This is a genomic window from Empedobacter sp. GD03739, from assembly GCF_029843245.1.
In the GTDB taxonomy this organism is placed as follows: domain Bacteria; phylum Bacteroidota; class Bacteroidia; order Flavobacteriales; family Weeksellaceae; genus Empedobacter; species Empedobacter falsenii_B.
This window is the reverse complement of the sequence record NZ_JAOCHX010000018.1, coordinates 1-54,948: the sequence shown is the minus strand read 5'-3', so window position 1 is coordinate 54,948 and position 54,948 is coordinate 1. Positions and strand designations below refer to the sequence as shown.

The window sequence follows — 54,948 nt, the reverse complement described above, 5'->3', positions numbered from 1 at the left end:
CTTCACGATATTCGTCTAACAAAATGTGATAAGGCATGATGATATGCGCTCTTCTCGAGATAAAAACGTGATCTGTAGATAAACCTTTTGCTTCTAATTGTTCAGTTTCTGCAAAAAAAGCTTCAGGATTTACTACGACACCATTCGCAATAATACATTTTCCTTTGCATTGTAAAACTCCAGAAGGTAATAAGTGTAAGACAAATTTATCATCGCCTACATATACCGTATGACCAGCGTTGTTACCACCTTGGTAGCGTACAACATAATCCGATTTTTCGGCTAATACATCTGTAATTTTTCCTTTTCCCTCGTCACCCCATTGAAGACCGACTACTACGTGTGTTGACATATTGTTTGTTCGTTATTTGTTTTGGAATAAAAATGAAACTAATCATCTTTTCTTGGTTCACTGCAAAGGTAATTTAAACCTTGTCTTAAACAAATTTAAAACTCAATTTAGCACGATTATTTTTCAAGATTTTGTTAATAATTTTTCAAGATTAAATTAACCGAAAAATAACCGAATCCATTCAAATAAAAAGCGTATTTTTACAAACTTTTACACCAAAAATTTCCATATGAAAATTGAAATCTGGTCGGATGTAATGTGTCCGTTCTGTTACATCGGAAAAAAACATTTTGAACAAGCTCTAACGCAAATTCCTTATCAAGATAAAATACAGGTTGAATGGAAAAGTTTTCAGTTAAATCCTGATTTATCAAAAACTGAAATTACTTCTGTGAATGATTATTTGATCGAAGCAAAAGGAATTTCGGAAGAACAAGTTTCGGCAATGAATAATCAATTGGCTGAAATGGGAAAAGCTGTTGGAATTGATTTTCAACAACAAAATTCTAAAGTTGTCAATACAGGAGATGCTCATCGATTGATTCATTTTGCGCAAGCGAATGGAAAAGGTTCGGAAGCAGAAGAAAGACTTTTTAAAGCGTATTTTACTGAAGGTAAAAATGTAGCTGATTATGAAGTTTTGGCTGAATTGGGTGAAGAAATTGGTTTGAACAAAACCGAAGTTCTCGAAATGCTAAATTCTGATGCAAATGTTTTTGAAGTTGCTTCGGATATTTTAGATGCACGTAATATTGGTGTTTCTGGCGTTCCGTTTTTCGTAATTGACCGTAAATATGCACTTTCTGGTGCTCAACCAGTCGAGTATTTCGTTTCTGCTTTGACACAAGCTTACGAAAAAGATCATTTGGACCAACCACAAAATGGTGCTTCTTGTGATGTAGACGGAAATTGTGATTAATACAATTTGCAAATAAATATAGAAAAGGACTTCAATTGAAGTCCTTTTTTTCGTTTTATATTGATTGATAATTTTCTAAAAATTGTACAATTTTTTCTGCTAATTGATTTTTATGAAAAGCACTTTTCAAAGTTTTATATTCAATATCAGTCAACAGAAGATCATTCGTTCAATTTTAATTTTGGGCGAAGAATTCAACGACCAGCTTTTTGGGAATTAAATCCAAATAAATGGTATAGTAATCCTATTTCTTACACAGAAGGAAATCCTTTTATGCAACCAGCTTTTGTGTATAATTTCGAGTTAAGTTATGGATTCAAAGATTATTTACAAGCAAAAGTTTATTATCAAAATATACAAGATGATTTTGGTCAAATTGCCTTTCATCAAGAACAAGAATTGGATGGAAAATAGAGAAAAAACAAAAAATCTCAGAGCAAAATACTCTGAGATTTTTTTATGTCTAATTCTTCAATGCTTCAAAAATTTTATCTGCTATTTTAGGGTAATTACTTTCGTTTGTTAATATTTTTCGGTCATCGTCATTTGTCAAATAACCGATTTCAATCATAATAATTGGAACTTGTGAATCTCGTAATATTTTCGAATTTGTTTCAACAATTCCTAAGTTTTCAAAACCTAAAGAACTTATACTTGTTCCAATTTTTTCGCCAAGTATTTTACATTCTTCGAAAGTAGGATTCAATGGAGAAAGGTGAATTTCTGTTCCTTTTTTCGAATCTTTTACATTATAATTTGCGTGGATTGATAAAACCAAATCAGGTTTTATTTCATTAATCATTTTCGCACGACTTGTATTGATGATTTGTTCGTCACCTTTTCTCAATAATACAAAGTCAACATCTGTAAAAGGATTTTTTTGTTGAATAATTTCTGCAATTTTCAGCGCAATATCTTTTTCCTGAAATTCATCTTTTTTTACACCAGTATCTGTTCCTCCGTGTCCAGCGTCCAAAAGGATTACGCGCTTTGTAGAAGATGTTTTATTTTTGATAAAATTTGTTTGCGCAAAAAGACCTGTTGTTAATATTAAACAAAAGATCTGAAATAGTTTTTTCATGGGTTGTTCAGATTAAATTGACCAACTTTAAGCAATAATTGTGCTTTTTTTTCTAAATAATTGGTTAAATAAATCTTTTTTTAAAATAAACCTCGCGCTTTTATCTCTAAATATTTATTGATTAAGTTAATAGACAATTCTTGTGGTTCGCAATAAATGGTTAAAATCCCAAATTGATGCAAACGATTTATGATTAATTCTTTGTCGTAATTAAACTTTTCGGCAATTGTTTGATCGTAAATATCAGTAGTAGTCTTTGCTTTCTGATGATTAAGTTTTTTCAATTCCGAATTTTTAAATAGAATCAAAACGACAACATGCGATTTTTTAATCAATTTTAGATAAGGTAATTGACGTTCCAAACCATCAATTGTTTCAAAATTGGTATAAATAAATAAAAGCGATCGTTGCGTTAATTTTCGTTTGATATAGGCATACAATTGTCCAAAATCACTTTCCAAAAAATCAGTTTGTACATTGTATAATTTCTCCAAAATCAATTGCATTTGATGATTTTTTCTATCCGCAACAACGTGATCTTGAATTCTTTTATTAAATGTTATTAAACCTGCTTTTTCATTTTTTTGAAGTGAAATATTTGCGACAACTAAGCTAGAATTGATTGAATAATCCAACAATTTTAAACCATCAAAAGGCATTCGCATCGTTCTCCCTAAGTCAATTAACGAATAAACAGGCTGCGATTTTTCTTCCTGAAATTGATTGACCATCAGTCGATTTGCTTTTGCCGTTGCTTTCCAATTGATTAAACGATATTCGTCACCAATCGTATAATTTTTTATATTTTCAAATTCTGTATTTGTTCCAATTTTTCGAATCCTTTTCATTCCAAATTGATTCTGTAACTGAGCGGTAGAATATAATTGAAACTGTTTTAATTGCAAATAAGAAGGATAACAAGCAATCGAAATTGGTTCGTTTATTTTGATCTTTTTCTCAATCAATCCAAAAACAGAAATAAATACATTTGTTAATCCAAATTTATATGAACCTCGTTCTGTTGGTCGAATTTTGAAATCAAATTTAGTATTTTGACTACTTTTAAATCGTTTTCTAAACTGAAAATCTCTTAATTGTAATTGAACAGGAAACTCTTCTATAATCCTTACATTTAGAGGGAATTGATAATGATTTGTTACGAAAAGTTCCAATTCATTTTCATCACCATTTGAAAGTCGTTCTGGATAATTTCGAAGAACTTCAATGGAAGTTTTAGGAATATAAACCAAAAATATTTCGACAATAACACTGACGATAAAGACAAGTGTCAAAATCTTTGCAATAATGTAAATAGGAGATAGAAAAAATGCAATCACATAACAAAATGCAATGAATAATCCCGCATAAAAAAAGCGATTGGTAAGAAATAAGCTTCTGAAAAATTTCATTAACGAGGAATTTCTACGCGATCAATAATTTGCTGAATAATATGTTGTGTTGTAAAACCTTCCATCTCTTTTTCAGGAACCATCACAACGCGGTGTCCCAAAATTGTATGCGCAATTTGCTTGATATCTTCTGGAATCACAAAATCGCGTCCATTCACCGCTGCATTTGATTTTGCAGCATCTAAAATCGCGATAGAAGCACGTGGCGATGCACCCATATACAAGGTTTGATCGATTCTGGTTTGATGAACAATTGTCGCAATATACGTAATCAACGCTTCGTGTACGAAAACTGATTTTATGCGATCTTGGAACTCAATAATTTCATTTCCTGAAATTACTTTTTCTACCAACGTTTCTTTGTCAATATTCTTGCGTTCTTGTTGTTCTTTCAATAATTCAATTTCACTTTCTAACGAAGGATATTTGACATAAATCTTAAACATAAAACGATCCAATTGCGCTTCAGGTAAGCGATATGTTCCTTCTTGTTCAATTGGATTTTGAGTTGCAAAAACCAAAAAAGGAGCTTGCAAAGGATAAGTTGTTCCATCAACTGTTACTTGTCTTTCTGACATCGATTCGAATAAAGCCGCTTGAGTTTTTGCAGGCGAACGGTTAATCTCATCAATTAAAATAATATTCGAAAAAATTGGTCCTTTTTTGAACTCAAATTCATTGATTTTAGAATTTAAAATAGACGTTCCAATCACATCAGAAGGCATTAAATCTGGCGTAAACTGAATTCTACTAAAACCAGAATCTATCGTTTTTGCCAACAATTTTGCCATCATTGTTTTGGCAACTCCAGGCAAACCTTCTATCAGAGAATGTCCGTTAGAAAGCAAAGCCAAAATTAATTGATCGATAATATCATCTTGTCCGACAATTACCTTTTTCAATTCATTTTTTACAGTTTGCATTTTATGTTGTACATCCGAAAAATCGACTCTATTTTCGAATGGTTGATATGTATTTTCGCTCATTAGATATTTGCTTTTTGTTTATAGTTTTCGATGATTTGATACACAATTTTCAAATCGTGTTCATTTGGTTGATTTTTTTGATAAATATTTTTCAGAATCGTGAATTTTTCAAGACATTCTTCTTGGCTCAAATTTGCTTTTTGTGCAACAATTTCAATGAATTGTTTGTTTGTAATATCGTCTGTTTCGATTAAAAATGTTTTTCTCAATTTGTATAAAAAATAATCGATTTTCTTTGAAACAATGTCTTTTACTTCGCCATTTTCTTGGTATAAAGAGGAAATTGTCTTAGCAAATTCGACGGTATGATTTTCTTCTTTGGTATAAATTGGAATGATGCGTTGTTCGCGTTTGCTTCTAAAAATTAAAAAGAAGAAAAGTAAAACCAATAACGTAATCCAAGCAGCTTTTAGAGCTGGTTCGCTCATTATGAAACGCATCATTGATGAACTTCCTGCATAAGTTTTCGAGGTATTGTACCAAAAAATAGTTTTCCCTTTCAGTGGTTCTAAAACTGATTTAGCATAGAAATAACTGTCTTCATTTAACAAATAATAATTGGTAAAATAAATCGGTTCTGCGTGATATAAATAATAACCTTTATAATTTTTTGGTTTGATTTTTAAATAATTTGGGTAAGCCTTATCTTTATAAGTAATTGTTCCAAGAATTTCAGAATCACTTGTGATGTCGCTAAAATAATGATGTTCGATTTCTTTTTTCTTCTTTATTTTGAACAATTTATTTGTTCTAAGCTCAAAATGATCATTAATATTTATTGTCTGATTGTACAAGATATTCTCTTCAGATTCCGTAGAATCAGTTGTTGGCGTATCTGTAGAATACGTTTCTTCGTTAATATCTTCTTTTCCATTTGTGTCATCACCAAAATTGTCATAATAATCTGCAATCATCACAATTCCACCATTTTCGGCAATTTTGCTCAATAAATTTTTAGAAACTGTATCAAAATAAATTTCAGAACCGAGCACAACAACTGCATAATCTTTTGCTTTTTTAGGATCAATTTTTAATTCAGAAAGTTTTTCCAAATCTTTCATTTTCCCATTAGATAACTTCCCAAGTTCTTCGTGCATAATAAATAATCCGTACGGATCTTTACTATTTTGATAAAGGCTTACATTCCATGATTTAGGAAGCTTATAACGAAGTTTTGAGAAAGAAAATATAAAAATTCCGATCAATAAAATAGCGCCTAATAGAATACCTAATTTCTTTTTCATGAGGCTAAATATTGGTTAAACTGATTGAAATTTGTCTTGAATTCGTGGTATTTATTTTCATCAATTTTAAATTCTCCAAACCAAACTTGATTGAAAATTTTAGTATTTTGATTGAATAAAATCTTTGATTTTTCGTCTTTTATTTGATTGATAAATTGTTGATTTGTTTTCTTCGGATCCCATTCAATCCAACCTTTTTTATCTAAATTTTGTAGATTTTGATAATGCAAATAACGAATTGCTAAAGCAAAATTTTGTTCTGTTTCTGCTTTATTGATTAATGAATTCAAATTAACTTCGGCTAAATTTTCTTCGATAAAATCAAAATCAGATTCGTCATATAATTTTTTCGAATTTCGTTTAAGAATTCCACCATTTTTGTAAATACGTGTGGCAAGAAAAATTAAGAATAATCCAATTACAAAATAGAAAATGATTTCCCAAGGTAAATAAGAGAGAAATCTAAAAATACCTTCGATTATTTTTGAGAAAAAGCCAGGTTCGAATTCTTTTTTAGGTTTTGGAACATCATTATAATCAAATTCTTTTCCAGCATATTTTTCTTTGAATGCTTTAAATTCTGCTGTTTTTTCTTGTGCAAAAACAACGAATTGAATTAATAATAATGTAAATGTAAAAAATAGTCTAAATTGTTTCATTCGATTCTAAAGTTTGATTGAACGAAAAAGTTTTTTGTCTATTTTTTTGAATCGGATAAATGATGTAATACCAAATAATTAAGATTAATGAAAGGATTATTACCAATAAACTCAATACAATATTAACATCATATAAACGCGTAATAAAACCTTCGATAAATCCAGCTATAATAAACATTGGAACAGTGCTTAATAAAATCATTACCGCTTCTTTTGCTTTGATTGTGAGTGATTTTTTTCGCGATAAAGTTTTTGGAAACATAAAGCCATTTCCAAGCATTAATCCGCAAGCTCCAGCAATAATAATCACCGAAATTTCGATTGTTCCATGCATCCAAATTGCTGACATTGCCTTTCCCAAAAAGCCTTCTTTGAAAAACATATAATGAAATGCACCTAACATAATTCCGTTCGAAAATAGAATATATCCTGATCCAATACTGAAAAATAATCCTAATGTAAAAGCAAAAAAAGCAACACGAATATTGTTGATGGTTATAGCTAATGTAGAACCAGTCTGACTTCCTGATTTGTAAATTGCTGCAGGATCACCTTTTTTGATGTTCATTAACGTTTCGTCTACATATTGATTTCCTAAAATTAATCGTGTAAAATCTGGATCGAAATGCGATGATAAAACGCCAATTAAAACCGCTAAGGCAAAAATTAAGAATGAATACAACAACATTTTGTGATTTTTGTAGACTACATTTGGCACATCTTCTTTGAAAAATTGCACAAATTGATTCCCAGAAGTTCGTTGATCTTTGTAAATTGACTGATGCGCAAATAAAGCTAACTCGTTCAAATAATCTTTTGTCTTACTTTTTGGGTAATAAGTTTGAGCAAACGCTAAATCATTTGTAATTTCGATGTAGTTTTTTGCTAAAATATCTGGATGAACATCAATTTTATTTTTCAAATTATGTTCAATATCAGACCATTTCGCCTTATTTTTATCAATAAAATGCGCTTCTCTCATAGTAGAGTAGTTGTTAGTGAACCAAATATATGAATAAACTTTTAGTCAATACACCACAAAACGTGCAAATTGCTTATAATATTGCGCCACTCGGAAAACGTTTACTTGCTTATATTATTGATATGATTATCCGGATCGTATTAGTTTACGGCATGTCTTATTTTTCGGAGTTTATTCCGAATAGAGACGAATGGTTTCGAATGGGAATTTATAGTATAATAGGTTTTATATTTTTACTTTATCCATTGATTTTAGAGATTTTGATGAAAGGGCAAACTGTTGGAAAATGGATCATGAAGATTCGTGTAATAAGAATGGATGGAAACCGTGCCAATAATTTCGATTATTTCTTACGTTGGGTGATTGGAATTGTAGAATTATTTTTATTTACTGGACTTATCGCGTTGATTACAATGATTATTAATAAAAATGGTCAACGTTTAGGCGATATTGTGGCAAATACATGTTTGATTGATTTGAATCCGAAATTAGATTTATCACAAACCATTTTTGCTGAAGTTTCTGAAACTTATAAAATTCGTTTTCCTGAAGTTTATCGCTTGTCTGATCGTGATATTAATATTGTAAAAGAGAATTTTACGTCTGCATTGCACAATAATAATTATGATATTTTATTAAAATTAACGCGAAAACTAGAGGAAATAATGGAGGTGAAAAGTGATGGTTTAGGAAATATTGATTTTATTCAAGTGGTGATTCAAGATCATTATCATTACCACAAAGACAAGTAAATAGTATCTTTGCAAAAAATATGAATAAAATGAATTGTCCTTGTTGTTCTGGAAAAGAATATGCAACTTGTTGCGAACTTTTTCATTTGAATAAAGAATTGCCAAAAACTACCGAAGAGTTGATGCGTTCTCGTTATGCTGCTTTTGCAATGGTTTTGCCTGAATATTTAGTTGATACAACACATTCTTCTACACAAAAAGATAATGATTTTAGCGATATCGAAGATTGGGCAAAATCGAATAAATGGTTGAAGTTAGAAATTGTTTTTGCAAAAGCTAATAAAGTTCGATTTAGAGCTTATTACCAAGACAAACAAGGTGAGATCTACGAACATGACGAACTTTCTACATTTGTGCAAGAGAATGGCAAATGGTTTTATGTAGATGGAGAGTTTTATTGATTTTTTTTGAGTAATTACATTTACAATTCCTTCAATTTATCCTGAATTTCTGTATCATAAATTTCTAAAAATACTTCATCATAAGCATCTTGATTTTTATAATTATTTCTGATTAAATCTAAACTTTTATTGTAATTTACTTTAGCTGAATCTTTCCAACTTTATTTTTGAAAGAAAAGTAAAGTATTGAAGCGAGAATTATCACTACAAGAATAGTTAAATAGATAAAATAATTGATGTATTTCATTCGGTCTAAGATATATAAACTTTTTGCATAAAAAAACTCAATTCATCGAATTGAGTTTTTGATTTATTTAAAAAAGTTTTCAGCTTCTGTTACGCTTTCTGGTCGACCAACATCGATTAAAATTCCGCCAGAATGGTCAAAACCAAGAATTGATTCAGTTTGCATTAAATCCATATAGACTTTCATGATCGAAAACTTACCTTTCTCCGTAATTTTATCAAATAGAGCAGGAGAAATAACATGAATTCCGCTAAAAGCCAAATCTTTGCAATTGTCTAAGGAATCTACAGCTTTTATTTCTTCTTCAGTTTTCAGATTTCGCCAACCTTTTAATTCATTTTGTTCATTGAAAAATAGTTTACGAGATGAATTTCTATCCGAAACTGCCAACGTTACTAACGCTTTGTTTTCTTGATGTGCTTTGATAAATTTAGCAAGATTTAGATCTGTTAAAATGTCCACATTCATCACCAAAAAATCTTCCTCGAAATTAGCTTTTGCTTTAACCAAACCACCACCAGTTTCAAGAACTTGATCTGTTTCATCTGAAATAGTAATTTCAATTCCGAAATAATTATTATCTTCTAAAAACTCAATGATTTGATCTGCAAAATGATGCACGTTAATCACGATTTCATTAATTCCGAAAGATTTCAAATATTCTATATTTCGTTGCAAAAGAGGTTTTCCATTTACAACTGCTAAAGCTTTGGGATGGTTGTCAGTAAATGGTTTTAAACGAGTCCCAAGACCCGCTGCAAAAATCATTGCTTTCATATTAATACGCCTCGTTTATCCAATTTTTTTCTTCTTGCACAATATGATGTAACGTAACTTGCGCTTCTGGAAATTTCTCTTGAATATGTTTTGCAGTCGCATCAGCAGAATAAACTGATCGATGTTGTCCGCCTGTGCAACCAAAATTAATTTCTAAATTCTCGAAACCTCGTTGCAAATAATCTTCGATCGAAATGTCAATAATTTGAAAAACACCTTCTAAAAAAACTGCAATTTTAGTTTCTGTTTCCAAGTATTTTTTAACCTCTTCGTCGCGCCCTGTTTGTGTTTTATATGCCTGAATTCGACCTGGATTTAGAATTCCACGACAATCAAAAACGAAACCACCACCATTTCCAGTTGGATCGGTTGGAATTCCTTTTTTATACGAAAAACTACGAACGTTGATGTTTAATTTAGCCATTTATTTTATGATTTATGCGTTCTAACGTTTCTGGAAGAACAAGGATTTTTATAATATGTTTTAATTCTGGATAATTTTGTAATATAGGATAATCGATTATTGATTCTAAGTTTTTAAGCCCAAACGAAATACTTTCTAAAAAGTGTTTTTTACGTTCAATAATTCCTCTCAAACCATAGGTTCCTAAAACTTGTAAAAGTCGAGCAACTACACAATATTCGTACGATTGACGAAAATCTATTGGAACTAAAGTTGGAATTTGTTTGGTTAATTCTTGGTAATAAAATTCGTATAATTCTTTTTTAAATTCAAATGGTAAATTGGCTTTTGCTTGCCAAATTAACGAAACCAAATCATAGACAACAGGTCCATATAAACCGCCTTGATAATCGATAAAATAAGGTTCGTTTTGATGAATCATAATGTTGCGCGTTTGGAAATCTCTGAACACAAAACCTTGTGGCGAAAGTTTATCAAATTGAGACGCAAAACGATCAAAATCTTTGATTAATTTTCCTGCATTGTAATCAATTCCTAAGACATCTAAAAAGTAAAAATTAAACTGAAATAAATCTCTTAAAATTAATGTTTTATCTAATTTTGGATACGAAAAAGTATGATTAAAATCGATTTTAGTTGCACCTTGAATTTGAGCAATTGCTAATTTTTCTAATGTCTTAAAATAATAAGGTTTTGCTTTTTCGAAATCATTCAAGACAATATTCATCAGTGTTTCGTCTCCTAAATCTGTTTGAACATAGGTTGCAAAATCTTCTGAAACTGAAACAATTTCTGGAATATTATTGATGACTTTTTTTAAATCTAAAGAGAACTGAATAAATACTTTATTTTCTTCAATATTAGAGCTTTCAGCCAAAATATACGACTGATTTTGATCAAAAAATCTCGAATATACTCGAGCTGAACCTCCTCCTGAAAGTTGAGTTAAACTTTCAATTGCTTTTTGAGTAAAGTTTTCTTGCAAAAATTGAGCTGTAGTATCGTTCATCAGAATATTTTGCGAAAGTTACGCATATCAAAAATGATTTAAAAATATTTGTTTGCTGTAACTTTTTTCAAAATGCTGCATCTATTTAGTAAAAGAGAAACTAATATGAAAAAAATAGCACTTATTATCGCAATGATTTCGTTACAATCATGTATTACAGTAAAAGTTAATGCAGATGTTGATTCGAATAATTTTTATAGAAAAGTGGATAATCCAAATATCAAATCGCAAGGAACTTTTTTTGACAAAGGAGTGGGGGATTCGAAATGGTCGAATTCGAATGGTGATAATTGGACAAAAGCGAAGTTTGAAGATGCTTCTGGAACGAGTTATATCAAGCTAAATGTTTCGAAAAGTTTAACTGCTAATTTTCATTCGAATATTAAATTAGAAGGCGAAATGATTTTTGAAATTGTCGATCAAAATAATGAAGTTGTGTTTAATCGTCAACTTACAAATTCGAAAGAAGAAAATTTTACAGTTGATTTAGCAAAAGGTGATTATCAAGTTCGTTGGAATTCTACGAATGCAACAGGAAGTTATTTTTTGGAATGGAAACAAGATAAATAACATAAATTTTAGCATATTTTTTGGTCGATCGATTACTTTTTTGATGTATTTTTAGAAAGATTTTAAATAAGTAATTATGTCTTTAATAGATGATTTGAAATGGCGTTACGCTACAAAAAAATATGATCCGTCTTTAATTGTTGAAGAAGAAGACGTTAAAAAAATTGTTGAAGCAGCTCGTTTAGCACCAACTTCATCAGGTTTGCAACAGTTCAGAATTTTAGTTATTAAAAATAAAGAATTGCAACAAAAAATTGTTCCAATTGCCTATGATCAGCAAGCGATTGTAGATTGTTCGCATTTATTGGTTTTTGTAGCTTGGGATCGTTATACAGAAGATCGTATTGATGCAATTTACGATTATACAACGGATGAGAGAGATTTGCCAAGAGGTCGTTTTGGTTCGTATACAGATAAATTGAAAGGAATTTATTTGCCTCAAACTTCTGAAGAAAATTTTGCACATACAGCTCGTCAAGCATACATTGGATTAGGTTTTGCTCTTGCTCAAGCAGCAGAATTGAAAATTGATAGTACGCCAATGGAAGGTTTTGATAATGCTGAATTGGATGATTTGCTTGATTTGAAAGAAAAAGGAATGCGAAGCGTTTTAATGCTTCCTTTGGGATACAGAGACAGTGAAGATTGGCTAGCGCCAATGAAAAAAGTTAGAAATCCGATGAAGGATTTTGCTACGAAATTATATGAATAACAAAAAAGCTTTCTCAATTTTGAGAAAGCTTTTTTATTGAATCTATTTTTACAATCCCAACATTTTTGGACCTTGTTCAAAAACAACATCAACTGGAATGTTTTTTGTTTTCAAGACATCTAAATCTTTTTGTAAATCGTCGTGAATAATTCCTTTATCAGCATATAATTTTTTTACACCATCATAATCTCCATTTCCTTGAAGTGTCAAAATTAATTCTGATAAACCATTCATTGCTTTTTCCATTTTAGCTACATTTACTCTGTAACGTCCATTTGTAGTTTTTTCGAAAGCTCCATTTTCAGCAAAATAGTTAAACGCAATCATGTTTGCTTGTCCGTGTGCAGAACTTGCTCCAAAACGAACTGAACGTAAGATTCCAGCCAAGAAAGTCACAAAATAATCTTCTTGTGTTCCTGTCAATTCACCTTTTTTCAACAATTGATTCACCATATACAAACCAAGAATATCAGCTTTTCCTTCTTCTAAAGCTGAATTAGCTTCTTTTAAAGCATCGCGGACAGAACCTTTTTCATTTACTGTATTTTTGATTCCTAAACCATGCGCCACTTCGTGAAACATCACATTAGAAAAGAATGCATCAAATTTGATGTTTTTCTGTTGGCTTTCATCAATCAAAGCAGTTGCAATTGGGGCAAGAATTTTATCAAATTTCGCTTTCATAGCATTTTTTAATTGCAAACGGCGCGTTCCTTTTTCTAGTTGAACTTTTTCATCATTTGGTAAATTAATCGCAATTGTTTTTCCAGCAGCGTTACAATCTCCCGCATAATACACCACATCATACGCATTAAGATCCGAATCAGTTCCAGGAATTTCTTTTTTGTAATTTGCAGAAACAGGTAAATTCTTCTGTAATTCTGGTAAATATTGAACGAATTTTGCCAATTTTTTCGACCATTCAATATCTTTTACTAAAATATATGCAGAATATGAAGTTTTATATCCAAACAATTGATCTTCGTAATTTTCAATCGGACCAACCACCATATCAATATTTGCATTTTTCATATCCATCCAAGCCAAATCACTTGCATAAAAATCATCGCTTATCAAAGCTGCAGCACGTAATTTTAAATATTTTTTAAGCCCAGCATCTTCTGCTAATTCTGATGCTTTTGTTAAATATTCAGCGGCTTTTGATAATTGATTTTTGAAATTTTCGTGGTATGGAATCGAATATAATTTTCCTTCACGATTACGACGAATAATTGAGTAAGGAGATTTACCATCTTTGATATTTGCTTGTTCAAATTCCTCTTTCGTCATATCAATTGGATAGAAAGTTGCACCAGCAGGTTTTGCTCCAATACCGTTTATAAAAGGCGTTTCGTTATTCAATCTATCCCAAGGACCGTAGTTTATTTTTGCATATTCTTTGGCTTCACCTTTCGTTTCGTCCATCAAATCTATTTTAGCACCATAAGCTTGTTGCCAAAATAAATCGTCCATAATATCTGCCGTTTTGAACATCAAACGTAAAATCTCTTTTTCGTTTTTTGTTAAATGCGAAATATCTGTTGTTAATGGAACTTGAGCATAATATTGAAAAGCGTAATCTTTTGTCATTTCTATTGAGGTTTGAGTTGATTCTGCTGCTGTTTTTTGAGTTGAACAAGAGCTTAAAACTCCAGCAAAAGCAATCATTCCTAAGAATATTGATGATTTTTTCATTTTGAATGTTTTGGTAAATTTACAACGAAGAATCAAACTAAAAATCATTCTTATTTTTTTTATCCATAAAAATATAATTTAAAATAACCAAGAATCCTGACTCCTAATCCAAAAATTAAAAAGCTTTAGAATGCAATTGTAAGAAGTTAGAGATAGAGCTTTTTTCTTATTCAGATTATCACAAATTTTTGCATTGCTCCCAAGTTTTGATATTAATTCAATAAAAAAATCTCAACTTCTATTGAAATTGAGATTTAATGTGGGTGAATGATGGGTCTCGAACCCACGACCTCCGGAACCACAATCCGGCGCTCTAACCAACTGAGCTACAATCACCATTTGGTTTGAATTTTTTTTGAAACTAATTCTAAAGTTTTTAGGGTGAATGATGGGTCTCGAACCCACGACCTCCGGAACCACAATCCGGCGCTCTAACCAACTGAGCTACAATCACCATTTGGTTTGAATTTCTTTTGAAACTAATTCTAAAGTTTTAGGGTGAATGATGGGTCTCGAACCCACGACCTCCGGAACCACAATCCGGCGCTCTAACCAACTGAGCTACAATCACCATTTTTATTGCGAAATTAACTTTTATTTAATCTCTCAATTGGACTGCAAATATAGCCTATTAATCGGTACTTGCAAATAATTTTGACAAAAAAATAAAGGTTTTTTACACCTTTATTTCTAAATTAAAGAATCTAAATTATTTACGCCAATATAACTTCGCGAAATAAATCCTTCTCCACCTTCAGTTCCGATTAATCTTCCTAAATCATATGCACGATATCGGATAGAATCTGTAAAATTCTTCGATGAAATTGGTGTTTGAGGTTCGCTCGAATTTGGATCAAAAAATTGCGTTTTATACGCCATGCAAGCTTCCACTTTTGTATCAACAAAACCAGAAATATCAATTACAAAATGAGGTTCTAAAGGCAACCATTGAATGTAGTGGAAGTGCTTTTTTGGACGCCAAGCTGGTAATCCATTATCAATTTTTGGTAAACCCGATAAGAAAATAGCAGTATTCACTAAATCTGAACCTTTTCCATGATCTGGATGGCGATCGTGAGGTGCATTACTCAAAATAATATCAGGTTGATATTTGCGAATGATTTCGACAATTTTCAATTGATTTTCTTTATCATTCAAGAAAAAACCATCAGGAATTCCAAGATTTTCTCTTACAGCAACTCCCAAAATGTTTTTGGCATCATTTGCTTCTACACGGCGCGTTTCATCAGTACCACGAGTTCCCAATTCTCCTTTTGTTAAATCGAGAATACCAACTGTTTTACCGTTTTTAATTTCTTTTGCAAGTGTTCCTCCACATCCCAATTCTACGTCATCAGGATGAGCTCCAATTGCAAGAATATCTAACTTCATTTACTATTTATTTAACCAATCTATTATTTCTTTTGAATCTGGAGTTACTTTTGATGGATAAGAAGCCTCTAAAGTTCCGTCTTCGTTAATCAAAAATTTCGTAAAATTCCATTTTACATCATTATCAGATTTTCCGTTCAATGATTTTTTTGTTAAGAATTTGAAAATTTCATTTTGATTTTTTCCAATTACATCACTTTTTGACATCAAAGGAAAAGTTACGCCATAATTTAATTTACAAAAACTTGCAATTTCTTCATTGTTGTCAAATTCCTGACCTCCAAAATTGTCTGAAGGAAATCCAACAATAACTAAACCTTGATCTTTATATTCTTGATACAATTTTTCTAAAGCATCATATTGAGGTGTGTAACCACATTTTGAAGCTGTGTTAAGAATTAAGATTTTCTTTCCTTTCAAATCCGCGAAATTAAAATCGTCATCATTGATATCTTTGAATGTATAATCGTAAATTTTGTTCACTTTTTGAGGTGTTTTTGTTGTTTGATGAATGGTTTGCTTTTTAGAAACTTTCTTAGTTTCTTGCGCATTACAAGCTATAAATAGCCCTAAAAATCCGATGAATAAATATTTCATTGCGTACTATTTTAAACAAATTTAAAAAAAATGTTATGATTTGTAAGTTAAATACCCCCATATATAACAAAAGTCCGTAAATAAAAAAACGATTTTTAGCTTGAAAGCCTTTGTACATGCAGTATAAAGGCTTTTTTCATGTTTAAATGAATAAAATTAGAAATGCCCGATTGTACCTTATACTTCTCTTTTACTTCCTGTAAAACCAAAATAAAAGCCCAGATCTAAAAAGAACTGGGCTTTTTACTTCTTATTACTACATATAGCCTTATAAATAGGGCTTTTGCTGATGTATGGACCTGATAAACAAAGTTGTCTTTAAAGGCTTTTTAAAAAGGTTTTAAAGAACTTGTAAAATGCCCAAAATAGCCCTTATTTACATAATGGGTCGCCTTATGGGTCGCCTAATGGGTCGCCTCAACGATGTAAAAAAACACTCTCAACTATATGTGTTAATTGTAAAAAAATACGTTAAAACGCAAAAAAAAGATATATAGCAACCCCGATAATGCAGTTAAAACAATTGTTTTCAGCTTTGAAACCTGCATAAACAAAGGGTTTTATTAGTTGTGAATGCGTATAGACGCTCTAACCAGTGCAATTGCGGCTATTTGTTTTATCTCGATGTCCATTGGTGGGTGGTGTTGATTTTGACTTACAAGACGCAAATATTCTGGTCCTAATTCTGATTTTTGAACAAACTTGATTGTCTTGTATGTGCTGGTTTCGTCAATTTTGATTGATAGTAGATAGATCTCTCCATAAAAAATACTATTTGGTTCTAAGGCGATGCGTTTATACGCGATTAGATCTCCTGCCTTTAACAAAGGATACATTGAATCCCCAGTTGCAGATGTTGCCCCGTCGCAACTTGGTAAATTAGGAATTGAGATAAAGTCTATGATCTTGTCCTCGTCTACTCCGTTATCATTAATCATAGGAACCAAACCCATTGTCGCATCTAAATTAAATACAGGTACTTGTTGTACTGGGTATATTTTGTCTGCTGTTTTTCGATAAGATCTGGCAGGTTCTGCAATCATGTTTTTTTGATTGTGTTCTTTTAACATATTGCCTTCACCAGTAAGAAGCCAGTTCGCGTCAATATCTTCACAATTTGTGATTATTTTTAAGTAATCTATAGAGTTCCTGTTGTACCAATTTGATAAAGTATTTGGCTTAATACCTAAATGTTTAGCAAATTCGGCATCACTTTCAAATTTATAATATTCTCTTATTTTCCTAAGAATCAACTTGTTATCAATTATTATTCCCAAAATGTGATTTTTTATTTGTTTATATTCCCAAACTGTGTATATATTTGCAATATCAAATTATAAGTAATAATGCGATATAAAAACATATTAACAAATGTAAAGATATGAAAAAGATTAAGCCGCCTTTAGGTTCGATGAAAATTCTCGCTGAAGAATTTCAAGTGTCAAGAGCTACAGTAGATCAAGCATTGGCATTTTACAATAACTCGCCTACTGCACAAGCTATACGCGTGAGAGCATTGGAAATAATGAGAGATGAATTGAGAGAGACAGAGGAAATAATGAAACAAATACAACTATAATATGAAAACAAAAACTATTTACGTGTTCGATATGGAACAGAATACTATCGTAAAGATTAGTAAAAAAGCAAGAAAACATGCAAAAAAAATAATTAATAAACGAGAGTTAGAGGCACGAATTGTTGCTAATGTAGAAAAAGCAGAAGCATTTGATGCTTATATGGCAAATAAAATTATGTCTGACAAGATGGAAGAAAAACGCCCTGTAGTTGTGAACTTAGAGCGTTTGGTAGGAAATCTAAATGTAGTTATTGATTCAAAGCCCTCTTTAGATAATCCTTATGAACCTGTAGTTGCTCCATTAAATCACCAATTTGAGAAACTTCATGATCTAATTCGTGAGACTCTTCTGAAAGCTGTACATCAGGCAAAACCTGAATAAACTTTTCCAGAACTTCAAAATAATGGTCAGGTTCAATAATATTTTTCTGAAGCAAAAGGATTTCTAACACATATAAGCGGTTAGATAACATTAATAAATCATTCATAATTAAATTTTTAAGTGAGATTTCAAATTTAATGAATTATCCCGACAGGAAGGCACTCACGTTCGAGCCGTGAGCGGGAACAACGTTTTTTGTGTTTATGTATTGAAGGTTCCCTTATAGCTCAGCGGTTAGAGTATTGCATTTTCCTTGTTCGTCTGAAACACGTATAAGAAGCGAGGTTGCAAAGGTCATCGGTTCGAATCCGATTAAGGGATCAAATAATAAATGTGTATGGAAAAAAGAGAAGTACCATTTGAGTATTACGACGGAAAGCTTGGTGTAAAGACTAAGTTTCTAATTAAAAGTGACAAGATAGTTTTATCTCATCCTAAAAGTCTTTCCTTGATTAGTTGGAATGCCTTAAATAAAAGGATTAGAAGTAAAACATGCAGTGAGAAAGAACTGCGACGAGCCTCGCTCGGATTTGAAGCATTGGTAATTTATGATTCCCTCTGCGAAGACTGGCGAAGTCAGCTGGTCGAGAAATTTGGAAAGCCACCAGAACAGGTGCGACAGTCGTTCTTTGAAAAATATTATATAAGAGATAATCAAGCATTAGATTTTTATTTAACGCATCGTTATGGTGATGAGAATTCGAAAAAAAAATTAACACCTGAGTTAATCGAACGATATACAATTAATGCCTCGGTGCTGAATACACTACTTGAGGTTAAGGCGAATAGAAAATCGTATGCCAAAGCTATTGGCGTTGTTGGTCAATTTGATATTTGGGATTCGCTAAGCAGAGATGTTAATGCATTCCATGCGGTTGATCATGATTTACCAACTAATAAAGATGCATTGCGTCGTAAAGTTGGTAAATATCAAAAGGAAGGTTATTCGAGTTTGATCTCTGGTAAGTTGATGACGCGAAATGCAGCTATCATCAAAGATGATATTTGGGATTCTTTGTTAGAAGAATTATTGGCACAACCACAGAATTTGAATAATGAACAGGTGGCGAATTTCTTCAATATAATGGCAGAGCGTATGAACAAGCGGAAAATTGATGCTTCGGTAGTTGCGCGTAAACGTAAGGAAGTTGATTTGTTTACCAAATCCTTTACGAGAGGTGCAACAGAATTGATGCATACGAAGTTGATGCAGAATAAACGAAGTCGTCCAGATACGTCAATGTTATTCTGGGTGCATGACGGTTGGGATGTTGAGTTGTTATATCAGAAAACGAAAATTAATGCGGAAGGTAATAAAGTAACTACTTATCATCATCGACCAACGGTTGTAATGGTTTTAGATCCTTTCAATGATTATATCGTTGGTTATGCGATTGGTGAGAATGAAAATTCGGATCTGATTCGTGCGGCTTATAAAAATGCAATCAATCACACAGCAGAATTATTTAAGCAACGTCATCAACCGTATCAGATCCAATCCGATAATTACCAAATCAAACACTTGAGACCATTTTACGAATCGTTGTGTAAGCATTTTACGCCAGCGGCAGTAAAAAATTCGAAGTCAAAAGTTATTGAGGCGTTCTTTAACCGATTTAATACAAATTATCTTCAAGCGAAGATGTTACCAAACTGGTCTGGGCATAACGTAACAGCAAGTCAAGCTAATCAACCAAATGGTGATTATTTGGCTAAAATACGTCATCAGTTCCCAACTTACGAGGGGGTGGTTCAGCAAATAGTTGATGCTATCGAGAATGATCGCGCTGAGAAGCGAATGGCATACATCGAATCTTTTGCCAATATTTCTGATAAGCATTTGATGCCAATGTCATTTGACAAGTATATGCATGTCTTCGGTGAAACAACAGGTTACACGAATCGCATGGAAGGTGACGGATTGGAAGTTACGATTTACGGGCAAAAACATTGGTACGATAGCTTTGATCTAAACTGGCGAAAGTATATGCACTTGGATTGGCTGGTCCGATTTGATCCAGAAGATTTGAGTAGAGTGTATGTTACAAATGCCAAATCTCGTAATGGAAGATTGCTTGAAGAAATTGGCGATCTGTCATTTGTTTTGGAGCAAAAATACATTCAACCAATGGCGATTGCGAATCAGGAGGCACAAGATGGCGAACAACGTTCTTTGATTTATCAATTCAACAAAGATTTGACTGCGACAATTGTAGATCGTATGGTGGAACGAAAAGACACGGTGAGAGAATTATTTGAGAGTAATCCACAGTTGGAAACTTTACAAAAATTCTTGATTCCAGATAGTTTGGGACAACATAAGGACCACAAATCGGAGGAACGAAAAAAAGCAGCTCAAAAGAAGTTGCAACAATTCGAACAACAAGACGAAAAACGTCAATTGAAAGATTGGCAACAAGAACAAGACGCGTATTTGAACGCAAAAGTTGATTTGTCTAACTATTTAAATGATTAAAAAATGAAATTAACGGAAGTACAAAAAAAATCTATATCAGAAGCGTTGAACGCTTATTTGAAACAACATCAGATGTCGGCAAATGAGTTTGTGAAGCGATCTGAAATTAATGAGCGCTACATCGGTGCTATTTTGAAAGGTCAAATCATAACAGGTAATGTCTTAATCGCTGATAAGTGGTATAAAATGATTGCCGAGAAAATTGACTTTTCATTGAAAAAGGAATATTGGGAGGTTCGTCCAACAGCGCAAATGATGCGTATGTTGGAAACCTTACAGGAAGCGAGAGAGCACAGTACTACTCATGTGATAATTGGTGAAACTGGGTGTGGTAAGACATTTACAAGTGAGTTATTTCGAAATAAGTTCCCAGTTGATACCTACAAAATTACGGTTGGAAGTCTTGATACAATTGGTGATTTGTTAGACAAAACATTGGAAGAAATGAAAATATCAACGCCAAAAACCAAATCGAAAAAAATTAGTGCCATCGCAGATTTTTTAAAGGGTAAACAAATGATTGGCGAATATCCTACGGTGATCTACGATGAGTGCGAATATATGAAGCAACCAGCGCTTTGCTCAATGAAAGAGTTGTACGATGGTTTAGTTGGCTATTCCGCACTTGTGTTAATCGGTACGGATCAGTTACTTGATAATTTGGATAAGCTAAGAAAAAAGAATCGCTCTGGTATTCCACAGTTTTATCGACGCATCAAATTTGGGATTCGTGAACTGAATCCAATTGACCGCAGTTTTGATCAGTTTATCCAAGCGATTGAGGATAAGGAATTAAAAGTTTGGTTGAAAAAGAATTGCGAGAACTATGGAGAATTGCACGATGTGTTAGTACCTGCAATGCGAGAGGCTGAACGAATGAACGAACCATTAACATTGGGATTAGTACGTAAGATTTTAGGAAATCCGAGAATATGAAATTAAAACGCGCCTTGACGGTACAGAATGTACTGGATTATAAATCAACAAAAATACAATTCAAAGGTAGGTTTTATGATGTGTTTGGACATCCGCAAATTAAGGGACGATGGATAGTTGTTGGAAACTCTGGGAGTGGAAAGTCGTCCTTTATGATGCAACTGGCAAAGGAGTTCGCGCGATCTGAAAAGGTACTGTACAATTTTTTAGAGGAAGATTTAGATGATGACAACGTGCAAGATCGTTTGACGCTCTTTAAAATGCACGATGTCGCTCATAACTTTAATATGGTGTCGGAACCAATAGAAGTTTTGACAGAACGTCTGAAAATGCGTAACAGTGCGCAAGTCATCATCATTGATAGTGCAATGTATTTCTTTCGAGGTTACACTTTTGATAAGTTCATTGAATTTACGCGTCAATTTCCTAAGAAGTTATTTGTTTTCACAGCACACGGAAAGGGAGCGCATCCCAGAACTGAATTTGAAACAAGCATCTATTACGATGCTACACAAAAAGTATTTGTTAATGGCTATTTAGCTACAAACAAAGGTCGAAAGTATGGACCAAATAATAAGTTCTTCATTGTCTGGCAAAAAGGCTTTGAAGATCTACAAGGAAAAAATAAAGAATTAGAAACCGATTAAAAAACACTCAACAATGGACAAGACAACGGTTAGAATTAGAATTATTGCTGCACTTGGAATGAATTCGAGACAGTATAGAAACTTTACACGTGCCTTATTTGAATTATGGGCTACTGTGATTGCAAGACAACAAAATTTATTGTTAGAAAGTATTACCACTAACATTTCTTTATGGCATTGGTATATAGATGAGTTTGAATTAGTAGAACGTCGCTTTTATAATGAGAACAGTGCTTATATCGATTCGTTACTTGATGCAGCAATACTGAATGATGTTCTTATCTCGATGGCTGAAGAAATTGAAGAGATTTATCCAAGTGTATTAATCAAAATGTATTGCAATGAAAACGACGATTACTAAAATTGAAATAGCATCAATCATTGTGAAATTGACACAATGGTTAGAAATCAATAGTCCTTTCCATTATATGTACATCGTCGTAAATAATGAGCTGAATAATTATAAGGCTCAATTAGCACTAATGGAAGAGCAAAACGAAAATGAATGGGATAACAAAGTCCCGACTGAATACTATAAACAATTAGAATGGATAGACGATACAGCGAGGATGATATTTTATTGATCCTAAATTACGATACACATGGAAACGAGTGTTTGACTTTGACAGACAGATGTCAATTGCACCAAGTATCAAACGATTTACACTTTAATCGTCCCTGTACTATTCCAGATCATCTGAAAGGTTTAATCGCTTTAATCCTTACAGAAATTAGTCACAGAAATTTTGTGTATGTGAATTCGCACTACACATTAGATCGAGAAAAACAACAATTATTATTAATACAAACATTTTAAATTATGTCACAGGACCAAAAACCAAAATCAATCAACACAGAAGATTTAACAGCGTTATTTCATTTATCGATTAAAGAAGATAAAGACGGAACAATAACTACTCATGCTCAAACTTGTGGATCTAAAGGAAATTTAATTCCTATGATGATGCAGGTATTTTTAAGAGAGCCGAAAGTTATGGATATTCTGAAAGAAGCATTGAAACACACAAAAGGATTTAAAAAAGAATTTTCAGAATTAGTTTCAGAATTTGAAAAAAATTCAAAGCAAAAAAAATAAGCGATGACAATAAAATTAGAAGACTTAACAGCAGAGCAGAAAGCAGAATTAGCAAAACAATTGGCTGCTGAAAAACAATCCGAAAAGGAACAACGAGCAATCAATCTAAAAGCATTAGAAGACATTGCGCAGGAACAATTGCCAAAAGCTATTGAACAGCTTCAGAATGCGTCAAAAGCATTGGGATCAGCAAAACTATTTGTTTACACTTCATTTGTAGATTATCTGAAATTGAAGATTGACACATTAGGGATTTCATCTACTCAAAAAACACATACGATTAGCTTGCCGAATGCAAAGATTATATTGGGTTACAGAGTGACAGATGGTTACGATGATAATGCCAACTATGGATTGGCATTGGTTCACAAGTTTTTGGGTTCTTTAGCAAAAGATCCTGAATCGGCAAAATTGATGAAATTAGTCAATCGTCTTTTACAAAAGAATGCAAAAGGAGATTTGGATAGTAAAAAAGTTCTCGAACTATCGCAACACGCCAACGAAGAGTATCCAAATACTGATTTTGCTGAAGGAATGGAATTAATTCAAAAGGCGTACAAACCAAAAATGAGTAAATGGTTTATAGAGGCATGGATGGTTGATGCTAATGGTGTAGAGAAAGTGATCCCGTTGAATATCACATCTTGTGAATTGCCAAAGGATTTTGATTTAAGCTTTTTATTACCAACTGCCGATGAGTAGTAACAAAATTTTAGCAATAGTAATCTACGGCGTCATTGTGGCGCTGTGGATTTACAAAATAGTAAAAAATAGTAATCAACAAAATCACGATTAAAAATGCCAATCACAATATCAAAATTAACAGATCAAGGTTTCTTGGTAAATGGCAAAGCGGTTTATCAAGATCTGGGCGGAGTTTGGAAACCCGAAACGAAGTTAGAATACTTTGAACTACATGCTTTTAAACAGCATTTAAAAAGTATTTATCCAAGTGGTAAAAATGTTGTAAATAATTAAGACATGAAAACCAAACCACAGCTTATCCAACAATTAATGACCATCGTGTCAGAGAAGTACAGCGACCGCAATGCGCGGTTAGCTGACTTCGGGAAAATACTCGGTTATAAAGTGATTTCTACAACCAATTTAACCGACATAGAATTAACGGAACTTATCCATTGCTACACAACAGGCGAATTGCCAAATCCTACTATTTATGCCTACTTCGAAAATGAAAATCCACAACATCGCAAAGTTTTGTCACTTGCCAAACAATTGGGGTGGCGAGATGTCGAGAAACCAACTTTTGCCAGTCTGCATATTTTAGGTTGCTGGATCAAAAGTTATCGATGTCCTGTAGCTGGGAAAACATTAAAGAAAATGGAACCGCAAGAAGTGAGCAAAGTAATATTTGCATTAGAACAAATGGTAATTAAAAAATTTAAAAGATGAAACAAGAAATTGTAAAAGGTGCTCAACTTACAGCTATTAATGTATGTAAAATGAGAAGAACTGGTCAAGAAACTTTAACTATTGGTAATGTATATGAGGTTTTAGGAGTAAATAATAATGAAGATGAATTTTGGATTAAAGATGATTTTGATAAACAACATTTTTTTGGTATTTCAGATTATACAGATTATTTCGAATCATTAAATTCAAAATTTAACAATGGTTGGATTAAAATAGAAAGTGAAGATGATTTACCTAAAAATATCACAGAATGTTGGATAAATTATAAAGATAAAATTCTCCTTTCATTATATCAAAGCAAGCACTTTGTTTTAAAAAGTGAATTTAGTTTACTTCCTTTTAATTTAATCACCCACTACCAACCAATCGAAAAGCCAAAACCACCAATTTATTGATATGACTAAAACAGAAACTTATAACAAAACAGAAATCGCCAATGCGTTATCTGCACAGGGCTTAGACGAATGGACAATAAAAGAAGTGTTGGACAGATTACCTGTTAAGTCTAACATTCACCCAGAAGCAACGGAGGTTTTAAATTACCTCAACGAATTGGCTAAGCGTCGATTTTCGGCACGTAGAAGTAATTTGAGCCATATCAACGCTCGATTACAGGAAGGTATCACCGTTCAGCAATTGAAACAGGTGATTGAATTGAAAGTTTTTCAATGGGCAAATGATTTTACCATGAAAGCGCATCTTAATCCAGAAACTTTATTTCGACCGTCGAAAATCGAAAAGTATTTGCAGGAAGTTGAAGATATAGAGAAGAATCCACAAAAATTCAAACAGCATGTCGAACGAAATCACCAAGAAGAACAGCGACAACGGGATCGTAACTTCAACCCATTGGCATAAAGATTTTTTTGAAAAAGACATCAACGACATCAATGGACGATCAATGGTTATTCTCGAAAAAGAATCCTCCATTGTTTTGGCTGAAACAATTGAATGTCGAAAATTAAGCAGTTTATTGTTAGCTGATGATGGATTGAGCAAGAAACAGGTTTTACAGATTTTACAAATCGCTATTCTTAATACGGCACGTTCTTTCAAATATTCTGAAAATATGACACCAATGCAAGCTTATGTACTTGCTGATGACTTGCTCGATAAAATGAAATACGAAAGTTTAGAAGATGTTTTATTGATGCTGAAAATGGGACGTCGTGGGGAATTGGGTTCGAACAAAGGTAGGTTTGATAGTGATGTGTTATTTACGCTATTTCTGCCAGCTTACAACGAGATAAAAGCCGAGCAATGGGAAGAAAAAAAACGAGTTGAAAAATTGGAAAGGGAGAAAAAAGAACAAGAAGATCTTGCCGCACCACGCGAGTACAATGTAGATTATGTTGATAAACTGCATAAAGCTTGGAAAGAATCAATAAAACCTAAGGTTATTACTTCTACATCACCTTTACCAGAAGTTAATCACCACGAGCAATTTATGGTTAATCTTCGGCAGGTTGTAAGTTCGATGACGAATTCGGAACTGCAAAATGAAATGATCCGAGCAAAAAATAATAAGGTGTTTGATGCTTATGAGATTTACGAAAACGAATTAAAAAGAAGAGATAAAAATGGAAGAAATAAAAGTAAGTGATGCGCTACTGGCAGAATACAAAGCTGTAAAACTCGAAAAAGAAAAAGGTGCTACAGTTTATGGTTTGTTCTCTGAGCCAATTGATGAGATTATAGAACGATTAGAACGACAATTAAAACAGTTTGGTGTAAATGGAGTTAACTAAAGAAATATTCACAAAGCTGAATGAAGAAAAGAAAAAAGCAGATACACATGCGATGCATATTGATTTAGCAATAGAAAGTCTACAGAATATCTGTGAACATGAATGGGAATCGGATTCTTTGGCTGGTCAATATGAACAACCATGTTGTAAGATTTGTGGAAAAGAACAAGAAAACAAACATGTTAATAAAGACTACTCAAATGAGTAGTCTTTTTTTTTATAAATATTGTAAATTAGCGACTTAAATAAATACTATGAAATATTCATTTATCCTATTGTTATTATTGTCTGTTAATGTATTTTCACAACATTTTAGATTAGACAATGATTCTAAAAGTAAACTTGCTAAAATAGACAAAGAACTTCTTAATAAAGTTTTGTTTACTGAACATTTTTTGAACGAAAAGTCTAATCCTCAGTTAAGTGTTATAGAAAATTACATCACTACTTCAAAAATTTCAATAAAGCAACTTGAAACTTTTAAAAAATTAGTTTGTTTAGATTGCTATAAAGAAGAATGGGAATTAATACAGCAGAATAATAAAGATTCAAAAGATGTAATGAATGGAAAAAATGATAGTGTACAAAATATAGATTATTTAAAATCATTGAATAAATTAGATTCTGTACAGGTTACAACTGTAGCGAATGAAATTAATTCATTGACAAATAATGCATTTAAATTGTATGATGATTATGAAAAAAATTATACAAGAATCCTTCGTTTTTATCCTGCAAAATATACTTTACAAGAGTTTGAAGCGAAATATAAGACTACGGGTATCTATGCTTGTACAGAATGTATGAAAGTTACTTTTTCGTTTGTTTTTGATGGTGCAAATTCTGATCTGAACGTTAAAGGAAAAAAGATGTATAAATTTCAATCTGTAACCGCTGAATATTTGCAGTTATTTCCGTTCTGGCAAAAGTATGTAACACCAACTTTAAATGCTGAACAATTGTTGAGTGATGCAAATTATAACAATCGTTGGTATAAGAATATATTTTATGATATAAATATTCGTTTTCATAAAACCGATAATTGGGTAATTGAGAATTATTAATAAACAAAAACCTCTGAATATTCAGAGGTTTTTTGTTTAATTAGGTAGATCATGTATTTGATCTTTAATATTTTCAAGTTCTTCTTCAATTCCTTTAATAGCAGAATAGCCATCTCTGAATAAAGCTTCCTCTAATAATTGATTTCTTTGTAATTGAATAGCTAATTGATGAGCTTCAAAAGTTGTGAATTCTGGGTGATCTTGTAAAAGTCGAGAAACAATAACCTCTATTGTTTCGCATGGTGAAATTGCCATAGTTTTAATATTTATTGTCTAAGATATAAATTTGCATACAAAATCAAAAATTGCATTCAAATTAAATATTTGTTATCTTGCAACTATCTACACAACACACCATGCCGACATTTGACAATACTAAAATACGCTACCGATTAATCAAAGAATTGTATCGCAAACATGCGCATCCTGATATTCCATTGACACGTACGTTTAAAAAACACGTGAAACCAGTTTATCCGATTTCACGTGCGACATTGTACAAAATTCTTAACACACCTGACGAAGATTTGCACTTTTAAAATCGTTTTAAAAACTATTTAAACATCGTGTGCAGCTAATGTGTAGATTATACGATGTTCTTGCATTCCGTCCGTTCTGCGAACTCTCCTAACACCTGTACGAACTAACTTCCCATTCCCTACGATTTGTCCTTGCAAAAGCTTGTGAGCGTCTTCAATTAATTCATAAATTAACCATGCTTTATCACGTTGCATTTGTGGTGCATTTGCTGATGTGTTCGTAATCTTCAACGTTGCAATTGTTAACTCAATGTTTATCGTTCCTTCTTGGCGTAATGTCGGTATCTGTCGAATATCGTTCCCTAAATTGCTGTACGCTGCATTGTCGCAATCAATCAACGCACAAGGATATTTTACAGGTGGTTGTGGTAAATTGAGTTGTCCCCAATTCTCGTCTACGTAAGCGAATTTAGCTTTTAGTTTGTTTTGAATTTCTTCTAAAAATGTTTTCATTATTGTGTTGTGAATAAGTTGAATAAATCGCGTTCTATTTCTTGAAAATTCTCGTCGACAACATCTTTTACAAACTCATCTACTTGCGGATGATCGCCGATGAATTGTCGTTGTGGAATTTCAATCTTAGCACCAACAGGCTTCAATGCCATTGCTTTCCAAATTGATGCTTGTGCTGCAATTTGAGTATTCCAATTGTTGGGCATGTCAGCAGATGTTTTGTTTTCGTAATATTTCGCCCAAAAGTATTTTTTCATTTTGGCTGTAACTGTAATCTTACCGCCTTCGTTGTGAATGCTGGCGTACGGTAAATTTGATGTAAAAACAATGCCATCGCCTTGTATGGTTGAGTTGATGGAACTACGCAAATTACCCGATCTCATCATTAGTGAGCCGTTTTGATTCTGCAATTTTGTTTCGTCCCATTGCTCGTCAAAAAAGGCTTTTCGTTCAAAGTTTTTATCGTATTCGTCAGTCGCCTCAATCTGTACATCTTGTAAAATTTGTTGAAAATATTCGATTATCGGTTTCATATTGAATTATTTTGTAAATTTGTAATTATGTCGAAAATTGATTATACATATCAGAATCTTGATTTAAGAGAAATAACTCAAAATGATTTAGCAGTTTTGCTAAAACTTAATCCTGTTATGATTTCTGCTGATCCATCATCCAAAACAGACGAAAGGGTTTTGGGACTTTTTTGTTTTGCGGAGTTACACAATTTAAGTGACTTAATGAGACAACTAAATTCGATTTATCCTACTTCTTAGTTTTTTCAAGTCCTTTTAAAACTTTTTTGTTGTGTTCTAAGATTGTATTAAAATCTTTCTCACTATAATCTTTAGCCCATTTCAATAAGCTGTCATAAGTTTTTGCTTTTAACTTATAAGCTGAATGATCTGATATTGCATTTTTTAAATATTTTTGTTGAAGTTTGTAATCACCTTCAATTAAATTCTTCTTAACATCAGATAATACTTTGCTTTCGTCTGCATCTACAAAACGAATTAAACTATCAAAGTTTCTTACCATTGTATTATATCCTGTATTCTTTCTATCTGACATTAGAATTTCATGATTTAATTTTCCACCCATTTTTTTCATAAAATCGGGTAATGTTTTGCGTGAGACAAACTCATTTGCAAGCTCCATGTATCTTGTTTCTGTAGGTGTTAAAAGATTAGAATAATGAATACCTTTTTTATTAGAATTATGCATGATTTCATGATAATATGTACCAAATGCTCTTTCTTGTTCAAATGTTGTAGGTATATTGTTGTTAATATTATTTATACCTCCTATCAGATCATCAATTATATTTTGTCGAAGATTTATAGTACCATTCATGTCTGTGTTTCCATTAATGTCTTCCCGTAATGTTAGATTAACTTTCTTAAATCCTCGATGGAATAATTCTGGATTTTTATTTGATAAATCATTAGTAAAATTGCTTAAGTCTTCAACCGTTTTTAATTTCTCAACATCATTTTTCTTAATCTCTTTTTTAACCTCTTTTTTCACCTTATCAGCATCCTTGATTTTGTTGTATGGATGATTTGGTGGAAAAACAAGACGTTGTTTACCAGAATTAAATCGGAAAATCTCTAAACGATTTTTATTGTCTTTACCTATTTGTGTTGTCGCAATGTTTCCAGCTTTTAGCGCATTTTCTTCATTGGTTGCAGGATATTTACTTGCACGAACTTGTACAGCATTACAACGACAGCGCCATCCATTCGGTGGGTAGAACTTGTCCCAAAACGGATTGTTCATTGGTAAAGTAATTCCGTGTAATGGTTGGTGAGAAATTCTTACTTTATCATCTTGCGCCGTTCTGTATTGTAAATTGTAGCGATCGCTTTCAACATAATTTTGCCATTTCTCACCCATTTGTACAGATGAGACTGCAAATTGATATTCGGCTTGCAAATAGTTATCGTTGTACAAACCATTGATTTTCGCAATATCTAATTTGAATCGATCAAAGGATTTTATTTTACCATCATCCGTCAATAATAAACTACCAGCTTCCTGCAATTGCGCATGTGTGCGTAAGTGTGAGAAAATGAAAATATCATTTTTGAACGCGTCTCGCATAAAGTCAGTTACATTGTTATCTGTAACCGCTTTATTTAAGAAACTATTCGTTTGATTAATTAAATTCTTGTACGGTTCCTGATCCAAATCTTTGTAACTATATGAACCTTGCGCATGCAAATATTTTAAAGCTTCCAAACCTGCTTTAATTACATCATCTACGCTGTTATAATTCGCTGCAAGATTAATGATAGCATCTTTTTTACAATCTTCGCATTCACAATTGTATAAATCATCAATGCGCATGTGTAGTGACTTGTAATACACTCGCGGGCTGATAGGTCGTCGCCTTTCAGCCCTTAAACGAAAAAACCGTCGTCAGCCGATAAATTTTGTTGTTGTACAGGCATTGCACTTTCTCTTTCACCTGTTATTTTGATTCCGAATTTATCTTTTACCCATTCAGGATCTACAGTAAAATGATTCAACGCCTGCACCGTCATTTTCCAAAGCTCTTCTGTGTCTTCGGCAATTTCGTACTGAAATACATAATCCTCTGGAACAACTCCAATTCGTGCTAATGCTGGCATTACACGTGTATTCATGTACATTTCGACTAACGCCATATCTGCCATGACTAATTTTTTCAAAGTGTCTTGTCCTGCACGTTCTTTGCCATAACTACCATTCTGTGTGTCTTGACCTAATACAGCTCCATTCAACGCAATTGAAATTTCATTCGTACACAAACGAATTAAGTTGTTGTACACATCGCCATTTGTTTGTACACCTTGCGCCCATTGAAATTCCTCTGTGCTGTCAATGATAAACCAAGCGGCTGTGCCCATTTGTTGCATCATTTTTTTACCACGCGCTAAAGCTTGTGGATCTTGCGTGTCCGTCTTCATCACACGTGGAGGAATACCATAAATTTCGCAGAGTTCAGACCAGCATGATTGCGCAAATTTTTTGAATAAAACGTGTGGCACAATTTTATTTAACAATCCTAAATCATCGTTTTTTCCAAACTCTAAAATCCAAGTCCCGTATTCCTGTAATTCACGGTAATTAATTTTTTCGGCATCTTGGTAGTTTTTGTGAAACCAACCTTTTTTTGCGATGATATTTTGACGAGGAATTAAGGTTGTTTTTAAATTGTTTTCACCTGTTGTATTATCCCAATCCAATTCAATTACGCTATGACCAAAAAAACGGGTGTACACAATTTGACGAATGATTTCATTAATAAATTCAGCATTTTGCAATTCTTCTGTTAACTCAACATCAATGTCGCCACCTTTTGGTCGAAGATTGAAATTGGCAGAAATAGCCTCTAACGTTCTATTTTCAATTTGAGATGTAACCGTTGTGTCATTCATTATATCGTCATACAAGTTGTATAACAGGTAAGACATTGGGAACTCAACAGCTTTGATAGCATTCTCAGCTATGCGCCATTTTGAAATATCTTGACGAGTTTTGAAGACATATTGCTCAACCAATTCCGTGCTTAATTTTGCTCGATTTTGTTGATTTGTAGGTTTGGTTTTATTTCGATTTCTTTTTGCCATGATTATTCGTGATTAAATTTTTCTCGAGATCCGTACATGAATGGATAGGTGTCGTCTGTGTTTTCGTCGTCTGTACTAACAGGTGGTTTGATTTGTGGCAAACTGTCCAATGAGATGTCGCCTTTTGCTAACTGATTAAGGTATTTGATTGTACGATCGTAGCGGTCTTTGGCTTGTTCGTATAAAATGTCAACGTTAGCTAAATCGATGATGTGCCATTTTGCAATGATGATACAATGTGATAAAATCAATGCATTTCGTTCTGTTCCTGTTGCGCTGAAAATAGCATCTAAGTCGTATTTCAGTCGTCCGTCCTGCCATTCTTTTTTATTATTTGCTGCCAAATACGAACGGCATTCGTCCTCTGCCGCTTGCAAGGCTTGTAATACAATTGCGTCATCACCTTCTGTAATGTCTTCGACTTGATAATTGTATATGTTATTTTTTAAATCTGATTTTTGTAAAAACATTTTAAATGGTTTTTAAAAAGTTATTAATACCTTCTATTTTCAACTGTGCCAACTGCATAGTCTGTATTTTGTTTGGTAACACGATTTTCAATCAACCATACGCCTCCCTCGAGCATGTCGGGACCGTCCATTTCTTTGCAGTCTTCTGAGACCGCTAACATTTGTTCGACAAACAATTGCATGTGTGGATTATCTTTTTCAGCTTCATTGGCATACAGTTGACCACTGTTGTGTTTTGGCTCCAAGGTTCCTTCGATACGTTCAAACTTTGCAGGCTTTTTACGTTTATCTGGACGCATTGGGATTCGGTAATTTGTTCGTTGAAAGAATTGATTAACCAACGGCACTAACACTTGTGTATAATGTGGATCTTGCAACGAGTTATTTTCGACATAAACACGTTTAGGATCAATTTTTCTAAAATCCAAATACAAACAAGCTTGCGATAACCAATTGACAAATTCTGCATTGGTTGCGTGTCCTATCCATATTTTGTACAGGTAATATTCGCCGCCTTTGTAGCCGATTATACCAACCGATTTGGTTGAGTTCTTAGCTTTTGTATTGTTCGATGGCGATGGGTCACCGTATATCAACACTTTTTCACAATGACGTAATTGTGGTAATTTCTTGAAGTGAACTTCTTTGAATGTTGTTCCTTCTGATTGTGGATCATTGTAATATTCTTTTTTTGCAGACGATGTTGGCATTAATGATAATACACGATCAATTGCAGCCTCGCTGTTTTTTTGGGGCCATGTAGATTTTCCGTTTTTATCTCGGATGTTCACAACGTCCCATTTATCGGCTTTTTTACCTAATTCAGTAACTGTACAATATTTTGCAATGATGTTCCCACAGACAATCATTAATAAAGGATTTGAAATAGATCGTGTGGCATATAATGCCTCGAACACCCATTTTACCTTGTTCTTGATTCTGTCTTTGTTACGGCATTCTTCATCTGTATCAATGTCATCAATCAAAATAACATCTGGTCGAATTGCATCATTTCGCGTACCACGTGGCGATTGTCCTGCACCTAATGCACGAAAGGCAACACCGTTTTGTGTTTTGAACTCCTCTGCTTCCCAGTTACCAATACTTTGCTGTTTACCATAATCGTTAATGATTCGATTATTACTTTCTAAAATCGCTTTGTATGGTAATAGTAAACGTGCTGCATTATCAAGGTTATTCGATACCATGATGATGTTTTTCTTTTTACCTGTTAAAACAAGTTTTAAGACTTCCATCATCGTCCGCCCAGATTTAGACAATTCACGCGCCCACGATCTCACTTCGAACCAATCGGGATTTTGCATCACACGTTTTGTCGCCTTTTTGTGAAACTGCGCAGGTTCGGAAGTGTAGAAATTTGGAAAATAATATTTAAACCACGCCTCGTCATCTTTTTCTAACGCTTCGATTCGACGTTGTTTTTCGATTGGCTTTTCGTTCAAATCAACAGGTGTCGCAAGACTGATATTCTTTTTGAATTTCTGCCATTGCTCCAAATACTGTTTGTCGGTTAGTTTTCTTTTCTTCGCCATTATCTCAATTTTATAAAACCGTCGTCTAAATCTTTACGATTGATTGTTAATCGTTCTGTATTGTCACCTTCTGCAACCAATATGATTTTGCTGTCGGACATTTTAATTCATCTGTAATATTCCCAGCTGTAAATACACCAAGCTCCATTACGGAATTCATGTGCAATTCCTACATGAAAGATTTGTTTGCTGTGGAAAAACTCGCGTTGTTTTTGTGTGAACTTTTTAGCCATTACATACGCGTTTGAATGAATAAATCTGACCAATGCGTTACCTGTTGTGCAAGTTCTGGTTGGTGCAGTTGTAAGAATTCGATAAATTTTATCTGCGTGTCGATCACTTCGCCTACGCCAGTCTCTACCTCTAATGCTTTGATTGAATTGGCTAATTTGATTAAGATGTCTGTCTGTTGATTTGTTGCCAAACTATCGCCGATTTCCATTTGCCAAAGTTCCATTTGGCGTTGTAGATTGTTGATGATAGATGATCGAGTTGTTGTTAAAGCTGAGCGTAATGAGTCCCAGTTTTCGGCATCTTTCCACTTTCCTATCGTTTTGGCTGTTACATCAACTTTCGCAGATATTTGACTAAGATTCAAACCATGCTGTGTGTACAGGATTTTAGCGAATTCTTTCGCTTGTGTTTTCTTCAATCCCATTTCGTCATTTTCGAACAAAATTCATTGACATATACCTTATTATTTTATGAACTGTCGAATAGCTATACACTACTGTATAGCTCTTTTACAGTAGTGTATAGCTTGGTTACAGTTTGCATTTGATTGTTTCGTAAACCGATAATCTTTGTGGTCAATAATCGAAAGAAAGTCAAAAGTGAAATTCATATTAAACGATGAAACAAAAGTTAATCAGAAAGGCTTCCGTATTCTAAATGCGGGACTTGATCTGGAACGATTCAAGGCTAATCCAGTCATTTTGGGTGAACATTTCAACTCTATTTCTGGTGTAATTGGTCGATGGAAGAATATTCAAATTGAAGGGTATCAATTAACTGCTGAAGCTGAATTTGACTTGAAATCTGAAATGGGTAAAAAAGTCGCACAACAGGTTGAAGATGGATTTGTACGAGCTTGTTCATTAGGTGTAGATCCAATCACTCGCGACAATTTTATGGTAGAGCCATCTGGTACATTAGTCTTAATGCGTGGAGAAGTTTACGAGGCTTCAATCGTAGCAATACCTAACAATGCTAAGGCTTTAATCAAATTATTTGCTTCAAGTGGAAATATGACTACGGAGGCAGAAAACGAATTATTAAATCATTTTAAAAATCATAATCCAATGAAAATTTTATTATCGGCTACGGCTGCATATATGGCTTTAGGATATTCGACAGCAAAAGAATTAAGTGCTGATGAAATCGAAAAGGGAGTGTTAAAGCTTCAAGCTGATTTAGATTCAGCTAATAAAGATCGTGATGCGATAAAAGAAAAGTACGACAAATTAAATGAGGCTCAAAAGGCTGAAAAAATTCAATTGGCTGCATCATTAGTTGATGAGGCTGTAAAGGCTGGTAAAATCGATGCAACTAAAAAAGCAGAGTATCAAGAATTAGCCTTGTTAAAACCTCATTTATTCCAAGAAATCTTTGGTAAAAAAGCAGGGAAACAAAATTTATCTGCAACGATTGATCCTGAAGGTCCTTCGACTGTTCAAACGCTTGATGATTTCTTGAAATTATCATTTAGCGCTCAAATGGAATTCAAAACGAATTTCCCAGACGAGTACAAAAAAATCACTGAGTAATTAATAATAAAAACGAAATAAAATGCCAGCAAATTTCCCAGAAATATGGTCGAAAAGAGTTCGTGAAAGATTAACAACTTTAACGAACGCACCTTGGTTAACAGGTGTAGAAGAATTAGACATGGATGTTACTGTAATGGGTGAAGGCTCTGCGGGAGAACAAAATTTAGTTCACATTCCAATTACATTGGTAGATCCAGATGTATTAATTAATAATACGACTTACCCTTTAACAGTTGTTAAGTATGATGATACAGGTGTAACGATTGCTTTGGATAAATATCAAACTTTACCAACTTCGGTCTCTGACGACGCAATTCAAGGTGCTTCTTATTCAAAAATTGATGCAACTACACGTGGTCATGTGCGTAATATCACTGAAAAAAAGTATCAAAAAGCTATTCATGCTTTAGCACCTGATGCTGATTCTGCTAATACGCCAATTGTTAAGAAATCAGACAATGCTAATGATGTGTACAAGTCTATTGTTGCGTTGAAGGATAAATTTGATCAATTACAAGTGCCTGCTGAAGGTCGTGTATTGGTTTTATCTTCAAATGATCATAATGCTTTGTTATTGGATCGTGAGCGTTACGGTAATCTATTGTCTAATATTAATACAGGTGATACAGCGCCAGTAATTGCAGGGTTTAAAGTGTATACATACATTGGTAATCCATATTTTACAGATGCAGGAGTTAAAAAGGCTTTTGGAACTGTGAATGACGAAACAGATGTACAGGCGTCTGTCGCATTTTCATTGTCAAATACAGTGATGAAAACTGGTTTTACAAAGCAGTATTTCAGAAAGTCTGACATTGATCCAGAAAATCAAACAAACGTATTGGCGTACCGTCATTATTTCATTGCATGTCCTGTGCAAAAGAAATTCATCGGAGCAATTATTTAATCTATTCATAACACCATGAACGAAGTACTGTTAACAAGTATTTTTTCTCTCGTGACAGGTGTTGGAGCTTGGTATGCAGCAAGGCGTAAAAACCTTGCTGAAACGCAAGCTTCTGAATTGGATGTAGTTGAGAAATCTGTTAAGTATTATCGTGAAATGGTAGACGATTTAGGTAAGAGATTGAAAACTGCAACTGATGAACTGGTTCATGCTACCGAAAAACATCGCCTTGCTATAGACGAATTAACAGAGGCTAAGAATGAGTTGAAATCAGTTAAATCAGAATTAAAAAGTTTGGAAAAACGATTTGAGGATTTAGCTAATGAAAACCGTGATTTGGTCACAGAGTTGAAAAAGTACAAGCAATTAAGTGGTAAAGTAATTTCAAAAAATTAAACAATGTCAAATAATATATTCAAGAATTATCCAACGTTACAAGTCTATTTCAAGACTGCAGATGGGCAATCATTTTTCCAAGAATCTGACGCACGAAATCATGCGAAGTCTTTGGAGAATAAAACAGTTGAAAAGGTTGAACGTCCATTTGAAGCAATCGAAGACAAGGAAGTGAAAGAAGTGAAAGAATATGCGATTAACGCAAAAGATTCTATCGCTCTGATCAAAGAAGCTACAGCAGTTACAGCATTGGAAGCATTTGCAGATGATGAGCGTAAATCTGTGAAAGAAGCTTACGGCAAGAAGTTAGCTGAATTGAACGCATCAAATGATGAGTTGAATCAAGGTGCTGAAACTAAAAATGATTCTGACGATGAGGCCGAAAATTAATGTAAAATTTGACAATGGTACAATTGGCGCGGTGTCGCCATTGGCTGTTGGTTTGCTTGGTTTATTAGCCAGTGCGGTTGCCGTAGATAGCTTTGAATTAAACAAAGCCTACTCAATCAAATCGGTGAACGATGCACGTAAATTAGGAATTGTTGATTCTATTGCGAATCATCGTTTATACAAAACGATTGCGGAGTTCTATGCAGAGGCAGGCGAAGGAACGGAGCTCTACCTAATGGGTGTTGAGAAAACAAAGAAGCTTTCTGATTTCTTCAAAGCTGGTGCAGAAGATTTTTCACCAGCCGAAAATTTGTTGAACGCAGCAAATGGCAACATTCGTGGTTTAATTACTTCATTTGATCCTGATGAGACTGTTGTATCAACTGTAACAGGCGGAATGGATGCCGATGTTTTGGAAGCGGCAAATGCAGCGCAATTGTTGTTTGAAAATTATTCTGCTAAAAAATACGCGCCATTCTTCACAATTTTAGAAGGTTACAATTTTGCAGGTAGTAAAGTTGAATTAACTGACTTAACGACGTACGAATATGATTCTGTCGGAATTTTAATCGGTGATACAGAAACTCGCACAGGATCTACAGCAAGTAAAGGATCTGCTATTGGTGTAATAGGCGGACGCATTGCACAGTCATTTGTTCGTGAAAACATTGGTAAAGTGCGTAATGGTGCTTTGTCTGCAACTGAATTATTTATCAACGATACGCCTGTTGAAAATTACGATACAGAGGCATTGTACGATAAAGGTTATATCACATTTGTAACGCATCAAGGTCGTGCAGGTTATTACTTTATTGACGATCCGTTGGCGTGTGCGGAAGATAATGATTATCACTACTTATCTCGCAGACGTACAATTAACGAAGCGTATAGATTGGCTTATCAGGCGAATTTAGATTACTTGTTAGATGAAGTTCCTGTAAATGCAGATGGTACAATTAACGCGGCGTATGCCAAATCTATTGAACAAGCTGTAGAAAGTAAAATCATAGCGACTATTGGCGATGATTTGCAGAATGTTGATGGTGACTATGGTGTGAAATGTTTTGTTGATGCCAATCAAAACATTGTAAAGACATCAAAGTTAAATGAAGTTGTGCGTATTCGTCCGTGGGGATATAACAGATGGATTGATGTGTTAGTTGGTTACGAAATTCAAAATTAGAAATCATGTTCAATAGTAGAGAATACGAATGGGCAGACATTACTGTCATGTTAGGAGGTCGAGATCTAACAAAAATTAGAGCTATAAAGTACAAGGAATCACGTGAGAAAGAGCCGTTGTATGCGAAAGGTAGAAAGCCGATCGCTATACAAAGTGGGAATGATGCTTATGAAGGTGAGATTGCTCTATTGCAATCTGAATATGAAGCATTGCGACAGGCAGGTGGCGGAACTTTGATGGGATTGTCATTGGACGCAGTTGTTTGTTATGGAAATCCTGGAGATGGAAACGCTATACAAACTGATAAGCTTTTCGGTATTCAGTTTACGGAAGCTGAAAAAGACTGGGTGCAAGGCGATAAATTCAAAGAAATCAAATTGCCGATCTTGTTCTTAGATTTAAAATAGAATCTTCATTTTTTAATATTTATAATTCAAAAAGGCTTTTAACTGCTGTTTAAAAGCAATGTAAAAGCCTTTTTTTTCTCAGTGTCCGCATATTCGTAAGCTTTATGTCTGCACTTTAAAAAAAAACAAATACTTTGATAGTTTAATTGGTAAAATAATGGTCTCCAAAACCGTAGTTCGAGGTTCGAATCCTTGTCATCGTGCAAATTTAATACTCAACAATTATGTCATTCAAAAAAGAAAAAATCACCGAACTGAAACTACAACACGGTGAGAACTTACACTTAATCAAATTAGATAACGGTAAATCTGCAATTGTTCGTCGTCCAACCTTACGCGAGTTAGAAGCTACTCAAAGCTTATTGGCGCAAGGGCAAATGATGACGTATAACATTTCACTTTTCAAAACATGTTTTATTGATGGTGATAAATGTGATGATAATGAATACGATTTAATTGCGATGTCATCTCGAATGGCTGAGATTACAGAAATCGCAACGTCTACCGTGGAAAAGCTTTAGCGCAAGCCGAATTTGGTTGGCGTGAGCTTGCGCCTGACGAAATCGCCAGCGTTCCTGTTCGATCAAAAAAAGTAAGTGAGCAAAAGTATATGCGCTTACTCTTTGAATGGGTTGAAGAATTTCGAAAGATTAACATTTCCCTCCAATATTATTTACATATCAATCCTTATGAGCTCGAACTTAACGAATGGGCTCGTAAAGTGAAAGAATTAGAATGGATTCGCCAAGAAGAGGCGAAAGCAAATAAGACCTAATGAGTAATTTACTGCAATATACTATCCAATTACGTGATCAAATGTCGAGTGTGTTGAACCGTCTGAACGGTTCGACACGAACGACAAATAATACGCTGAACCAATTACAACGTGATACGTTGAATGGTTCTCGCGCTATGCGTGAGGCTGGTGCAAGTGCTAATACATTACGTCAAAAATTAGAGCAATTACGCGGTCAACGTGAGTTTATCCGCACGTCTGACGTTCAAACTATTCAGCGTTATAATCGTGAAATGCAATTGTTGGAGCGTCAAATTTCACGTGTTGAAAATACAGGTGGTCGTGGATTGGTTGGTGGATTGACCGATGCCTTGCAGTCAATGCCATTTGGTAATGTGTTGACAAATCCATTATTTCAAGCGGGTATTGTTGGTGCAAAAGCATTGAGTTTAGGAATTCAACAGGATTTGCAAAATACTTCATTTGAAGTTTTACTTGGTTCAAAGGAAGCTTCGCAAAAAATGGTAGCTGACATCACTAAATATGGAATGGACACACCTTATGACAAAATGGGTTTAGGTGAAAATGCTAAAACCTTATTAGGGTTTCAAGTTCAAGCTGAAAAAATAATGCCTACTATAAAAGCTATTGGTGATGTTGCAATGGGCGATGCTAATAAAATGCAATCCTTAACACTTGCATTTGGACAAATGAGTTCAGCAGGTAAACTTACTGGAAATGACTTTTTACAGATGATTAATGCAGGTTTTAACCCTTTATCTGAAATCTCAAGAAAGACTGGAAAATCTATAGGTAATTTAAAAGAAGAAATGGAAAAAGGTGCAATTTCTTCTAAAATGGTTGAAAATGCTTTTATTTCTGCAACATCCGCAGGAGGACAGTATCATAATATGGCTATAAAACAAGGACAAACTTTAGGGGGTAAATGGGCACAATTTCAAGATATTGTTAATGATAAACTATTGATTTTATACCAAGTTTTGGGACCTATTGCGACAAAAGGTTTAGAAGTCGCTAATATTTTTATCGAGTTCGCTTCGAATGGTCTTGGTAAGATGTTTACTTTAATAAAAGAAGGTAATCCGTGGATGTGGGGATTAGTTACTGTTCTTGGCGCTTATGTTGTCGGAATGGGTGCGGCGGTTGCAATTCAAAAAATTAAAACTGGTTGGGATTTCATTGCATCTGGTGCGTTGATGACGCAAGTTACAACTTGGTGGAGTCTTAATGCTGCCATGTATGCGAATCCAGTTGGTTTAATTATCGCGGGCGTAATTGCATTGATTGCTGTGTTAGGCTATTTAATTTATAAAGTTGATGGCTGGGGTAAAGCTTGGGAGTACACTGTACAAGGTGCAACTATTATTTGGGATGCTTTTTCTACGCAAGCCAAATCATCGTTTGAGATTTTAGTCAATGGATTTATGATCGGGATTAACAAGATTCAACAAGGTTGGTATCAGTTCAAGAATGCTGTTGGCTTAGGAGATTCGTCTGAAAATAATGCCATGCTTTCATCTTTGGATAAAGAAATATCCGATCGAAAGAAAACAATTGAAAGGGCTCAATATGATTTGAATAATGCATCATACAAGGGAGCTGGCGAGGCTTTTAAAAAAGGAATCAACTCTCTGTCGTGGAATTCTGATCGTTCATTAGGTGATGTGATTACAGGAATGAAAGATAAATTAGGTATGGGCGGTTCTGCAATAGGTGGAGGTATTGCACCTCCTAAAACTGGATTAGGAACTGGTCAAGTTGAGACTGCACTCGGTGGGAATTCTGGTAAAAAAGATGCTGCTAAAACGAATCAAGCAACTACAACAGGCGGTTCTAAGTCTAACTATATTACTGTCAATCTTGATGCCTTAATCAAAGGATTAACAATTAATAGCGAGAATTCTGACGATTCATCTAATCAATTACAAAATAAAACAACTGATGCTTTATTGCGTGTTTTGGCAATGGCAACTACAGCAGGTTCTTAATTATGAGATTTACAAACGAAAATATGTTAATTGCGAGTTTGCTAGGTTCTAAAGTAGTCGAGCAAGTACCACGCTTTGAAAAAGTTGAAAATTATTTAGAAACACATGTAGGTGTTCCAATCCCTTTTTTGCCTATCAGAAATGAAGTAGTTGTACGCGATGCCGAACGATTTGAAGATTTAGAAAGTTGGAATGGTCCAAAACCTATTAGTCAAGAAAATCAGTTTTTTCCTTTTTCATTTAAAAAAGCGTCAGAAAGCAATTGGTATTTATTGCCTTGGGAACCGATGATCAATATAGAGGCGAAAAATATTATTGCTAAGCGTTATGTCGCTAAAAATGGGAGTTTGAATATTGGTTCGGTAAAAGAACGTTGGTCTGCTGATGATTACGACATCACTATTACGGGTACTTTGTTTGGTATGAAGGAGCGTGGAAAAGTTGAAGAAACTTATCCACGAAAAGATATGGAACGTTTACGTGATTATCTGTTAAGTGGTGAAGCTTTACAGGTCAATTGTGAGCCGTTGCAGATTTTGAATATCAATAGAATTGTGATTGAGAAAATGAATTTTCCTTTTACGAAAGGTGAAAATGTACAAGCGTACGAGATCAAAGCTGTTAGCGATTTTGAATTTAATCTTTTAATTGAAAAGTAATGTATCAGTTAGATTGGGACATTCGGTTTTTTACAGATGAAAAGCAATTTCAATTAGGCATTTTGGCTGAGTGTGAAATCGTAAAATCTGTCGAAAACCTTGCAGATACGGCGACTATTATTTTACCAGAGGCTTATTTGAACACTGTTTTTGATTTGCAACAAAAAATAAAGCGAGGTTCGGAGGTGCATATTTATTTGGGGTACAACGGAAATCTTGTAAAAGAATTTACAGGCTATGTACGCCAAATTAATACCAATGATTCGAGTTTGCGATTTGAATGCGAAGATGCTCTTTTTTTATTTCGTAAAGGTGTAAAAGATGTACAGCTTAATAAAACAAAAGTGTCATTAATTGCCGAATATTTAATCGCTCAATTAGGTGTCGATTATAAATTAAGTTGTGATTATGATATTGCGTTTGACAAGTATGTAATTCGTCAAGCAACAGCTTATGAAGTGTTGAAGAAATTGCAGGAAGAAACAGCTGCTAATATTTATTTCGATACCGAAAATAAAACCTTACACATTCATCCTCCATTTGTTGAGAAAGGTGGTGATGTGATTTATGATTTGCATCAAAATGTCGAAAAATCATCTTTGGAGTACAAAACCTCCGAAGATCGTAAAGTTGAGGTAACAGTAGAATCTGTTGATGCAAATGGTAAGGTAATTAGTTACACGACTGGAACAACAGGCGGCGAAAAAATAACTAAAAAAGTTTCTTCAATTAATCAAGAAGGTGTTCAGATTATTGCTGAAAATGAATATAGCAATCGCATGCAAGATGCGTACGAAGGCGATTTAACAGCGTGGTTAATTCCATATTGCGAACCAACTTACACAGCAGAAATACGTGATAAAGATTACCCGTATAAACATGGGTTTTATTACATAAAATCGACAAAGATTAATTTTTCGCAAGCTGGCGGAATTCGAACAATTACACCCGGTATAAAATTAAGCTAATGGATTTCGTAGAAGTAAAACGATTGATTCGTGAAATAGTTGGTGCGGTGCCTAATCTGCCTATACAGGCGGTTGTTACGAAAGTAGAAAATTTTACCATTTCTGCAAAAATAGGTGAATTAGAAATAGACAATATCCTGCTAAAAACGCAGGTAGAAAATAATGACAACTTTATGGTGCAACGCCCTAAAGTTGGTAGTCCTGTTACATTGTTGAGTGTTGATGGTACTTTGAACTCTTTGCAGGTGGTGAAAATCAACGAAGTTGAAGAGTTTGAGTATCATCATAACGGACTAACTGTAAAATTGGACGGAAAAGACGGAAAACTAATCGTGAAAAATAATGAAGTCAATTTATATCAATTGATGACAGACTTAGCAACGATAGTAAAACAATTAAAAGTTTACACGGCTGTGGGGCCTTCTGGAACACCTTTACCCGATACAATTGCTCGAGTAGAACTATTTGAAAAAGATTTTAAACAACTTTTAAAACCTTCTTAAAATGGCATTAAATAAAGCCGATCTAAAAAATAATATCATCGCTATTATGCAAGATATGATGACGCGAGAAGAAACATCTATCGAAGAGTTTGCAGAGCGTTTAGCTAATGCAGTTGATGTGTATGTGAAAGAGGCTGAAATAATTTATATAACTGGTTTAACCTCTGCAACAGGTGGCGTGGTTACAGGAACTTTTGAAGGAAATTTAAAATAATATGAAAAGCAAAGCAACAGGCATTCAGTACATCGATAATGAAGATCAAGGCGATTTGTTCGATTTGAAAATTGAAGTTGTTCGAGACGTCAGTGGTCAGATTGTTAGTGGATTAGTTATCGGCGCAACTCAACCGCAAAACGAAGCTTCAATATTAATTGCTCGTAAAGGTGAATTTAAGTTAAATCCATTGCTTGGCGTTGGTATAGGCGATGCTTTGTTAGATGAAAATTTATTAGAATATCGTCATCGTATCCGTGAACATTTTGCGATGGATGGACTGAACGTGAAAGCATTGGATTTCTATAATCTACAAAAATTTTCTATAAATGCAGAATACGAGTAAAGTACAGCAAGGACAGAGTTTCATTGACAAAACATTAGAGCTTACAGGTAGCGTAGAAAATTTGCTTGAAATGGCAATTATAAACAATGTATCAATTACTGATGATGTCTCAATTGGTAAAGAAATTTTAGGAACTCAAATATTGAAAAATAGCATAGTTGAAGGTTTGACGAATGAGTTAATCGCAACTAAAATAACTTCTGAAATTAATCAAGTTATACCAGAAGATTTAGGAATCGGAAAAATGGCTATAGAATCAACATTTATAGTAAGATAATGAGAGTAATCAGTGATATAAAATTAGCAATTACAAAAAGTTTCATTGCAAACGAAACTTTTGCCAAAATATATGGTTTAGATCAATCAAAATCATTTGAAGATCAATTTTCGAAAGTGAGTTTTGAAAGTGTTTTGTTTGACATCATGTCAATCGCTATCTATGCTTTCGAAGTGATATTAGACAAACACTATTCTGACGTTACGCAGAAATTGACCGAAGAAAAAGCACATACAGCGAGATGGTACAGATCAAAGGCGTTGGCGTTTCAATTAGGATTTGATTTGAAAACGGATAGTGATGAATTTAATAATGCAGGTTATTCGGCTGAACAAATTGAAAGTTCAAAGATTGTAAAATATTCGGCGGTTGTGGAGGCTGAAAATGACAGCAGACTAATTGTGAAAATTGCAGGTGAAACGGATGGCGAATTGAATCGATTAAATGAGCAACAAGTTGCAAGTTTTAAAACGTATATGCAGGAAGTTCGAGATGCAGGTGTCAAACTAACCGTAATTAATTACGAAGCCGATAAGTTGTTTTTGAACTTACAAATAAATTATGATCCGTTGGTTTTATCGTCTAATGGTCAACATTTAATCAATGCGAATTATCCAGTTGTGGACGCAATTAAAGCGTACATGAAAGAATTACCTTTTAATGGTGAATTAGTCTTAGCGCATTTGGTTGACAAATTACAGCAGGTTGAAGGTGTAAGGATTCCAACAATTATGAGTGCAAGTACATCGTGGATTGATGAGAATACGAATAGTTACGGTGATCCGATTGGAATCGCAGTAAAAGCAATACCTGTGAGTGGTTATTTTAAAGTCGAATCCTTTGAAAATATACGCTATGTGGTATAAGATAAACTTCAACAAGTTAGTCGTTCAGCTGATGCCGACATTCTTACGTCAACCTCGAATGATTGCTTTTATCTCACTTTTTTCTGCTGAGTTAACGGATCTTCATAACGCTTGGTTAGTTAAGAAATCAGCCGACGAAACATGGTTGCAGCACAATTCACAAGTATGCAAATTAAGAAAGATACTAAACGACGAATTTGATGACATTGAGCGAAGGATTAAAATTACAGACGGGCAATTGTACGATCGGCAATACATCTACACGCTTGGCGAAAAGAAGCCGAAATATTTAGGTAAAATTTTCATTCGTCAAAATACGGATTACGCTGATACAGGTATCGACTTTTTTGTTATCGTGCCTGTTGAGATTAATAACGAACAAAATAAATACAAATTAGAAGCATGGGTAAATCGTTATCGATTGGCTTCAAAACGCTATAAAATAATTTACAATGAATAGAGTAAACTATGATCAAACAGAAGGTTTTCCACTCGATGTCAATATTCTTGATTTTGGGCAAAAAGCAAATCAAATAACGCAACAGTTAGGTGAAATAATTGCACCATTAGCGATTATAAAAGGTTGCGTTCAAAACGGTAATAATGTTAGTGATGGAATAGTATGCATTAATGGCGAAATGCTACCATTTAAAGGTGGTTTAAAGCAAGATGTTGTACGCATAGTTGAAACAGCTGAGAATCGTGTCTTTGAAAATGGAAGTTCTAAACCTGTCTTAATCACACGTTACGCAACATTTGGCGCGGGTGCAGATTTTGGCTATGCATGGGGACAATTTCATAGAGGATTAACGATTAAAAAAATCGAAGAGAAATTAAACGATAAAACAGACTTTAATAAGTTAGTTGAACGCGTCAATAAATTAGAAGTTTTTGCACGTCCGTTTTCGAGTGGTTTTGGAGCGGTTTTATTTCTGCGTCCTGCTGCCGAAATTCCTGAAGGTTGGGAAGAAGTTACAGATTTGCGTGGTCGAATGCCAATTGGACAAAATCCTGACGATGCAAATTTATCATCAGTTTTAGAAAACTTCTTAGGAGGCTCAAAAACAAAAGCAATTTATAAAAGCAATTTACCTGCTGAAGGTGTCGCCTATAAAGATGCTTATTACATCGAAAATGCAACAAATGGAGGATTAGATGGAACTATTTACGTTGGTGAAAATAAGTTTGGTTCGAATAAATCTGATAATGATAATAACAGATTATTCTACAGAAATGCAACAACTGATAATCTTGGTAATGGTGTTGAGTTGGATGTAATGAATCCTTACCGCATCGTCATCTTCATTAAACCAAAACAATAACTATGGCGTTAGATAATAATACAGTATTAAATTACACAGACAAAACAACGATAAAAAATTGGTTTAAAACAGGCTTAAAACCTACTCAAACGCAATTTTGGGCTCAATTCGATTCTTACTGGCACAAATCGGAATCATTGCCAATTAGTGCTATTTCGGGGCTTGGAACTTTGATTGATGGTAAGGCAGAAATTGAGCATACTCATACACAATATGCGACGAATGATGCAAGTTCATTGACTGATGATAATGTTTTAAGTTGGCAACAAAAATTAGGTGTCGATGATTTGGATTATGTGGAAATTCCAACGGAAAATGCTACTGAAAATAGTCATCCTTATGTCGTTGTGATTAACGATGAGGGCAAGTCTGCAAAAAGAAATGCGACTGATTTTGGTAAAGTTGACACTATTGATGGAATAGAAGCTGATGAGGATAAGAATGTTGCTTTAGGGGCATTACGTAAATCAACAATTAATAAAGTTTCGGATCAGTTTAGTATTGAATCTGAAAATGGTAGTTCGTCAGTAACTTTTAATGATGATGGATACGCATACTTTACAGGTAACGTAACTTATCAAATGATTAATGATGAAGTAGTCGATATTAAAAGTGGTTATGGGGTTGTTGCAAGTAAAGATTATTCAAGCATAGAGCCTGCAAACAAATTTGTGTATGCACAGCGTTCATACGTAGATGCTATGCAAACAAAACCTACTCATTGGACTAATGCACAACAAAGAATGTCTGCACTTCCTGATAAGAGTGCTGATGCTACTTTTAATCGTATGCCTATTATGGATAGTGCTGGAAATATGGGAGTATCGCCTATAAAAAATGTATTAAAGAGTTTGCCTACGTTATTAACACCTACAGAAAGAGTAGACTACATAAAATCTATGTACAGCCAATTTTCATCAGGATTACCTGTTATGAAAATTTTTACTAATCCTTTTATGCTTAAATCTCAGAATTTAGAAGATAAATACTTAACTGTACTTGGCTCTAACTTATATATAAATTTTTTAGAAAGTGAGATATACATAATTGATTTAGATACTTTAGAAGAGTTTCCTGTCAGTTTATTTGAAAGTTCACCTAATGGAAGTAGTTTGATGATAAAAATACCTCAAGAAGTTAGTAGTAGGATTGGAGAATATAAAATTAAACTTATTACTGCTTTAACTATTACTTATAGTGAAGCTTCTTTTAATATTTGTAATAGTATCACAGCTGTAAATTTTGAAGATAAACATTGGTTGGCTAATACTAAACCTTCAGGTGTAAATTTATTACAATATGTAAGTGCAAATAACCATACAGTAGATATTAATAAGACAGGTAGTGCAGATAAATGGTCTATGGCAATACAAGAAGCTTTAATAGAACCTAATAAAAATTATATAATAGATTTAACTATTAGTGCTAATTCTTATGTATACGATGGTCATGGTAATTCAAGTACTATATATCAAATAGGTTTTGGTACTTGGTCAGGTTATCTTAATAATGTAGCTAATAATAAAATAGGGATAAATGTAGTTACTTCAAGAGATGGTACTGCAAGTTATTTAAAAATTATTACACATAATTCAAAGGCAGAAATTTCATATTATATTACTTCTACGTCAAGAGATGTAGGACCTGTTAGTGCAACTATTAGGATTATTGTAAAAAATAATTATGTTTATGTAATCTCTAAAGATAATCTCATAGCAGTTTATAATTCTAACATTAGTGAACCTCAATTTTTAAGTATAATAAAATCCACAATTCTCAGTAATACTGATACAAAATTAACTGTGAACGTAGATATAAAAGAAGTGATATAAAAATAAAATAAAACCTACTACCAATGGAACAAATGGCAAAAGGAAGAATACTTTTAAAACAGCAAATCTCAAATTTGAAGGAAGTAGGATTTGAAGATATAGAGAGAACAGTCAACGTGATGCAAGCGCATATTGATGGTGGAAATTATGAGCAATTTTATGTCAATTATTTCATTTCGTATACACGTGATGGTGTAGATGTTTCTCATTTGTTTAAAAACCAAACATCTTATGATTGGTATATCAATAACAACGAATTAATCCAACAACGAGATGAGAATTTCGAACCTGTGTTAGATGATGAAGGTAATTTTATCTTATTACCTGCATTTGATTATATCATGGGAGTTTTTGATAGTCTTAACGCAATATCGTATGACGTTTTAAAGGTGTATATTTTGGAAAACGATAGTGATGGAAAATGGGATTTGACAGCGTAAACGGTTGCGGTGCGTGTAATGGCTTTTGGAAATGGTTTAAACCACCGCATCATAAATTCTTTAAAGTTCAGTGTAACATCCATGATACAAGTTATAGTATTGGAGGTCAAGAAATAGACCGTCATATTGCAGATGTAAAATTAAAATACAACATGAAAGATTGGGTAAATGTCTATTTTGAAAATAGAAAGCCTATTAGTCGTTATTGGTATTTATTCCTTTGCAGTTGCTATTATTTAGCCGTCCGAATTTTCGGTAAAAAGTCGTTCAACTTCACCGAAAAATAAACATTTAAACAGTATTTAAAAACAATTTAAAGCACGTATAAAAATTACACGTGCAGGATAAACTCATTTAAAAATTAAGGTATGATATACTTATCAGCAGGTCATCACAACGCCGATAGTGGCGCGGTTGGCAATGGTTATAGAGAAGCCGATTTGACAAAAGAATTCCGAAACGCTATTGTCAAAGAACTTGACAAATTAGGTGTAAAATACATCTTGGATAAAGACAGCGAAACGAATTCGCAATACCAAGGTAGAATTAAACCAGGAAGCGGATCGGTTATTTTAGATATTCACTTCAATTCTGCAACATCTAATGCAAGCGGTGTCGAAGTATTAGTAGCAAATGATGCTAATGGAGATTCAAGACTTTTTGCATCAGAAATTCTGAAAACTACATTATTAGCAACAGGACTTCCAAATCGAGGTGTAAAAAAAGAAAGTGATTCACAGCATGATCGTATTGGTATTTTGCATCGAGGTGCAGGAATTGCTGCGTTAGTTGAAGTTGGTTTCATTAGTAATGCCAACGATATTAAAGCGTACAAAAAAGCTTTGCCAGATTTAGCGAAATCGTATGCTAAGATTTTAAAACAATTCGAAGATTTACGAGTATGAAAACACTAATTATAATGATGGTAGCGACATTGATGTCGTTAGCATCTTGCGCAACCAAGCGTAAGACAAAAGAAGTTGATAAAACGGAAATCAGGACAGAAAACGTCTTGCAAAATGATTCTGTTTTCCAGTTGAAATCAAAAGTTTCAAAAATAGAATCAAATCAAACTTTCAACGAGTTTGAAAGCATTTTGAAAGCTTTGAATGTTCAATATGATGGAGAACAAGGTAATGATTTGAAAGTTGTTCTAAATCGAACTGATAAAGGCACAGAGTTAAATGTATCAGGTAAAGGAAAGGCTAATTACAATGAGCAATCTGAAAAGACAAAGTCATTAACTCGAAATGATGTTGCAATTGTTTTTGATTCAATTATAGATGCTCGTCTCAAGCAAAATAAACAAGAACGTGGTCAACAATTGGTTGATAGTTTTAAATCAGACAAAGAAAATGATACTACAGGTTTTCAGTTCGGAGCTTATTTGACTGGTTTTGGCGTCCTCTGTTTGATTATTTTCTTAACTTGGATTAGCAGGAAGTTTATTCATAAAAAGTCATAGTAACTGAGCCGATTAAATTTATTAATCGGCTCAGTTTGTAATAAATAATAACTTGTTGATAAATAAAGTATTGATAGTCTTATAATAGATGTTATTTTAGATAAAAATTGCAATCATGAGTAAAAAGAATGTGTTTGATGATATTAACTCGTCTAATAAACTAGAATTAAGAATTAATGAGGCTTATAATTCACTTTTTATTAAAATTAAAGTTGATGAAAAGGTTCAAGATAAAAATTTTAAATCAGCATGGATGACTGTTGATTATAGAGATTTAGAAGATTTAATTAAATCAATTGAGGATTTAAAAAAGGAAATTGAAGTTAATATGTAGTTTAAAAGCCGTTTAAAACAGTCTTAAACGGCTTTTATATTTGTTTATTTTTGGACTTTTGAAATGAATATTTCGGATATTTGAATTTCGCGATTATATAAAGTAGGTTAAAATAAAAAAGCTCATCTTTGGATGAGCTTTTTTATTTTATAATATTTAAAGAAATTAATTTTTTGATTTTACGTGGTAAACTTTGTTTTGGAAATACCAAGCTGCAATAGATAAAACTAACATTGCGACTGCTGTTGCAGGAACCCAGAATGGAATTGGAATTGGATCTCCGGCTGCGTATGAGTGTAATCCAGATAAGTAATAGTTAACGCCAAAATACGTCATAATTACTGTCCAAACAGCCCACATTGCTGCAACATTGAAGGCAAATTTCCCTCTCAATCCTGGAACTAAACGCATATGTAAAACAACTGCATAAACAATTACAGAAACGAAAGCCCAAGTTTCTTTTGGATCCCAAGACCAGTAACGTCCCCAAGATTCGTTTGCCCACATACCTCCTAAGAATGTACCAACGGTAAGTAAGAAAATACCAATTGTTAATGACATTTCAGAAACGTAAGTCATTTCTTTTAGCGAAATTTCAATCTTTTTATTTGGTTTAATCATCATGATAATTAATGAGAAAACTCCTAAAATAGCACTTAATCCAAAGAAACCATAAGATGAAACGATAATCGCAACGTGTACAATTAACCAATATGATTTTAGTACAGGAACAAGTGGTGTAATTTGTGGATCTAACATAGAACCTCCGTGTGCAAATCCCATCATAATTACAGCAACCATAGCTCCTGTTGTTGGAATAAATGCGTTTCGGTTTTTGTATAATAACAATCCAGCTAAAACACTAATCCATGAAATAAATACAATGGCTTCGTAACCATTAGACCAAGGTGCGTGTCCCGTTAAATACCAACGAACACCAAGTCCTGCGGCTTGTATGATAAAGACAATAAATATTAATCCCAAACAAACATTGATAATTCGATGCAGTGCTTTGCTTTCTGAAAATAACTGAATGAATGATAAAATCATTAAAACTCCACCAACCATACAATAAGCAATCATCACCCAAAAGAAAACGTTGTATTTGTTGTATAAAACCTCAATCTCAACTTTTGTTGGAGAAGGCACAACATTTTTACCCCATTTTTGTTGGTATTTATCGATATAATCTACCGCATTATCTGCAGGCGTCCAATTACCATTTTCTAATCCTTTCGAAACCATGTTAAAATAAACACTAATCATTCCAAGTGCCATTGTATCGATTTCTACAGGATTTTCTTGTGTTTGATAAATCCAAGAAGTCCAACGCTCTGAAGGATCATTCTGAACTGGAATTATTTTTAATTGATAACCTTTTGCAGTTTGATCTAAAATATTGAAACGCTCTGTAACTTTAATTACTTCCTCATCAAATTTAGAACGCTCTGAAGGTTTTCTTGAGAATGCTTCGTTATAGGCTTTGTCTAATTTGAAACGAGTTGTTTTTGGATCAATCAAATTCATTAAAGATGTGTAACCATCTTCATTTGCGCTTGTAATTTTCTTTAAACGATCACCACCTTTATCACCAACTTCAATCATCGGAGCATTTACCCAATAAGCAGGGTCTAATTGCAAAGAAATAAACCATTTATTGGCAGATAATCCGTGGAATTTATCTTTTTTATAAACTTTTCTAAGGATTTCTAAAGCTTGTGTATTAAGAGGTTTTATACGTCCTTCGATATCTTGTGTAAGTAAATGACCAAATTTATCAGCGTGTTCGTCAGGAATTTTTACATTCTTCGCTAATTCATCTCCATCAGCCATTTTTGTAGAAAAACTACCAATGTGCTCTGATGAATGAACGTTCCCTTTTTCCGAATCAGTCTGAATTTTTTGATGTCCATTTTTTCCTCCATCAGTAGTACTTGGATTTTGAGCAAATGCTAATCCAGAAAGTAAAAATAATGGAAGTAAAATATTTACTTTTTTGGTATGTAAACTTTTTAATAAAGAGTTTAATTGTGTAAAACGAGTTCCTTTCCAGAATAATGAAACAAACATTCCCCCAAATAATAAGAAGTATCCTAAATAGGTAATGTTAGTTCCCCACCAGTCTTGGTTAACTTGTAAAATAGTTCCGTCTTCTGTTGGGAAATAACTCGATTGGAAGAAACGGTAACCTTTATAATCCATTACATTGTTCATATAAATGTGATGTTTTGTTTCTTTTCCCTCGTCGATAACTGTAATGTTAGATTCGAAAGAAGAAGGATTTGTAGAACCAGGATAACGATCTAAAATAAAGTCATCTAAACGAATACTAAATGGAACTTTCACTAACTTAGAACCGTAACCTAACGAAATATTCATTCCGTCAATTTGTACATCAGCAGAATAATTTGTGACACCTTTTCCACCAACAATCGTCACTGTATCACGTTTATCACCAACAATAACTTCGGCTCTAATTGCACCAGGTAGATTTTTTTCTTCTGCTTTAAATTTAGAACCTTGTCTATATAAAACTTCACCTTTGAAAGCCGGATTTGGAACTACAAATTGCGCTCCGTTGATTGTATATAACGAACGTAATTTTAATGGAGCTGGAACATTAAATTCAACTTTTCCAGCACCTTCTTGCAATTTCTGCATGTCTGTAATTTGTCCAACTTGTTGTCCAGCCATTTGCACATATTCTCCTTCGAAAGGCGATTTGATAACCAAATTTTCTCCTTCTCCAGTAATTTGTACAGCACCATCTTGCGGTCTATTGTACGAAACTAAAGTTCCATTAACACTTTTGATTTCACCATTTCTGATGAAAACAGAATTACGTCCAGTTTGTCCAACTGTCACAATTTCTAAAACATTAATTCCTTCTTTTTTTCTTACAACTGTATCTAAAGCGTGAGGTACGTAATCAAAAGTTTTTAATTTAATGACTTTATCTTTGAACTGATATTCACCTTCAAAGTGTCTACGGAACAGAGAACTTGTACTATCTTTTCTGTCAAAATACGTCATGTTGTATTGATGATTGTCGTACGCCAAACGTTGTGTACCATCATCAACCATCATCTTGAAATAAGATTTGTACGATGTAATTTCGTTACTTGTTCCTCCTTCTGGAATAGGCATTTCACCCTCGAAACTGATGTAACGAGTAATTCCTCCTCCAATAAAAATAAACAAAAATGCTAAGTGGAAAACCAATAAAGGCAATTTTTCCTTTGACCATAATCGGTATCGTTTGATATTCATTAAGAACAAAACGATCAACCAAATCATTAATACCTCAAACCACTTTGCCTCGTAAATAACAGCTTTTGCAGTAGCCGTATCGTAGTCATTTTCAATGAAAGTGGCATAACCCATGGCGATTGCGTAGATGAATAGCAAGACCGTCATGGTTCTGGTAGAAAATAGATATTTTTCTAATTTACTCATTACTTATAATTGATTTACAAAAATAGGCGAGTTTATCAGATAAAGCATTAAAACTTAAATGATTTTTATTAGAATCAATGAGTTAATAGAATGTTAAATATGTTGTGCCAAAATTGATTTTAAATGTTTAAAAAACACACTGTTAATCAGAAATGTTTATAACAAAGTATTTTATTCAAAAATAATTTGTTAAGAAAATATTTAGAAATATCAAAAACATATCTTAAAAGGAACAACTTTTGTTAAAGAACAATAACCAATTATAATGATATA

The 54,948-nt window shown here is 33.5% G+C and carries 74 protein-coding genes and 5 tRNA genes (1 of these 79 only partly in view); 52 read left to right on the top strand and 27 right to left on the bottom strand.

Annotated elements, in window-relative coordinates; genetic code table 11:
- On the bottom strand, positions 1-352 hold the 5' end (the start) of the coding sequence (locus N5E64_RS07795) for an adenylosuccinate synthase (RefSeq protein ID WP_280036855.1). The gene continues 938 nt to the left of window position 1, outside the view; 352 of the gene's 1,290 nt are visible here — the first part of the coding sequence; the start codon lies at positions 350-352; its stop codon lies off the left edge, out of view.
- Positions 353-581: 229 nt separating this feature from the next.
- On the opposite strand from N5E64_RS07795, the gene N5E64_RS07790 reads away from it, so the two are divergent.
- Together N5E64_RS07790 and N5E64_RS07785 are read left to right on the top strand one after the other, a co-directional pair.
- Positions 582-1,271, top strand: a complete 690-nt coding sequence (locus tag N5E64_RS07790; RefSeq protein ID WP_125349082.1) for a DsbA family oxidoreductase — start codon at positions 582-584, stop codon at positions 1,269-1,271.
- Positions 1,272-1,331: 60 nt separating this feature from the next.
- Positions 1,332-1,685 carry a TonB-dependent receptor domain-containing protein gene (locus N5E64_RS07785; RefSeq protein ID WP_280036853.1) on the top strand — a complete coding sequence of 118 codons (354 nt, stop codon included), beginning with the start codon at positions 1,332-1,334 and terminating at the stop codon, positions 1,683-1,685.
- Positions 1,686-1,734: 49 nt separating this feature from the next.
- On the opposite strand, the gene N5E64_RS07780 is transcribed toward N5E64_RS07785, so the two are convergent.
- The 6 genes from N5E64_RS07780 to N5E64_RS07755 all read right to left on the bottom strand — a co-directional run bounded on the left by N5E64_RS07780 (position 1,735) and on the right by N5E64_RS07755 (position 7,632).
- Positions 1,735-2,352 carry an N-acetylmuramoyl-L-alanine amidase gene (locus N5E64_RS07780; protein WP_280036852.1) on the bottom strand — a complete coding sequence of 206 codons (618 nt, stop codon included), beginning with the start codon at positions 2,350-2,352 and terminating at the stop codon, positions 1,735-1,737.
- Between the two features lie 80 nt (positions 2,353-2,432).
- On the bottom strand, positions 2,433-3,761 hold the full coding sequence (locus N5E64_RS07775) for a DUF58 domain-containing protein (protein WP_219034682.1): 1,329 nt from the start codon (positions 3,759-3,761) through the stop codon (positions 2,433-2,435).
- A complete protein-coding gene (locus tag N5E64_RS07770; protein ID WP_219034683.1) occupies positions 3,761-4,747 on the bottom strand; it encodes a MoxR family ATPase in 987 nt (328 codons plus the stop codon). The genes N5E64_RS07775 and N5E64_RS07770 overlap by 1 nt, the downstream gene beginning before the upstream one ends.
- Positions 4,747-5,991 carry a hypothetical protein gene (locus N5E64_RS07765; RefSeq protein ID WP_280036850.1) on the bottom strand — a complete coding sequence of 415 codons (1,245 nt, stop codon included), beginning with the start codon at positions 5,989-5,991 and terminating at the stop codon, positions 4,747-4,749. The genes N5E64_RS07770 and N5E64_RS07765 overlap by 1 nt, the downstream gene beginning before the upstream one ends.
- Positions 5,988-6,650 (bottom strand): hypothetical protein, encoded by a 663-nt coding sequence (locus N5E64_RS07760; protein ID WP_280036848.1) that lies wholly within the window; start codon positions 6,648-6,650, stop codon positions 5,988-5,990. The genes N5E64_RS07765 and N5E64_RS07760 overlap by 4 nt, the downstream gene beginning before the upstream one ends.
- On the bottom strand, positions 6,637-7,632 hold the full coding sequence (locus N5E64_RS07755) for a stage II sporulation protein M (protein WP_280036846.1): 996 nt from the start codon (positions 7,630-7,632) through the stop codon (positions 6,637-6,639). The genes N5E64_RS07760 and N5E64_RS07755 overlap by 14 nt, the downstream gene beginning before the upstream one ends.
- Positions 7,633-7,661: 29 nt before the next feature.
- Between N5E64_RS07755 and N5E64_RS07750 the strand changes: the two genes are divergently transcribed.
- Entirely contained in the window at positions 7,662-8,384 is a 723-nt protein-coding gene (locus N5E64_RS07750; RefSeq protein WP_114999751.1) for an RDD family protein, read from the top strand.
- Positions 8,385-8,404: 20 nt separating this feature from the next.
- Positions 8,405-8,785: a YchJ family protein gene (locus N5E64_RS07745; RefSeq protein WP_280036844.1), complete on the top strand. Its 381-nt coding sequence runs from the start codon at positions 8,405-8,407 to the stop codon at positions 8,783-8,785.
- Between the two features lie 310 nt (positions 8,786-9,095).
- On the opposite strand, the gene N5E64_RS07740 is transcribed toward N5E64_RS07745, so the two are convergent.
- From N5E64_RS07740 to N5E64_RS07730, 3 genes are read right to left on the bottom strand one after another with little or no spacing between them, the layout of a single operon-like run.
- Positions 9,096-9,809, bottom strand: a complete 714-nt coding sequence (locus N5E64_RS07740; protein ID WP_280036843.1) for a nucleotidyltransferase family protein — start codon at positions 9,807-9,809, stop codon at positions 9,096-9,098.
- Between the two features lies 1 nt (position 9,810).
- Positions 9,811-10,233 (bottom strand): RNase adapter RapZ, encoded by a 423-nt coding sequence (locus N5E64_RS07735; RefSeq protein WP_280036842.1) that lies wholly within the window; start codon positions 10,231-10,233, stop codon positions 9,811-9,813.
- Positions 10,226-11,242, bottom strand: coding sequence for an aminoglycoside phosphotransferase family protein (locus N5E64_RS07730; protein ID WP_219034690.1), 1,017 nt, complete (start codon positions 11,240-11,242; stop codon positions 10,226-10,228). Before N5E64_RS07730 ends, N5E64_RS07735 begins: the two co-directional genes overlap by 8 nt.
- Positions 11,243-11,347: 105 nt before the next feature.
- Between N5E64_RS07730 and N5E64_RS07725 the strand changes: the two genes are divergently transcribed.
- Positions 11,348-11,812, top strand: a complete 465-nt coding sequence (locus tag N5E64_RS07725; protein WP_147279970.1) for a hypothetical protein — start codon at positions 11,348-11,350, stop codon at positions 11,810-11,812.
- 76 nt (positions 11,813-11,888) lie between these two features.
- Positions 11,889-12,524, top strand: coding sequence for an NAD(P)H-dependent oxidoreductase (locus N5E64_RS07720; RefSeq protein ID WP_114999737.1), 636 nt, complete (start codon positions 11,889-11,891; stop codon positions 12,522-12,524).
- Between the two features lie 48 nt (positions 12,525-12,572).
- Here the strand turns inward: N5E64_RS07720 and N5E64_RS07715 are convergent, their stop codons facing one another.
- From N5E64_RS07715 to N5E64_RS07685, 7 genes are all read right to left on the bottom strand, one after another.
- Entirely contained in the window at positions 12,573-14,219 is a 1,647-nt protein-coding gene (locus N5E64_RS07715) for a dipeptidyl-peptidase 3 family protein (protein ID WP_125349098.1), read from the bottom strand.
- Positions 14,220-14,480: 261 nt separating this feature from the next.
- Positions 14,481-14,556 (bottom strand) — tRNA-His (locus N5E64_RS07710).
- A 42-nt stretch (positions 14,557-14,598) separates the two neighbouring features.
- Positions 14,599-14,674: transfer RNA gene (locus N5E64_RS07705), tRNA-His, on the bottom strand.
- Positions 14,675-14,715: 41 nt separating this feature from the next.
- Positions 14,716-14,791 (bottom strand) — tRNA-His (locus N5E64_RS07700).
- A gap of 118 nt (positions 14,792-14,909) precedes the next feature.
- Positions 14,910-15,611 (bottom strand): bacillithiol biosynthesis deacetylase BshB1, encoded by a 702-nt coding sequence (bshB1, locus tag N5E64_RS07695; protein ID WP_125349099.1) that lies wholly within the window; start codon positions 15,609-15,611, stop codon positions 14,910-14,912.
- Positions 15,612-15,614: 3 nt separating this feature from the next.
- The gene (locus N5E64_RS07690) at positions 15,615-16,208 is read right to left on the bottom strand and encodes a glutathione peroxidase (RefSeq protein ID WP_181816287.1); all 594 of its coding nucleotides are present in this window, start codon (positions 16,206-16,208) and stop codon (positions 15,615-15,617) included.
- A 563-nt stretch (positions 16,209-16,771) separates the two neighbouring features.
- On the bottom strand, positions 16,772-17,485 hold the full coding sequence (locus N5E64_RS07685) for a helix-turn-helix domain-containing protein (RefSeq protein ID WP_280036837.1): 714 nt from the start codon (positions 17,483-17,485) through the stop codon (positions 16,772-16,774).
- 104 nt (positions 17,486-17,589) lie between these two features.
- Between N5E64_RS07685 and N5E64_RS07680 the strand changes: the two genes are divergently transcribed.
- From N5E64_RS07680 to N5E64_RS07590, 19 genes are all read left to right on the top strand, one after another.
- The gene (locus N5E64_RS07680) at positions 17,590-17,787 is read left to right on the top strand and encodes a hypothetical protein (protein WP_280036834.1); all 198 of its coding nucleotides are present in this window, start codon (positions 17,590-17,592) and stop codon (positions 17,785-17,787) included.
- A 31-nt stretch (positions 17,788-17,818) separates the two neighbouring features.
- Positions 17,819-18,169 carry a hypothetical protein gene (locus N5E64_RS07675; RefSeq protein WP_280036833.1) on the top strand — a complete coding sequence of 117 codons (351 nt, stop codon included), beginning with the start codon at positions 17,819-17,821 and terminating at the stop codon, positions 18,167-18,169.
- 216 nt (positions 18,170-18,385) lie between these two features.
- Positions 18,386-18,490 (top strand) — tRNA-OTHER (locus N5E64_RS07670).
- Positions 18,491-18,506: 16 nt separating this feature from the next.
- Positions 18,507-20,645, top strand: a complete 2,139-nt coding sequence (locus N5E64_RS07665; RefSeq protein ID WP_280036831.1) for a hypothetical protein — start codon at positions 18,507-18,509, stop codon at positions 20,643-20,645.
- 3 nt (positions 20,646-20,648) lie between these two features.
- Positions 20,649-21,581, top strand: a complete 933-nt coding sequence (locus N5E64_RS07660; protein WP_280036829.1) for an ATP-binding protein — start codon at positions 20,649-20,651, stop codon at positions 21,579-21,581.
- Entirely contained in the window at positions 21,578-22,228 is a 651-nt protein-coding gene (locus N5E64_RS07655; RefSeq protein ID WP_280036826.1) for an ATP-binding protein, read from the top strand. The genes N5E64_RS07660 and N5E64_RS07655 overlap by 4 nt, the downstream gene beginning before the upstream one ends.
- Before the next feature lie 13 nt (positions 22,229-22,241).
- Positions 22,242-22,589 carry a hypothetical protein gene (locus N5E64_RS07650; protein ID WP_280036824.1) on the top strand — a complete coding sequence of 116 codons (348 nt, stop codon included), beginning with the start codon at positions 22,242-22,244 and terminating at the stop codon, positions 22,587-22,589.
- Complete coding sequence (locus N5E64_RS07645) at positions 22,570-22,812, top strand: hypothetical protein (protein WP_280036822.1); 243 nt, start codon at positions 22,570-22,572, stop codon at positions 22,810-22,812. Before N5E64_RS07650 ends, N5E64_RS07645 begins: the two co-directional genes overlap by 20 nt.
- Complete coding sequence (locus tag N5E64_RS07640) at positions 22,776-23,045, top strand: hypothetical protein (protein ID WP_280036821.1); 270 nt, start codon at positions 22,776-22,778, stop codon at positions 23,043-23,045. Before N5E64_RS07645 ends, N5E64_RS07640 begins: the two co-directional genes overlap by 37 nt.
- A gap of 3 nt (positions 23,046-23,048) precedes the next feature.
- Entirely contained in the window at positions 23,049-23,324 is a 276-nt protein-coding gene (locus N5E64_RS07635; protein WP_280036820.1) for a hypothetical protein, read from the top strand.
- A gap of 3 nt (positions 23,325-23,327) precedes the next feature.
- On the top strand, positions 23,328-24,026 hold the full coding sequence (locus N5E64_RS07630) for a DUF3164 family protein (RefSeq protein WP_280036818.1): 699 nt from the start codon (positions 23,328-23,330) through the stop codon (positions 24,024-24,026).
- A 96-nt stretch (positions 24,027-24,122) separates the two neighbouring features.
- Positions 24,123-24,302, top strand: coding sequence for a hypothetical protein (locus N5E64_RS07625; protein WP_280036816.1), 180 nt, complete (start codon positions 24,123-24,125; stop codon positions 24,300-24,302).
- Between the two features lie 3 nt (positions 24,303-24,305).
- Complete coding sequence (locus N5E64_RS07620; protein ID WP_280036815.1) at positions 24,306-24,737, top strand: hypothetical protein; 432 nt, start codon at positions 24,306-24,308, stop codon at positions 24,735-24,737.
- Positions 24,734-25,153 (top strand): hypothetical protein, encoded by a 420-nt coding sequence (locus N5E64_RS07615; RefSeq protein WP_280036813.1) that lies wholly within the window; start codon positions 24,734-24,736, stop codon positions 25,151-25,153. The genes N5E64_RS07620 and N5E64_RS07615 overlap by 4 nt, the downstream gene beginning before the upstream one ends.
- 1 nt (position 25,154) lies before the next feature.
- Complete coding sequence (locus N5E64_RS07610; protein ID WP_280036812.1) at positions 25,155-25,616, top strand: conserved phage C-terminal domain-containing protein; 462 nt, start codon at positions 25,155-25,157, stop codon at positions 25,614-25,616.
- The gene (locus tag N5E64_RS07605; protein WP_280036810.1) at positions 25,552-26,361 is read left to right on the top strand and encodes a hypothetical protein; all 810 of its coding nucleotides are present in this window, start codon (positions 25,552-25,554) and stop codon (positions 26,359-26,361) included. Before N5E64_RS07610 ends, N5E64_RS07605 begins: the two co-directional genes overlap by 65 nt.
- The gene (locus tag N5E64_RS07600; protein WP_280036809.1) at positions 26,339-26,506 is read left to right on the top strand and encodes a hypothetical protein; all 168 of its coding nucleotides are present in this window, start codon (positions 26,339-26,341) and stop codon (positions 26,504-26,506) included. Before N5E64_RS07605 ends, N5E64_RS07600 begins: the two co-directional genes overlap by 23 nt.
- On the top strand, positions 26,493-26,714 hold the full coding sequence (locus N5E64_RS07595; RefSeq protein WP_280036808.1) for a hypothetical protein: 222 nt from the start codon (positions 26,493-26,495) through the stop codon (positions 26,712-26,714). The genes N5E64_RS07600 and N5E64_RS07595 overlap by 14 nt, the downstream gene beginning before the upstream one ends.
- Before the next feature lie 46 nt (positions 26,715-26,760).
- Positions 26,761-27,570, top strand: a complete 810-nt coding sequence (locus N5E64_RS07590; protein ID WP_280036806.1) for a hypothetical protein — start codon at positions 26,761-26,763, stop codon at positions 27,568-27,570.
- Positions 27,571-27,606: 36 nt separating this feature from the next.
- On the opposite strand, the gene N5E64_RS07585 is transcribed toward N5E64_RS07590, so the two are convergent.
- Positions 27,607-27,825, bottom strand: a complete 219-nt coding sequence (locus N5E64_RS07585) for a hypothetical protein (protein ID WP_280036805.1) — start codon at positions 27,823-27,825, stop codon at positions 27,607-27,609.
- Between the two features lie 77 nt (positions 27,826-27,902).
- On the opposite strand from N5E64_RS07585, the gene N5E64_RS07580 reads away from it, so the two are divergent.
- Complete coding sequence (locus tag N5E64_RS07580) at positions 27,903-28,109, top strand: hypothetical protein (RefSeq protein WP_280036803.1); 207 nt, start codon at positions 27,903-27,905, stop codon at positions 28,107-28,109.
- 18 nt (positions 28,110-28,127) lie between these two features.
- On the opposite strand, the gene N5E64_RS07575 is transcribed toward N5E64_RS07580, so the two are convergent.
- Together N5E64_RS07575 and N5E64_RS07570 are read right to left on the bottom strand one after the other, a co-directional pair.
- The gene (locus tag N5E64_RS07575) at positions 28,128-28,562 is read right to left on the bottom strand and encodes a hypothetical protein (protein WP_280036802.1); all 435 of its coding nucleotides are present in this window, start codon (positions 28,560-28,562) and stop codon (positions 28,128-28,130) included.
- Positions 28,562-29,095: a phage virion morphogenesis protein gene (locus N5E64_RS07570; RefSeq protein WP_280036800.1), complete on the bottom strand. Its 534-nt coding sequence runs from the start codon at positions 29,093-29,095 to the stop codon at positions 28,562-28,564. The genes N5E64_RS07575 and N5E64_RS07570 overlap by 1 nt, the downstream gene beginning before the upstream one ends.
- Positions 29,096-29,122: 27 nt before the next feature.
- Here N5E64_RS07570 and N5E64_RS07565 point away from each other — a divergent pair, with 27 nt between their 5' ends.
- Positions 29,123-29,335 (top strand): hypothetical protein, encoded by a 213-nt coding sequence (locus tag N5E64_RS07565; RefSeq protein WP_280036798.1) that lies wholly within the window; start codon positions 29,123-29,125, stop codon positions 29,333-29,335.
- Here the strand turns inward: N5E64_RS07565 and N5E64_RS07560 are convergent.
- From N5E64_RS07560 to N5E64_RS07535, 6 genes are all read right to left on the bottom strand, one after another.
- Positions 29,325-30,908 carry a phage minor head protein gene (locus N5E64_RS07560; RefSeq protein ID WP_280036796.1) on the bottom strand — a complete coding sequence of 528 codons (1,584 nt, stop codon included), beginning with the start codon at positions 30,906-30,908 and terminating at the stop codon, positions 29,325-29,327. The two genes, N5E64_RS07565 and N5E64_RS07560, sit on opposite strands and share 11 nt — an antisense overlap.
- Positions 30,909-30,961: 53 nt before the next feature.
- Positions 30,962-32,173, bottom strand: coding sequence for a DUF935 family protein (locus N5E64_RS07555; protein WP_280036794.1), 1,212 nt, complete (start codon positions 32,171-32,173; stop codon positions 30,962-30,964).
- Positions 32,174-32,175: 2 nt separating this feature from the next.
- Positions 32,176-32,643 carry a phage protein Gp36 family protein gene (locus N5E64_RS07550; protein WP_280036792.1) on the bottom strand — a complete coding sequence of 156 codons (468 nt, stop codon included), beginning with the start codon at positions 32,641-32,643 and terminating at the stop codon, positions 32,176-32,178.
- Positions 32,644-32,666: 23 nt separating this feature from the next.
- Positions 32,667-34,196 (bottom strand): hypothetical protein, encoded by a 1,530-nt coding sequence (locus N5E64_RS07545; protein ID WP_280036790.1) that lies wholly within the window; start codon positions 34,194-34,196, stop codon positions 32,667-32,669.
- Positions 34,197-34,303: 107 nt separating this feature from the next.
- Positions 34,304-34,429 carry a hypothetical protein gene (locus N5E64_RS07540; RefSeq protein ID WP_280036789.1) on the bottom strand — a complete coding sequence of 42 codons (126 nt, stop codon included), beginning with the start codon at positions 34,427-34,429 and terminating at the stop codon, positions 34,304-34,306.
- Positions 34,429-34,854 carry a hypothetical protein gene (locus N5E64_RS07535; RefSeq protein WP_280036787.1) on the bottom strand — a complete coding sequence of 142 codons (426 nt, stop codon included), beginning with the start codon at positions 34,852-34,854 and terminating at the stop codon, positions 34,429-34,431. Before N5E64_RS07535 ends, N5E64_RS07540 begins: the two co-directional genes overlap by 1 nt.
- A gap of 175 nt (positions 34,855-35,029) precedes the next feature.
- Between N5E64_RS07535 and N5E64_RS07530 the strand changes: the two genes are divergently transcribed.
- From N5E64_RS07530 to N5E64_RS07410, 25 genes are all read left to right on the top strand, one after another.
- A complete protein-coding gene (locus tag N5E64_RS07530; RefSeq protein ID WP_280036785.1) occupies positions 35,030-35,962 on the top strand; it encodes a hypothetical protein in 933 nt (310 codons plus the stop codon).
- Between the two features lie 22 nt (positions 35,963-35,984).
- On the top strand, positions 35,985-36,872 hold the full coding sequence (locus tag N5E64_RS07525; protein ID WP_280036782.1) for a hypothetical protein: 888 nt from the start codon (positions 35,985-35,987) through the stop codon (positions 36,870-36,872).
- Between the two features lie 15 nt (positions 36,873-36,887).
- A complete protein-coding gene (locus tag N5E64_RS07520) occupies positions 36,888-37,268 on the top strand; it encodes a hypothetical protein (protein WP_280036780.1) in 381 nt (126 codons plus the stop codon).
- 3 nt (positions 37,269-37,271) lie between these two features.
- Positions 37,272-37,658 (top strand): hypothetical protein, encoded by a 387-nt coding sequence (locus N5E64_RS07515; protein WP_280036778.1) that lies wholly within the window; start codon positions 37,272-37,274, stop codon positions 37,656-37,658.
- The gene (locus tag N5E64_RS07510) at positions 37,642-38,841 is read left to right on the top strand and encodes a DUF2586 family protein (protein WP_280036776.1); all 1,200 of its coding nucleotides are present in this window, start codon (positions 37,642-37,644) and stop codon (positions 38,839-38,841) included. The genes N5E64_RS07515 and N5E64_RS07510 overlap by 17 nt, the downstream gene beginning before the upstream one ends.
- A 5-nt stretch (positions 38,842-38,846) precedes the next feature.
- On the top strand, positions 38,847-39,248 hold the full coding sequence (locus tag N5E64_RS07505; RefSeq protein WP_280036774.1) for a hypothetical protein: 402 nt from the start codon (positions 38,847-38,849) through the stop codon (positions 39,246-39,248).
- Positions 39,249-39,384: 136 nt separating this feature from the next.
- Positions 39,385-39,450 (top strand) — tRNA-Trp (locus N5E64_RS07500).
- A gap of 22 nt (positions 39,451-39,472) precedes the next feature.
- The gene (locus N5E64_RS07495) at positions 39,473-39,769 is read left to right on the top strand and encodes a hypothetical protein (protein WP_280036772.1); all 297 of its coding nucleotides are present in this window, start codon (positions 39,473-39,475) and stop codon (positions 39,767-39,769) included.
- 89 nt (positions 39,770-39,858) lie between these two features.
- Complete coding sequence (locus N5E64_RS07490; protein ID WP_280036770.1) at positions 39,859-40,023, top strand: hypothetical protein; 165 nt, start codon at positions 39,859-39,861, stop codon at positions 40,021-40,023.
- Positions 40,023-41,993, top strand: a complete 1,971-nt coding sequence (locus N5E64_RS07485; RefSeq protein ID WP_280036769.1) for a tape measure protein — start codon at positions 40,023-40,025, stop codon at positions 41,991-41,993. The genes N5E64_RS07490 and N5E64_RS07485 overlap by 1 nt, the downstream gene beginning before the upstream one ends.
- 2 nt (positions 41,994-41,995) lie before the next feature.
- Positions 41,996-42,652, top strand: coding sequence for a DUF6046 domain-containing protein (locus N5E64_RS07480; protein WP_280036767.1), 657 nt, complete (start codon positions 41,996-41,998; stop codon positions 42,650-42,652).
- Entirely contained in the window at positions 42,652-43,620 is a 969-nt protein-coding gene (locus N5E64_RS07475; protein ID WP_280036765.1) for a hypothetical protein, read from the top strand. The genes N5E64_RS07480 and N5E64_RS07475 overlap by 1 nt, the downstream gene beginning before the upstream one ends.
- The gene (locus N5E64_RS07470) at positions 43,620-44,123 is read left to right on the top strand and encodes a hypothetical protein (protein ID WP_280036764.1); all 504 of its coding nucleotides are present in this window, start codon (positions 43,620-43,622) and stop codon (positions 44,121-44,123) included. Before N5E64_RS07475 ends, N5E64_RS07470 begins: the two co-directional genes overlap by 1 nt.
- Before the next feature lies 1 nt (position 44,124).
- Positions 44,125-44,337: a hypothetical protein gene (locus N5E64_RS07465; RefSeq protein ID WP_280036763.1), complete on the top strand. Its 213-nt coding sequence runs from the start codon at positions 44,125-44,127 to the stop codon at positions 44,335-44,337.
- Position 44,338: 1 nt separating this feature from the next.
- Entirely contained in the window at positions 44,339-44,683 is a 345-nt protein-coding gene (locus N5E64_RS07460) for a hypothetical protein (protein WP_280036760.1), read from the top strand.
- The gene (locus tag N5E64_RS07455) at positions 44,667-44,960 is read left to right on the top strand and encodes a hypothetical protein (protein WP_280036758.1); all 294 of its coding nucleotides are present in this window, start codon (positions 44,667-44,669) and stop codon (positions 44,958-44,960) included. The genes N5E64_RS07460 and N5E64_RS07455 overlap by 17 nt, the downstream gene beginning before the upstream one ends.
- Positions 44,960-45,826 carry a nucleotidyltransferase gene (locus tag N5E64_RS07450; RefSeq protein WP_280036757.1) on the top strand — a complete coding sequence of 289 codons (867 nt, stop codon included), beginning with the start codon at positions 44,960-44,962 and terminating at the stop codon, positions 45,824-45,826. The genes N5E64_RS07455 and N5E64_RS07450 overlap by 1 nt, the downstream gene beginning before the upstream one ends.
- On the top strand, positions 45,816-46,286 hold the full coding sequence (locus tag N5E64_RS07445) for a hypothetical protein (protein WP_280036755.1): 471 nt from the start codon (positions 45,816-45,818) through the stop codon (positions 46,284-46,286). The genes N5E64_RS07450 and N5E64_RS07445 overlap by 11 nt, the downstream gene beginning before the upstream one ends.
- The gene (locus N5E64_RS07440) at positions 46,279-47,148 is read left to right on the top strand and encodes a hypothetical protein (protein WP_280036753.1); all 870 of its coding nucleotides are present in this window, start codon (positions 46,279-46,281) and stop codon (positions 47,146-47,148) included. Before N5E64_RS07445 ends, N5E64_RS07440 begins: the two co-directional genes overlap by 8 nt.
- Before the next feature lie 2 nt (positions 47,149-47,150).
- A complete protein-coding gene (locus tag N5E64_RS07435; protein ID WP_280036751.1) occupies positions 47,151-48,980 on the top strand; it encodes a hypothetical protein in 1,830 nt (609 codons plus the stop codon).
- Positions 48,981-49,003: 23 nt separating this feature from the next.
- Positions 49,004-49,420: a hypothetical protein gene (locus N5E64_RS07430; protein ID WP_280036749.1), complete on the top strand. Its 417-nt coding sequence runs from the start codon at positions 49,004-49,006 to the stop codon at positions 49,418-49,420.
- Complete coding sequence (locus tag N5E64_RS07425) at positions 49,402-49,707, top strand: hypothetical protein (protein WP_280036746.1); 306 nt, start codon at positions 49,402-49,404, stop codon at positions 49,705-49,707. The genes N5E64_RS07430 and N5E64_RS07425 overlap by 19 nt, the downstream gene beginning before the upstream one ends.
- Before the next feature lie 81 nt (positions 49,708-49,788).
- On the top strand, positions 49,789-50,325 hold the full coding sequence (locus N5E64_RS07420; protein ID WP_280036743.1) for an N-acetylmuramoyl-L-alanine amidase: 537 nt from the start codon (positions 49,789-49,791) through the stop codon (positions 50,323-50,325).
- Positions 50,322-50,885 carry a hypothetical protein gene (locus N5E64_RS07415; RefSeq protein ID WP_280036741.1) on the top strand — a complete coding sequence of 188 codons (564 nt, stop codon included), beginning with the start codon at positions 50,322-50,324 and terminating at the stop codon, positions 50,883-50,885. Before N5E64_RS07420 ends, N5E64_RS07415 begins: the two co-directional genes overlap by 4 nt.
- A gap of 115 nt (positions 50,886-51,000) precedes the next feature.
- Entirely contained in the window at positions 51,001-51,219 is a 219-nt protein-coding gene (locus N5E64_RS07410) for a hypothetical protein (protein WP_280036740.1), read from the top strand.
- 165 nt (positions 51,220-51,384) lie between these two features.
- Here the strand turns inward: N5E64_RS07410 and ccsA are convergent, their stop codons facing one another.
- Entirely contained in the window at positions 51,385-54,675 is a 3,291-nt protein-coding gene (gene ccsA / locus N5E64_RS07405; RefSeq protein WP_280036739.1) for a cytochrome c biogenesis protein, read from the bottom strand.
- Between the last annotated feature and the right edge of the window lie 273 nt (positions 54,676-54,948).

Coding starts and splice junctions, on each gene's coding strand:
- ccsA (WP_280036739.1), bottom strand. CDS start 54,675: ATGAGTAAATTAGAAAAATATCTATTTTCTACCAGAACCATGACGGTC.
- N5E64_RS07545 (WP_280036790.1), bottom strand. CDS start 34,196: ATGGCGAAGAAAAGAAAACTAACCGACAAACAGTATTTGGAGCAATGG.
- N5E64_RS07715 (WP_125349098.1), bottom strand. CDS start 14,219: ATGAAAAAATCATCAATATTCTTAGGAATGATTGCTTTTGCTGGAGTT.
- N5E64_RS07780 (WP_280036852.1), bottom strand. CDS start 2,352: ATGAAAAAACTATTTCAGATCTTTTGTTTAATATTAACAACAGGTCTT.
- N5E64_RS07740 (WP_280036843.1), bottom strand. CDS start 9,809: ATGAAAGCAATGATTTTTGCAGCGGGTCTTGGGACTCGTTTAAAACCA.
- N5E64_RS07765 (WP_280036850.1), bottom strand. CDS start 5,991: ATGAAAAAGAAATTAGGTATTCTATTAGGCGCTATTTTATTGATCGGA.
- N5E64_RS07470 (WP_280036764.1), top strand. CDS start 43,620: ATGGATTTCGTAGAAGTAAAACGATTGATTCGTGAAATAGTTGGTGCG.
- N5E64_RS07680 (WP_280036834.1), top strand. CDS start 17,590: ATGAAAAAGATTAAGCCGCCTTTAGGTTCGATGAAAATTCTCGCTGAA.
- N5E64_RS07425 (WP_280036746.1), top strand. CDS start 49,402: ATGGGATTTGACAGCGTAAACGGTTGCGGTGCGTGTAATGGCTTTTGG.
- N5E64_RS07730 (WP_219034690.1), bottom strand. CDS start 11,242: ATGAACGATACTACAGCTCAATTTTTGCAAGAAAACTTTACTCAAAAA.
- N5E64_RS07590 (WP_280036806.1), top strand. CDS start 26,761: ATGAAATATTCATTTATCCTATTGTTATTATTGTCTGTTAATGTATTT.
- N5E64_RS07615 (WP_280036813.1), top strand. CDS start 24,734: ATGAAACAAGAAATTGTAAAAGGTGCTCAACTTACAGCTATTAATGTA.
- N5E64_RS07720 (WP_114999737.1), top strand. CDS start 11,889: ATGTCTTTAATAGATGATTTGAAATGGCGTTACGCTACAAAAAAATAT.
- N5E64_RS07555 (WP_280036794.1), bottom strand. CDS start 32,173: ATGGCAAAAAGAAATCGAAATAAAACCAAACCTACAAATCAACAAAAT.
- bshB1 (WP_125349099.1), bottom strand. CDS start 15,611: ATGAAGTTAGATATTCTTGCAATTGGAGCTCATCCTGATGACGTAGAA.
- N5E64_RS07485 (WP_280036769.1), top strand. CDS start 40,023: ATGAGTAATTTACTGCAATATACTATCCAATTACGTGATCAAATGTCG.
- N5E64_RS07585 (WP_280036805.1), bottom strand. CDS start 27,825: ATGGCAATTTCACCATGCGAAACAATAGAGGTTATTGTTTCTCGACTT.
- N5E64_RS07495 (WP_280036772.1), top strand. CDS start 39,473: ATGTCATTCAAAAAAGAAAAAATCACCGAACTGAAACTACAACACGGT.
- N5E64_RS07520 (WP_280036780.1), top strand. CDS start 36,888: ATGAACGAAGTACTGTTAACAAGTATTTTTTCTCTCGTGACAGGTGTT.
- N5E64_RS07620 (WP_280036815.1), top strand. CDS start 24,306: ATGAAAACCAAACCACAGCTTATCCAACAATTAATGACCATCGTGTCA.
- N5E64_RS07445 (WP_280036755.1), top strand. CDS start 45,816: ATGTGGTATAAGATAAACTTCAACAAGTTAGTCGTTCAGCTGATGCCG.
- N5E64_RS07610 (WP_280036812.1), top strand. CDS start 25,155: ATGACTAAAACAGAAACTTATAACAAAACAGAAATCGCCAATGCGTTA.
- N5E64_RS07735 (WP_280036842.1), bottom strand. CDS start 10,233: ATGGCTAAATTAAACATCAACGTTCGTAGTTTTTCGTATAAAAAAGGA.
- N5E64_RS07675 (WP_280036833.1), top strand. CDS start 17,819: ATGGAACAGAATACTATCGTAAAGATTAGTAAAAAAGCAAGAAAACAT.
- N5E64_RS07465 (WP_280036763.1), top strand. CDS start 44,125: ATGGCATTAAATAAAGCCGATCTAAAAAATAATATCATCGCTATTATG.
- N5E64_RS07760 (WP_280036848.1), bottom strand. CDS start 6,650: ATGAAACAATTTAGACTATTTTTTACATTTACATTATTATTAATTCAA.
- N5E64_RS07630 (WP_280036818.1), top strand. CDS start 23,328: ATGACAATAAAATTAGAAGACTTAACAGCAGAGCAGAAAGCAGAATTA.
- N5E64_RS07655 (WP_280036826.1), top strand. CDS start 21,578: ATGAAATTAAAACGCGCCTTGACGGTACAGAATGTACTGGATTATAAA.
- N5E64_RS07645 (WP_280036822.1), top strand. CDS start 22,570: ATGAAAACGACGATTACTAAAATTGAAATAGCATCAATCATTGTGAAA.
- N5E64_RS07505 (WP_280036774.1), top strand. CDS start 38,847: ATGTTCAATAGTAGAGAATACGAATGGGCAGACATTACTGTCATGTTA.
- N5E64_RS07595 (WP_280036808.1), top strand. CDS start 26,493: ATGGAGTTAACTAAAGAAATATTCACAAAGCTGAATGAAGAAAAGAAA.
- N5E64_RS07755 (WP_280036846.1), bottom strand. CDS start 7,632: ATGAGAGAAGCGCATTTTATTGATAAAAATAAGGCGAAATGGTCTGAT.
- N5E64_RS07750 (WP_114999751.1), top strand. CDS start 7,662: ATGAATAAACTTTTAGTCAATACACCACAAAACGTGCAAATTGCTTAT.
- N5E64_RS07770 (WP_219034683.1), bottom strand. CDS start 4,747: ATGAGCGAAAATACATATCAACCATTCGAAAATAGAGTCGATTTTTCG.
- N5E64_RS07450 (WP_280036757.1), top strand. CDS start 44,960: ATGAGAGTAATCAGTGATATAAAATTAGCAATTACAAAAAGTTTCATT.
- N5E64_RS07510 (WP_280036776.1), top strand. CDS start 37,642: ATGAGGCCGAAAATTAATGTAAAATTTGACAATGGTACAATTGGCGCG.
- N5E64_RS07665 (WP_280036831.1), top strand. CDS start 18,507: ATGGAAAAAAGAGAAGTACCATTTGAGTATTACGACGGAAAGCTTGGT.
- N5E64_RS07640 (WP_280036821.1), top strand. CDS start 22,776: ATGGATAGACGATACAGCGAGGATGATATTTTATTGATCCTAAATTAC.
- N5E64_RS07540 (WP_280036789.1), bottom strand. CDS start 34,429: ATGGCTAAAAAGTTCACACAAAAACAACGCGAGTTTTTCCACAGCAAA.
- N5E64_RS07605 (WP_280036810.1), top strand. CDS start 25,552: ATGTCGAACGAAATCACCAAGAAGAACAGCGACAACGGGATCGTAACT.
- N5E64_RS07690 (WP_181816287.1), bottom strand. CDS start 16,208: ATGAAATATTTATTCATCGGATTTTTAGGGCTATTTATAGCTTGTAAT.
- N5E64_RS07660 (WP_280036829.1), top strand. CDS start 20,649: ATGAAATTAACGGAAGTACAAAAAAAATCTATATCAGAAGCGTTGAAC.
- N5E64_RS07525 (WP_280036782.1), top strand. CDS start 35,985: ATGCCAGCAAATTTCCCAGAAATATGGTCGAAAAGAGTTCGTGAAAGA.
- N5E64_RS07565 (WP_280036798.1), top strand. CDS start 29,123: ATGTCGAAAATTGATTATACATATCAGAATCTTGATTTAAGAGAAATA.
- N5E64_RS07600 (WP_280036809.1), top strand. CDS start 26,339: ATGGAAGAAATAAAAGTAAGTGATGCGCTACTGGCAGAATACAAAGCT.
- N5E64_RS07420 (WP_280036743.1), top strand. CDS start 49,789: ATGATATACTTATCAGCAGGTCATCACAACGCCGATAGTGGCGCGGTT.
- N5E64_RS07415 (WP_280036741.1), top strand. CDS start 50,322: ATGAAAACACTAATTATAATGATGGTAGCGACATTGATGTCGTTAGCA.
- N5E64_RS07455 (WP_280036758.1), top strand. CDS start 44,667: ATGCAGAATACGAGTAAAGTACAGCAAGGACAGAGTTTCATTGACAAA.
- N5E64_RS07430 (WP_280036749.1), top strand. CDS start 49,004: ATGGAACAAATGGCAAAAGGAAGAATACTTTTAAAACAGCAAATCTCA.
- N5E64_RS07725 (WP_147279970.1), top strand. CDS start 11,348: ATGAAAAAAATAGCACTTATTATCGCAATGATTTCGTTACAATCATGT.
- N5E64_RS07560 (WP_280036796.1), bottom strand. CDS start 30,908: ATGCGCATTGATGATTTATACAATTGTGAATGCGAAGATTGTAAAAAA.
- N5E64_RS07440 (WP_280036753.1), top strand. CDS start 46,279: ATGAATAGAGTAAACTATGATCAAACAGAAGGTTTTCCACTCGATGTC.
- N5E64_RS07635 (WP_280036820.1), top strand. CDS start 23,049: ATGTCACAGGACCAAAAACCAAAATCAATCAACACAGAAGATTTAACA.
- N5E64_RS07575 (WP_280036802.1), bottom strand. CDS start 28,562: ATGAAAACATTTTTAGAAGAAATTCAAAACAAACTAAAAGCTAAATTC.
- N5E64_RS07650 (WP_280036824.1), top strand. CDS start 22,242: ATGGACAAGACAACGGTTAGAATTAGAATTATTGCTGCACTTGGAATG.
- N5E64_RS07550 (WP_280036792.1), bottom strand. CDS start 32,643: ATGTTTTTACAAAAATCAGATTTAAAAAATAACATATACAATTATCAA.
- N5E64_RS07745 (WP_280036844.1), top strand. CDS start 8,405: ATGAATAAAATGAATTGTCCTTGTTGTTCTGGAAAAGAATATGCAACT.
- N5E64_RS07475 (WP_280036765.1), top strand. CDS start 42,652: ATGTATCAGTTAGATTGGGACATTCGGTTTTTTACAGATGAAAAGCAA.
- N5E64_RS07490 (WP_280036770.1), top strand. CDS start 39,859: ATGCGCTTACTCTTTGAATGGGTTGAAGAATTTCGAAAGATTAACATT.
- N5E64_RS07435 (WP_280036751.1), top strand. CDS start 47,151: ATGGCGTTAGATAATAATACAGTATTAAATTACACAGACAAAACAACG.
- N5E64_RS07460 (WP_280036760.1), top strand. CDS start 44,339: ATGAAAAGCAAAGCAACAGGCATTCAGTACATCGATAATGAAGATCAA.
- N5E64_RS07775 (WP_219034682.1), bottom strand. CDS start 3,761: ATGAAATTTTTCAGAAGCTTATTTCTTACCAATCGCTTTTTTTATGCG.
- N5E64_RS07570 (WP_280036800.1), bottom strand. CDS start 29,095: ATGAAACCGATAATCGAATATTTTCAACAAATTTTACAAGATGTACAG.
- N5E64_RS07535 (WP_280036787.1), bottom strand. CDS start 34,854: ATGGGATTGAAGAAAACACAAGCGAAAGAATTCGCTAAAATCCTGTAC.
- N5E64_RS07515 (WP_280036778.1), top strand. CDS start 37,272: ATGTCAAATAATATATTCAAGAATTATCCAACGTTACAAGTCTATTTC.
- N5E64_RS07410 (WP_280036740.1), top strand. CDS start 51,001: ATGAGTAAAAAGAATGTGTTTGATGATATTAACTCGTCTAATAAACTA.
- N5E64_RS07625 (WP_280036816.1), top strand. CDS start 24,123: ATGCCAATCACAATATCAAAATTAACAGATCAAGGTTTCTTGGTAAAT.
- N5E64_RS07480 (WP_280036767.1), top strand. CDS start 41,996: ATGAGATTTACAAACGAAAATATGTTAATTGCGAGTTTGCTAGGTTCT.
- N5E64_RS07790 (WP_125349082.1), top strand. CDS start 582: ATGAAAATTGAAATCTGGTCGGATGTAATGTGTCCGTTCTGTTACATC.